46 protein-coding genes and 1 riboswitch (2 of these 47 cut by a window edge) are annotated in these 57,671 nt (G+C 37.8%); of the genes, 24 read left to right on the top strand and 22 right to left on the bottom strand.

Annotated features, from left to right (window positions below; all coding sequences use genetic code 11):
• The 4 genes from QNI22_RS07130 to QNI22_RS07115 all read right to left on the bottom strand — a co-directional run.
• Positions 1–131, bottom strand: partial view of an OmpA family protein gene (locus QNI22_RS07130; RefSeq protein WP_314509950.1) — the beginning only. Its footprint begins 1,813 nt before the window's first position; 131 of the gene's 1,944 nt are visible here — the first part of the coding sequence; the start codon lies at positions 129–131; the stop codon falls past the left edge of the window.
• 266 nt (positions 132–397) lie between these two features.
• The gene (locus tag QNI22_RS07125) at positions 398–1,045 is read right to left on the bottom strand and encodes a 7-carboxy-7-deazaguanine synthase QueE (RefSeq protein ID WP_314509949.1); all 648 of its coding nucleotides are present in this window, start codon (positions 1,043–1,045) and stop codon (positions 398–400) included.
• Positions 1,046–1,173: 128 nt separating this feature from the next.
• A complete protein-coding gene (locus QNI22_RS07120) occupies positions 1,174–2,055 on the bottom strand; it encodes a bifunctional 5,10-methylenetetrahydrofolate dehydrogenase/5,10-methenyltetrahydrofolate cyclohydrolase (RefSeq protein WP_314509948.1) in 882 nt (293 codons plus the stop codon).
• Positions 2,056–2,267: 212 nt separating this feature from the next.
• Positions 2,268–3,629 (bottom strand): NAD-dependent succinate-semialdehyde dehydrogenase, encoded by a 1,362-nt coding sequence (locus tag QNI22_RS07115; protein ID WP_314509947.1) that lies wholly within the window; start codon positions 3,627–3,629, stop codon positions 2,268–2,270.
• A 126-nt stretch (positions 3,630–3,755) separates the two neighbouring features.
• Between QNI22_RS07115 and QNI22_RS07110 the strand changes: the two genes are divergently transcribed.
• Positions 3,756–4,331: an RNA polymerase sigma factor gene (locus QNI22_RS07110; protein ID WP_314509946.1), complete on the top strand. Its 576-nt coding sequence runs from the start codon at positions 3,756–3,758 to the stop codon at positions 4,329–4,331.
• A 13-nt stretch (positions 4,332–4,344) separates the two neighbouring features.
• Complete coding sequence (locus QNI22_RS07105) at positions 4,345–4,653, top strand: hypothetical protein (RefSeq protein WP_314509945.1); 309 nt, start codon at positions 4,345–4,347, stop codon at positions 4,651–4,653.
• Positions 4,654–4,682: 29 nt separating this feature from the next.
• Here the strand turns inward: QNI22_RS07105 and QNI22_RS07100 are convergent, their stop codons facing one another.
• The 5 genes from QNI22_RS07100 to QNI22_RS07080 all read right to left on the bottom strand — a co-directional run bounded on the left by QNI22_RS07100 (position 4,683) and on the right by QNI22_RS07080 (position 10,944).
• Positions 4,683–5,948 (bottom strand): glycosyltransferase, encoded by a 1,266-nt coding sequence (locus QNI22_RS07100; RefSeq protein ID WP_314509944.1) that lies wholly within the window; start codon positions 5,946–5,948, stop codon positions 4,683–4,685.
• Positions 5,945–6,862 (bottom strand): polysaccharide deacetylase family protein, encoded by a 918-nt coding sequence (locus QNI22_RS07095; protein ID WP_314509943.1) that lies wholly within the window; start codon positions 6,860–6,862, stop codon positions 5,945–5,947. The genes QNI22_RS07100 and QNI22_RS07095 overlap by 4 nt, the downstream gene beginning before the upstream one ends.
• A gap of 350 nt (positions 6,863–7,212) precedes the next feature.
• Entirely contained in the window at positions 7,213–8,457 is a 1,245-nt protein-coding gene (locus QNI22_RS07090; RefSeq protein ID WP_314509941.1) for a homoserine dehydrogenase, read from the bottom strand.
• Positions 8,458–8,494: 37 nt separating this feature from the next.
• The gene (locus QNI22_RS07085) at positions 8,495–9,547 is read right to left on the bottom strand and encodes a homoserine O-acetyltransferase family protein (protein WP_314509940.1); all 1,053 of its coding nucleotides are present in this window, start codon (positions 9,545–9,547) and stop codon (positions 8,495–8,497) included.
• A 71-nt stretch (positions 9,548–9,618) separates the two neighbouring features.
• Positions 9,619–10,944 (bottom strand): O-acetylhomoserine aminocarboxypropyltransferase/cysteine synthase family protein, encoded by a 1,326-nt coding sequence (locus QNI22_RS07080; protein ID WP_314509939.1) that lies wholly within the window; start codon positions 10,942–10,944, stop codon positions 9,619–9,621.
• A 271-nt stretch (positions 10,945–11,215) separates the two neighbouring features.
• A riboswitch (SAM riboswitch) is annotated at positions 11,216–11,320 on the bottom strand.
• 233 nt (positions 11,321–11,553) lie between these two features.
• On the opposite strand from QNI22_RS07080, the gene QNI22_RS07075 reads away from it, so the two are divergent.
• The gene (locus QNI22_RS07075) at positions 11,554–12,120 is read left to right on the top strand and encodes a hypothetical protein (protein ID WP_314509938.1); all 567 of its coding nucleotides are present in this window, start codon (positions 11,554–11,556) and stop codon (positions 12,118–12,120) included.
• Positions 12,121–12,155: 35 nt separating this feature from the next.
• Here the strand turns inward: QNI22_RS07075 and QNI22_RS07070 are convergent, their stop codons facing one another.
• Positions 12,156–12,722 carry an L-threonylcarbamoyladenylate synthase gene (locus QNI22_RS07070; protein WP_314509937.1) on the bottom strand — a complete coding sequence of 189 codons (567 nt, stop codon included), beginning with the start codon at positions 12,720–12,722 and terminating at the stop codon, positions 12,156–12,158.
• Positions 12,723–13,042: 320 nt separating this feature from the next.
• Between QNI22_RS07070 and QNI22_RS07065 the strand changes: the two genes are divergently transcribed.
• From QNI22_RS07065 to QNI22_RS07055, 3 genes are all read left to right on the top strand, one after another.
• Positions 13,043–14,674 (top strand): CTP synthase, encoded by a 1,632-nt coding sequence (locus QNI22_RS07065; RefSeq protein WP_313974754.1) that lies wholly within the window; start codon positions 13,043–13,045, stop codon positions 14,672–14,674.
• Between the two features lie 170 nt (positions 14,675–14,844).
• Positions 14,845–16,704: a membrane protein insertase YidC gene (gene yidC / locus QNI22_RS07060; RefSeq protein ID WP_314509936.1), complete on the top strand. Its 1,860-nt coding sequence runs from the start codon at positions 14,845–14,847 to the stop codon at positions 16,702–16,704.
• 129 nt (positions 16,705–16,833) lie between these two features.
• Positions 16,834–18,540, top strand: coding sequence for an ABC transporter substrate-binding protein (locus QNI22_RS07055; RefSeq protein WP_314509934.1), 1,707 nt, complete (start codon positions 16,834–16,836; stop codon positions 18,538–18,540).
• A 39-nt stretch (positions 18,541–18,579) separates the two neighbouring features.
• Here the strand turns inward: QNI22_RS07055 and QNI22_RS07050 are convergent, their stop codons facing one another.
• Positions 18,580–19,020, bottom strand: a complete 441-nt coding sequence (locus tag QNI22_RS07050) for a hypothetical protein (RefSeq protein ID WP_314509933.1) — start codon at positions 19,018–19,020, stop codon at positions 18,580–18,582.
• 217 nt (positions 19,021–19,237) lie between these two features.
• On the opposite strand from QNI22_RS07050, the gene QNI22_RS07045 reads away from it, so the two are divergent.
• From QNI22_RS07045 to QNI22_RS07030, 4 genes are all read left to right on the top strand, one after another.
• On the top strand, positions 19,238–19,942 hold the full coding sequence (locus tag QNI22_RS07045) for a DsbA family oxidoreductase (protein WP_314509932.1): 705 nt from the start codon (positions 19,238–19,240) through the stop codon (positions 19,940–19,942).
• A gap of 174 nt (positions 19,943–20,116) precedes the next feature.
• On the top strand, positions 20,117–20,839 hold the full coding sequence (locus tag QNI22_RS07040) for a siderophore-interacting protein (RefSeq protein WP_314509931.1): 723 nt from the start codon (positions 20,117–20,119) through the stop codon (positions 20,837–20,839).
• A 148-nt stretch (positions 20,840–20,987) separates the two neighbouring features.
• Positions 20,988–22,286, top strand: a complete 1,299-nt coding sequence (gene hemL, locus QNI22_RS07035) for a glutamate-1-semialdehyde 2,1-aminomutase (RefSeq protein ID WP_314509930.1) — start codon at positions 20,988–20,990, stop codon at positions 22,284–22,286.
• Between the two features lie 144 nt (positions 22,287–22,430).
• Positions 22,431–23,240 (top strand): polysaccharide deacetylase family protein, encoded by an 810-nt coding sequence (locus QNI22_RS07030; protein WP_314509929.1) that lies wholly within the window; start codon positions 22,431–22,433, stop codon positions 23,238–23,240.
• A 26-nt stretch (positions 23,241–23,266) separates the two neighbouring features.
• Here QNI22_RS07030 and QNI22_RS07025 read toward each other — a convergent pair whose 3' ends face one another.
• Positions 23,267–24,646 carry an alpha/beta hydrolase family protein gene (locus QNI22_RS07025; RefSeq protein ID WP_314509928.1) on the bottom strand — a complete coding sequence of 460 codons (1,380 nt, stop codon included), beginning with the start codon at positions 24,644–24,646 and terminating at the stop codon, positions 23,267–23,269.
• Between the two features lie 324 nt (positions 24,647–24,970).
• On the opposite strand from QNI22_RS07025, the gene QNI22_RS07020 reads away from it, so the two are divergent.
• Complete coding sequence (locus QNI22_RS07020) at positions 24,971–26,755, top strand: vWA domain-containing protein (protein WP_314509927.1); 1,785 nt, start codon at positions 24,971–24,973, stop codon at positions 26,753–26,755.
• Between the two features lie 7 nt (positions 26,756–26,762).
• On the opposite strand, the gene QNI22_RS07015 is transcribed toward QNI22_RS07020, so the two are convergent.
• A complete protein-coding gene (locus tag QNI22_RS07015; protein WP_314509926.1) occupies positions 26,763–28,049 on the bottom strand; it encodes a hypothetical protein in 1,287 nt (428 codons plus the stop codon).
• A gap of 96 nt (positions 28,050–28,145) precedes the next feature.
• Positions 28,146–29,255: a TFIIB-type zinc ribbon-containing protein gene (locus QNI22_RS07010; RefSeq protein WP_314509925.1), complete on the bottom strand. Its 1,110-nt coding sequence runs from the start codon at positions 29,253–29,255 to the stop codon at positions 28,146–28,148.
• Positions 29,256–29,697: 442 nt separating this feature from the next.
• Here QNI22_RS07010 and QNI22_RS07005 point away from each other — a divergent pair, with 442 nt between their 5' ends.
• Positions 29,698–31,182, top strand: coding sequence for a TonB-dependent receptor (locus tag QNI22_RS07005; protein WP_314509924.1), 1,485 nt, complete (start codon positions 29,698–29,700; stop codon positions 31,180–31,182).
• Between the two features lie 33 nt (positions 31,183–31,215).
• Complete coding sequence (locus QNI22_RS07000) at positions 31,216–31,707, top strand: dihydrofolate reductase (protein WP_314509923.1); 492 nt, start codon at positions 31,216–31,218, stop codon at positions 31,705–31,707.
• 11 nt (positions 31,708–31,718) lie between these two features.
• Here QNI22_RS07000 and QNI22_RS06995 read toward each other — a convergent pair whose 3' ends face one another.
• From QNI22_RS06995 to QNI22_RS06985, 3 genes are all read right to left on the bottom strand, one after another.
• Positions 31,719–32,549, bottom strand: a complete 831-nt coding sequence (locus QNI22_RS06995; RefSeq protein ID WP_314509922.1) for a DUF4846 domain-containing protein — start codon at positions 32,547–32,549, stop codon at positions 31,719–31,721.
• A gap of 90 nt (positions 32,550–32,639) precedes the next feature.
• On the bottom strand, positions 32,640–33,749 hold the full coding sequence (locus tag QNI22_RS06990) for an SPFH domain-containing protein (protein ID WP_314509921.1): 1,110 nt from the start codon (positions 33,747–33,749) through the stop codon (positions 32,640–32,642).
• A gap of 171 nt (positions 33,750–33,920) precedes the next feature.
• Entirely contained in the window at positions 33,921–38,486 is a 4,566-nt protein-coding gene (locus tag QNI22_RS06985; protein WP_314509920.1) for a translocation/assembly module TamB domain-containing protein, read from the bottom strand.
• A 313-nt stretch (positions 38,487–38,799) separates the two neighbouring features.
• On the opposite strand from QNI22_RS06985, the gene tsaD reads away from it, so the two are divergent.
• Complete coding sequence (tsaD, locus tag QNI22_RS06980; protein WP_314509918.1) at positions 38,800–39,798, top strand: tRNA (adenosine(37)-N6)-threonylcarbamoyltransferase complex transferase subunit TsaD; 999 nt, start codon at positions 38,800–38,802, stop codon at positions 39,796–39,798.
• Positions 39,799–39,928: 130 nt separating this feature from the next.
• Here the strand turns inward: tsaD and QNI22_RS06975 are convergent, their stop codons facing one another.
• Positions 39,929–41,011, bottom strand: a complete 1,083-nt coding sequence (locus QNI22_RS06975) for a hypothetical protein (protein WP_314509917.1) — start codon at positions 41,009–41,011, stop codon at positions 39,929–39,931.
• Positions 41,012–41,325: 314 nt separating this feature from the next.
• Between QNI22_RS06975 and QNI22_RS06970 the strand changes: the two genes are divergently transcribed.
• The 9 genes from QNI22_RS06970 to QNI22_RS06930 all read left to right on the top strand — a co-directional run bounded on the left by QNI22_RS06970 (position 41,326) and on the right by QNI22_RS06930 (position 52,655).
• The gene (locus QNI22_RS06970) at positions 41,326–42,561 is read left to right on the top strand and encodes a DUF3667 domain-containing protein (protein ID WP_314509916.1); all 1,236 of its coding nucleotides are present in this window, start codon (positions 41,326–41,328) and stop codon (positions 42,559–42,561) included.
• Between the two features lie 281 nt (positions 42,562–42,842).
• Positions 42,843–46,529, top strand: a complete 3,687-nt coding sequence (locus QNI22_RS06965) for a hypothetical protein (protein WP_314509915.1) — start codon at positions 42,843–42,845, stop codon at positions 46,527–46,529.
• Between the two features lie 254 nt (positions 46,530–46,783).
• Positions 46,784–46,975, top strand: a complete 192-nt coding sequence (locus tag QNI22_RS06960; RefSeq protein ID WP_313975768.1) for a cold-shock protein — start codon at positions 46,784–46,786, stop codon at positions 46,973–46,975.
• Between the two features lie 697 nt (positions 46,976–47,672).
• Positions 47,673–49,100, top strand: a complete 1,428-nt coding sequence (locus QNI22_RS06955) for a CCA tRNA nucleotidyltransferase (protein WP_314509914.1) — start codon at positions 47,673–47,675, stop codon at positions 49,098–49,100.
• A 51-nt stretch (positions 49,101–49,151) separates the two neighbouring features.
• Complete coding sequence (locus QNI22_RS06950; protein WP_313974724.1) at positions 49,152–49,364, top strand: hypothetical protein; 213 nt, start codon at positions 49,152–49,154, stop codon at positions 49,362–49,364.
• Between the two features lie 145 nt (positions 49,365–49,509).
• Complete coding sequence (locus QNI22_RS06945) at positions 49,510–50,739, top strand: aminotransferase class I/II-fold pyridoxal phosphate-dependent enzyme (protein WP_314509913.1); 1,230 nt, start codon at positions 49,510–49,512, stop codon at positions 50,737–50,739.
• Between the two features lie 114 nt (positions 50,740–50,853).
• Complete coding sequence (gene rpsT, locus QNI22_RS06940) at positions 50,854–51,114, top strand: 30S ribosomal protein S20 (RefSeq protein WP_314509912.1); 261 nt, start codon at positions 50,854–50,856, stop codon at positions 51,112–51,114.
• A gap of 162 nt (positions 51,115–51,276) precedes the next feature.
• Positions 51,277–51,975, top strand: a complete 699-nt coding sequence (gene radC, locus QNI22_RS06935) for a RadC family protein (RefSeq protein ID WP_313999509.1) — start codon at positions 51,277–51,279, stop codon at positions 51,973–51,975.
• 62 nt (positions 51,976–52,037) lie between these two features.
• The gene (locus tag QNI22_RS06930) at positions 52,038–52,655 is read left to right on the top strand and encodes a DUF1684 domain-containing protein (protein WP_314509911.1); all 618 of its coding nucleotides are present in this window, start codon (positions 52,038–52,040) and stop codon (positions 52,653–52,655) included.
• Positions 52,656–52,700: 45 nt separating this feature from the next.
• Here QNI22_RS06930 and hisC read toward each other — a convergent pair whose 3' ends face one another.
• Positions 52,701–53,861: a histidinol-phosphate transaminase gene (hisC, locus tag QNI22_RS06925; protein WP_314509910.1), complete on the bottom strand. Its 1,161-nt coding sequence runs from the start codon at positions 53,859–53,861 to the stop codon at positions 52,701–52,703.
• Positions 53,862–54,211: 350 nt separating this feature from the next.
• Complete coding sequence (locus QNI22_RS06920; RefSeq protein WP_314509909.1) at positions 54,212–55,354, bottom strand: pyridoxal phosphate-dependent aminotransferase; 1,143 nt, start codon at positions 55,352–55,354, stop codon at positions 54,212–54,214.
• Between the two features lie 593 nt (positions 55,355–55,947).
• Here QNI22_RS06920 and QNI22_RS06915 point away from each other — a divergent pair.
• Complete coding sequence (locus QNI22_RS06915) at positions 55,948–56,451, top strand: hypothetical protein (protein ID WP_314509908.1); 504 nt, start codon at positions 55,948–55,950, stop codon at positions 56,449–56,451.
• Positions 56,452–56,455: 4 nt separating this feature from the next.
• Here QNI22_RS06915 and QNI22_RS06910 read toward each other — a convergent pair whose 3' ends face one another.
• Together QNI22_RS06910 and QNI22_RS06905 are read right to left on the bottom strand one after the other, a co-directional pair.
• A complete protein-coding gene (locus QNI22_RS06910; protein WP_314509907.1) occupies positions 56,456–57,067 on the bottom strand; it encodes a hypothetical protein in 612 nt (203 codons plus the stop codon).
• A 76-nt stretch (positions 57,068–57,143) separates the two neighbouring features.
• Positions 57,144–57,671: the final stretch of an amidohydrolase gene (locus tag QNI22_RS06905; protein ID WP_314509906.1), read on the bottom strand. The gene runs 1,131 nt beyond the window's last position; only the last 528 of its 1,659 coding nucleotides appear in the window; the start codon falls outside the window, past its right edge; it ends in the stop codon at positions 57,144–57,146.

Raw genomic sequence — 57,671 nt, 5'->3', positions numbered from 1 at the left:
AGTATATATTGCTGAGATTGTTCATACAAAAGCCTGGCTTTGGGAGTAATAGTTTGGGCAGATGTAGTAGAAAATAAAATCTGTATAAAGACGAGTAAAGGTACTACAATTCTCCAGTGAGGTACTTTCATAGCGGATAAATGGATTAACAGATCTGAATAACGCAGACACTAAATAAACGTAAATTTCAGAATAAGAATATAGTAAATAGTATTCAACGGAAATACTACAACAGAGATGCTATTTACACAAATTAATTTACAAACTTTTCTTAGATTAGTAAGAATCAGCATGTTTATGTAAGCAATTTGGTGTCTACTAAAGCAACTTTTGTACCTGTTTTTTCAGAGAGGGAGAATATAAGAGTGCTATAACTAATTTCAGGAGTAAAATGGAATTAAGGTATATCCATATACTTATGTGTTTGTAAGGATATACGCCATTGAGGATTGGTCTTGATGTATTCAATAATAAGAGGTAGCATCTGAGAAGACTTGCTCCATTCAGGTTGCAAAAAAAGCTGACAAGATGAGTTTACCTTAGATGCATAGTCCTCGGCAAATTTAAAGTCGGATTTGTTATACACAATGACTTTTAATTCATGAGCTTTGGCAAAGATACTAGGGTGAGAAGGTTTGAACTTTTTGGGCGAAAAACAAATCCAATCCCAATGTCCGGATACAGGATAAGCGCCAGAAGTTTCAATATTAGTCTGAAAGCCTGCTTTTCTGAGAGATTCTGTAAGATGATCCAGATTGTACATCAGAGGTTCGCCCCCTGTGATGACTGCTAATCTGCCTGGAAACGTAAGTGCTTGCGATACAATAGCCTCAATAGAGATTTGTGGGTGTAGAGATGCATCCCAGCTTTCTTTGACATCACACCATATACAACCCACATCACAACCTCCTAGCCGGATGAAATAGGCCGCTCTTCCCTGATGAAATCCTTCTCCCTGGATAGTATAAAATGCTTCCATCAAGGGTAGCTTTGATTCTTGGATGTCAGATTGCAGGGAGATAGATAGGGGAGAAGGAGTGATCATACTAGTAATATAAAGTCGGAATTCTCTATGTTTAACAATTCTTTCACAGTTTTAGTGCCGAATAAGCAGTCTGGAAAGAATGCCTCCTACTTTGTATCTTTGATAAGCTAAGCAGGAGGCTCTCAATATCATTTATAGATTTCTTTTTTTGACGCTTTAAGTGTGTTTTGTAACAAGCTGACAATAGTCATAGGGCCTACACCTCCTGGAACTGGCGTGATATAGCTACATTTTGGCGCAACCTCATCAAATTTTACATCGCCCTTTAGTGAAAATCCTGACTTTTTCGTTGCGTCGGGTACACGTGTAGTTCCCACATCGATAACAACAGCTCCTTCTTTTACCATATCGGCGGTCACAAATCCTGGCTTACCAATAGCTGCAATCAGAATATCTGCCTGACGTGTGATTTCTGTCATATTTTGAGTCCGGCTATGGCAGATTGTTACTGTACAGTTGCCGGGTTCCTGACTACGTTGCATCAAGATGCTCATAGGAAGACCTACGATCTGACTACGACCAATGACTACACAATGTTTACCTGCTGTCTGGATGCCGCTACGACGGATCAGTTCGACAATGCCATTAGGCGTTGCAGGTAAATAACAATCCCATCCTTTTACCATTCTACCAATATTGGCTGGGTGAAAGCCGTCCACATCTTTCTCTGGTAATATCTTTTCAGTAACCTTGTCTGCTGAGATATGTTTGGGAAGAGGTAATTGTACAATCAATCCATCTACTTCAGGGTCATTGTTAATTGACTCTACTACATTCAGAAGTTCATCTTCTGAAATAGTTTCCGGATAGCGATATACTGCTGACCGAAAGCCTACTTCTTCACAAGCTTTTACTTTGTGACTTACATAGGTTTCGCTACCACCATCATTACCTACCAAAACTGCTACCAGGTAAGGGATTTTTCCGTTTTGGGCTTTTATTTTGAGTACTTCTGCTGCAATTTCCTGACGAATTTCTTCGCCAATCTTTTTTCCATCGATAAGTTGCATGTATGAAGGATAAATGAGTGAAAGATCAGATTCTGAATAGGAGATTTACTTTGGGAGATCAGTATTGTCAATTGAGCCGCAAAGGTAGAAACTATTTTTCAATTGTTAATGCTATAAGCACCTTTTCCAGGATATCAATCTCTGACTAACAATTCTTCTACAATGTATCCGCCTAAGCTATATCTGGTAATACTACTTACACTGTCTACAGTTTACTCTATTACCAGTGTTTTAACATTGACAAGTTCCCGAATCCCAAAGCCCGCTAATTCTCTGCCATATCCTGATTTCTTAACTCCACCAAATGGCAATTGAGCATCCGAACGAACCAGGCTATTTATAAATACGCTACCAGATTCTATATTGCGTGCTATATGTTCTGCCCGTTCGCGATCTTCCGAAAATAGAGTAGCTCCCAAACCATATCGACTCTGGTTGGCAAGTTCAATCATATGTGCCTCATCTTTGGCTATAAAAACAGATGCCAGTGGTCCGAATGTTTCTTCCTGGAAAACGGGCATTTGTGTGTCTGTTTCTGTAAGCAGAGTGGGAGAGAAGTTAGCTCCATTACGATGCCCACCCAGTTGTAGTATAGCTCCACTTTCCATAGAATCTTTCAGCTGCTTTTCCAGACCTTCTGCCAGATCAAGGCGGGCCATTGGACCCATTTGAATCGAATCGTCCAGTGGATTTCCCTGCTTGATGTTTTGAATAAGATCATATACTTTACCTGTGAATAGTTCGGCAGTTTTAGGCGTTGCTAAAAATCGTTTGGCTGCAATACAGCTCTGACCTGCATTCTGCATTCGGGATTGAACAGCGATTTGGGCTGCCTTGTCCAGATCCGCATCATCCAGTACCAATACTGGATCAGACCCACCTAATTCCAGAACACTCTTTTTGATATGTTTGCCTGCCAGGGCTCCTACACTTATGCCAGCCCGTTCACTTCCTGTAAGAGTGATAGCCTGAACAATAGGATGCTGAACCACATATTCAATATCTTCTACACTCATGATCAACGACTGAAAAGCTCCTTCAGGAAATCCTGCTTCCAAAAATATCGATTCCATAGCCAGAGAACATCCACTTACATTGGGGGCATGTTTAAGCATAAGTACATTGCCTGCAGATAATGAGGCTGTAGCTTGTCGGAATACCTGCCAGAATGGAAAGTTCCAGGGCATAATGGTAAAGACACAGCCAATAGGATCAAATACAACTTTACTTTTGAATGGTGTATTCACTATCTGGTCAGCCAGCAGCGTTTCGGCTTCCTGTGCATAATAACTACAAGCAGTAGCACATTTTAGTACTTCTGCACGAGCTTCTCGTATATGTTTGCCCATTTCGTCTGTAATAATCCGGGCATATCTTTCTGTATCTCTCTTTAGAATCTCGGCTACTTTAAGTAATAATTCACTACGTTGAGCAAACGTGCTTTTTCTCCAGCTTTTATACGTTAGTTCAGCCTGGCTGATTTTTTTGTCAAGAGCATGTTTATCCTGAATGGGATATTCTGCAATTATGGTCTGTGTATATGGATTAATAGATTGAAAGTGTGCTTGTGCCATGGAGAGTATGGTTATAATTTGAAAAGATACTATTTTTCTTTTGCCAACAAAATGCAAAATTTCACGAGAAAAAAAATGTGTACTTTGTTAAAGTAATCCAGTTGTGATCTGCGTCTTCCTCTACAAATGGAAGATATCCTAAGCATACCAATGGTTGATAAACCCAGACAAAAAATAGTCCAGACTGTTAAAGACTATAGTAAGCGTCTTTTTGGCTTTATTAGAGGAAAGGTAAAGTCGGATGAGGATGCTGAGGATATTTTGCAGGATGTTTGGTATCAGCTTAGTAATGCAGTGAATATTGATGAGATTGAACATATGAGCGGATGGCTGTTTCAGGTTGCCAGAAATAAAATCATCGATAAACACCGTAAAAAAACTCCCGATGCGTTGGAAGAGATGGGGTATGAGGATGAGGAAGGCAATTTTTCTATTATGGAGATTTTGCTTGCCAATGATACAAATCCGGAAACAGAATACATTCGGGATGCGTTCTGGCGAGAATTATTTGTTTCTTTGGAGGAACTGCCTGAAAAACAACGCCAGGTTTTTGTGTGGAATGAACTCGAAGATATGACTCTGCAGGAGATTGCAGATAAGACAGGAGAGAATTTAAAGACGATCATTTCCCGTAAGGGATATGCAGTGAAACATCTGCGTAAGAAGTTAGAAATGTTATATAGCGAATTTTTGAATTACTAATTATATTAATACTATGCAAAAGAGCCAATTCAGAGGGGGAAAGAAGAAATTTCTATTTTTGCTTATTCCGGTATTTATCTTTGGTATCAGTTGGGTGGTTATGTCTTTATGGAATGCCATTCTTCCTGAAATACTTCAGGTACATACTATTACCTACTGGCAAGCTATGGGATTACTGATTCTCTGTCGTATTTTATTTGGCGGATTTCACTTTGGCCCTAAAGGTGGACCTCCTCATCTTCGCGAAAAGTGGATGAACATGAGCGACGAAGAGAGAGAGCAGTTAAAAGAGCAATTCAGAAAACGCTGGGGAGGAGATTAATCAAGTACCTGGGAAAGAATATAAAGTTGCTACACAAATATTCGTTCTGAGAATTGTGTGCTGGAAACCATAATCTTTCGATAGATCTCTTCGTATTGAGAAGCTATCCTGGTTTCAGAAAGAGATTGTAATGCAATTTTACGTGCATTTTCAGATAGATTATAGGCAAGAGAATTAGAGAGCACCCAGTTTATACCATCTGCCAGATCTTCAGGCTTGTAGGGCTGTGCCAGATATCCATTTAATTTATGTGAAATGATATCTGGCATACCTCCTACCTGAAAACCAACTACAGGGGTGCCACATGCAATAGGTTCTGTAGCTGTTTGTGGCAGATTCTCCATTCTGGACGGAACTACCATAACATCGGCAGCAGAATATAATAATGCCATCTGTTGTTCAGAAGTTATCCTGCCAACATATTGTCTTGGACAATCAAGATGAATCGTTTCTTCATCTTCGTTCATACCAAAAATAACTGCCAGACAATTATGAACTCCATACTTCTCTTTAAAAATAGCAAATGCTTCCTGTAAAAGATCATAGCCTTTGTTTCTATCTTCTACGGAACGTAAAGAACCAAAAAGAATGACTTTTTTAGTTAACGGAATACCAAGAGAGAGGCGGGCTTCCAATAAGTTAAAAGGATGAAATACATCTGTGTTTAAGGGATTGGCAATAACTTCGATGTTTTCCTTGTTGAAAAGACTACTTCTACGAGCAAGAGATGCTTCCCATTGGCTGGGAGTAACAATTTGAAAATGTTTTTTTCTCCATGCTTGTATCTTATGGGCTAAGTTCCATCTGTTGAAATCCAGAAAATGGTTGGTGTTTGCATACCCTTTGGCAAATCCATCATCCTCTAATCCATTGGGATGGTGTTCCGTTCCACAAAATGCCCAGGAGTCGTGAAGTGTCCAGACAATGGGTTTGTGAATTTTACCAATTTCTGAGACACTGATCATCTCTTTGGCAATCCAGTGCAGATTCACAATATCGGCCTTGGATTTATTAATGGTGTGGTGAATAAAACCAGGGAACAAATTAAGTGAGTGCAGCATGGGATTAGTGTTAGGCTGCATTCTTAACAATGTTTGCGCTAATCTGTCTTTGATCTTAAACTCTGGCAGTCTCCATTTAGGTATAGCTGAATGAACGAAAGGAAGGTCCGTTACTTTCTTGATAACCAGCATCTGTGCATTTATACCAATGCTACGTTGGGCCTTGCATATTCGTAATGCCGCCTTATCAGCTCCACCTTCATAGTCAGAATAGGAAACATGCAGGATATTCATATCGTAACAACTTGTTTAAATTTATTAGACCAGAATACATTATTGAACATAAGCTCATCTAGCTTGAAGCCATTTTCATACAAATAGATACGTGGTAAGGCTGTAAGATGATGCTGATGCTGCGGAAATATGTGACCGGATCGGGTGGTAACTGCTGTTTTAAAACCAAGTTCCTGTACTAAACTGAATTCTCTGTGACCTGCTTGCTGAAATTCCCCGAATGGATAAGCAAAATGATCTATCTTTTTATGTATTGCTCCTTCCAGTGCATCTCTGGATGCAGATATCTCATAGGTAGCCTCTGTCAGAGAAAGATTTTTTAATACAGGATGGTTGAGAGTATGTGCACCAATGGTAACCAAAGGATGCTTACTCAATTGTTGTACTTCTTCCCAATTCATACATAGTGTTTGTATAGAGGCGGATTGGGAGAATGGATCTAATTCTTTGCAATCTATTTTATTCTCCAGAATAAGCTCCCGAATCTTTGTAAACGTCTCCCATTTCTCTTCTGGAGTGTAGCAGGCAAACTGTAAATCATTGGATAGATGAACAGAGGTATTAGTCTGGACAATTTCTTCCAGGGTATACCACCATAAGTTTGCAGTTTGATCAGGAAAGCAATTGGTAATATACACGATAAATGGTATATTGAAGGACTCGAAAACAGGAAGGGCCTGAGTAAGATTGTCCTTATAGCCATCATCCAGTGTAAATACAATAAGCTTCTTATATCTTCTTGAAGAAATTAATATTTCGTACAACTCATCCACTGAGATGAATGTATATCCCCTTTTTAAAAGAAGTTCTATTACCTGGATAAGATAGTCAGGTGATATTTTAAGATCTTCGTTTGGGGTAAGACGTGGGTATATGACAGGAAAGACCCTATGCAACATAAATATAGTTGCCATACTTTGAGTGTATGTCTTAGCAAATGCTTTTATGAATTGGTTCTCTCTTATATACGATGCGAAGGCCATAACTCGTAACTTTCCTCCATAGCTTATTTCGCCTCTTGTTTGTCTATATATAGGATAACCTTAACCAGGTTCGCCTGTTAAAACATGAAGAGACATTTTATAAATCCTGTTTACTAATAGAAGTGGTTAGGCAAATGTGGGGTATGCCGAAGAACACTGAAAAGTGAAAGCTCAGAATTGGTAATTTCTTTGTCTTTAATGAAGGAATGGAAGTCTTTGTAAACAAAAAACTCTCAACTATTTATAAAAAAGTTGAGAGTTTTTTCTGATAGGGTGGATTTCTAAATATATTTTTGGTCACTGACAAATATTGGGGCTGTCAAAGGCTTGGAAGCTGTTGTTTTTTTGCCCGTATTAGCAATAAACAGATCTTGAGTAGCTAAGTCGCTCTTAATTAGTATAAGGTCAGAAAGATTAATGTCACCAATGATATAATGGAAATTATGACTGCTGTATTTTTCATGAATTTGTAAAAAAGGAATAACATCCAGCACAGCTTCCTGATAGTAACGCACATATACTTCCAGGATAACATCATTGGTATAATGTATCCGGGTATGTTGATGTTTCTTATACTCATACTGATAATCATAGCGACAGGCTGAAATATCAGAAAGAACAGCGGAACCTGTAGGATGTCCTCCAGCTCCTTTGCCCATAAAAAATTGTTTGTCTGCAAATGCAGCTTCTACAGCTACACCATTGTATTCATTTTCTACACTATACAGATAATCATTAGGTGCAATGAATTGAGGCATAACAAATGCAGTAATGGTATCATCTGTCAATTTGCGGGTCTGAGCTACGAGCTTGATTTTTAATCCCTTTTCTTTTGCAAACTGAATGTCATGTTTAGACAATGATTGTATGCCATAGTTAAATAGTTCTTCTGGTTTTACAAAAATTCCATAGGAGTGTGTAACCAGCAGACAAAGTTTATTCAATGCATCGAAACCACCTACATCTGCAGTAGGATCAGTTTCTGCAAAACCTGCTTCCTGAGCCTGACGAAGGGCTGTTTCGTAACTCAAATTTTCCTGAAATATTTTTGAGAGAATATAATTGGAAGTACCGTTGACAATACCACTTACAGAGTAGAGCAGCTCGTTATCATAATACTCTTCCAGGTTTCGAATAATAGGAATACTACCACACACTGCTGCTTCGTAAAGAATTGGTGTGTTGTATTGATTTTGTAAGGCAACCAGTTCTTCCAGATTTTCTGCAATCATTTTTTTGCTGGCAGAAACAACGGTTTTTCCATTCTGAAGGGCTGTTTTGGCAATGATATACGCATCTTCTGTGTTGTTGATCATTTCAACAACCAGATTGATAGTTGGGTCTCCCAAGATATCATCCGGATCGAATGTAAATCGATCTGCGGGTAATGGACGGGATTTGTGAGGGTTTTTTACACAGATTTTGACAATCTCGGCATTAAAATCTGTTGTATGTGTAAAAATGTCGTAAAGGCCTTGACCTACCACGCCAAAGCCAAATAAACCGATGCGTAATTTCTTGCTCATGTAACGTCTTACTTATATGTCTATATGAATAAAAATCTCACTCTTTTTCTACTGGTATATCTTTCGGAATGTCAGAGGAGATATAAAATTGTTTTAGTATCTGACTCAAAATCTCAAACTCTACTAAAAAACCATCATGTCCATAAATGGATTCTATCTCTGTGTATTGCGCATTCGGTATAGTTTGTGCCAAGTATTTTTGTTCTGATACAGGAAATAAAATATCTGTAGATATACCTATGACAAGTGTTTTGGATCGGATCACCCGTAGTGCTGCTTCTACTCCTCCACGCCCACGCCCTACATTGTGTGAATCCATTGCTTTGGACAATACCCAATAGCTGAATGCATTAAATCGTTTTGCCAATTTCTCACCCTGGTATCGTTGATAAGACGATGCAGGAAAATCATCCTGTTTGTTTTTATCAGGTGACGTTTGTTTCTGAGTGTATGTTTCGTAATGGCGATAAGACAGTAAGGCAATAGATCTGGCTGTTTTCATTCCCTGGATACCTGCATCCGGACGTTTTTCTTTCCAGGTTGGATCTGTTTCGATTGCCATACGTTGTGACTCATTGAAAGCTATTCCCCATGCTGAATGGTAGGCATTGGTGGCTATCAGAATCAGGTTGTCAATGAGAGTAGGCTGCAGAATTGCCCATTCCATAGCCTGTTGCCCACCAAGTGAGCCGCCAATACAGGTGTGGATTTTTGTAATGCCTAAGTGAATACGAAGTAGTTCCATGGCATTGACCATATCCCGGATAGTCACAAACGGAAAGTCGTGATAGTATCGATCATCGGTTTTGTTATTCCATGAAAATGGCCCTGTTGATCCATAATGTGAACCAATGATGTTGGCACATATAATAAAATGCTCATCAGGATTGTAGAATTTACCTTCTCCAATCATTCCTGACCACCAATCATCTGCACTTGCATTTCCTGTCAATGCATGACAAACCCAGATCACATTATCTTTTGTTTCATTTAGTGTGCCGGATGTTCCATACACCAGATTGAACCGTGCTAAAGTTTCTCCAGACTCTAATGTAAATTCTTGTTCGTAACTGAATTGTAAAAGATTCAAATTCAATTAATAATTAGGGATGAAAAGATTGGTTTCATGGCTAGTTATTTTAGCCATGAAACCCTTTTATATTAATTTAATACTGCGCTATCTTCGTGAATTTTAACAAATGCCTGTTCAAAATCGGCTTTAATATCTTCAATATGTTCCAGACCTACTGACACCCGCAGTAATGTAGGCTCTACACCGGCACTGCGTTGTTCTGTTTCATTCAATTGAGAATGAGTTGTTGAGGCTGGATGGATAATAAGCGTCTTGGCATCTCCTACATTGGCCAAATGGCTAGTTAGCTTTAAGCTGTTAACAAATTTCTCAGCTTCATCTTTGCCTCCTTTGATGTTGAACGTCAGAATTGATCCTGCTCCACGTTTCAGATACTTTTGAGCCAGTGTATAATGTGGGCTGCTTGGCAGACCAGGATAGTTTACACTTTCTACCTGATCATGTGCCTCCAGCCATTGGGCCAGTTTCAGTGCGTTCTCCACATGACGATCTGCACGTAAAGAAAGGGTTTCTAATCCTTGAAGGAATAGGAATGAGTTAAACGGACTAATGGCTGGACCCCAATCACGTAAACCTTCTACCCGGCAGCGGATAATGAAGGCGATATTAGGAAGTCCAATAGGATTACCTTCTCCAAAAATTTCCCAGAACTTTAATCCGTGGTATCCCTCTGAAGGTTCAGTAAACTGAGGGTATTTTCCATTGCCCCAATTGTAATTACCACCATCAATTATTACCCCACCAATACTGGTACCATGACCTCCAATCCATTTGGTTGCTGATTCTACAACAACATGGGCTCCATGTTCCAATGGACGGAAAAGATAACCGCCAATACCAAATGTATTGTCAACGATTACAGGTAGATCATACTTTTTGGCTAAGGCTGCAATGGCATCGAAGTCTGCTACATTCAAACCAGGATTTCCAATCGTTTCCAGATAAATAGCCTTGGTTTTTTCATCGATTAATTGTTCGAAGCTGGCTGGTTCATTGTCTTTGGCAAAGCGAGCTTCTACACCAAGCCTTTTAAATGAAACTTTAAACTGATTCCAGCTTCCTCCATATAAAAACGGAGAAGTGACAAAGTTGTCACCAACATTGAGAATGTTATTTAATGCAATAAATTGTGCTGCGTGTCCTGAAGCTACAGCCAGTGCTGCAACCCCTCCCTCCAATGCTGCAATCCGCTTCTCAAAAACGTCCTGAGTAGGATTCATAATACGTGTGTAAATGTTGCCAAACTCTTTTAAGGCAAACAGATTTGCACCATGTGTAGAATCTTTGAACTGGTAGGAGGTGGTTTGGTAAAGAGGCACTGCACGTGATTGTGTAGTAGGGTCAACTTCCTGACCTGCATGCAGTTGTAGGGTTTCGAAACGTAATTGAGACATAACTAGGTGTGTTTGAGGTTGTTAAATAAGATTGAAATTTGGATTCTTGAAAATACAGCTTTTTTAGAGGGAATTCCAAATAAATCTCCTTAAAGTATATAAAACTAGTAGAGTAATGCGACTCCGCTACAATTTTGCACACATCGCAAACTAGAGCGCATTCGGAAAGGAAAGAAACTCAATACACAAAAAAATGCTGGTAGAATGTGTTGCAATAACACAGTCATGCACAAATGGCCTGAAATTGATTTTTTAAGAAGCATGATTTTTTGATTTATATTTCCTAATCAGCTTAGGTAGGATTTAGCACCTTGCCATTGAGGGTAGGTTGCCAGACGTTCTTCGAGCCTATTCTCTCCCGTCTTCTGTATAAACCAATTACTTGTTGAGGGTAATTGACTTGCAGGGTTACAAAAGTAGAAAGCGTTTTTTAGATTTGCAAAATTTGTTTATGAAACCTTCAGCTATGGCAAAATCATTTATCAACCTAGTATAGGTTTTGAGGACAATTCATGTTTTATAAAAAGACATGTCCCAATTAGAATTTAAAAAATGAGATGGGATCAGATTTTGCACTTATTTTGTGGTCATCATTATTCTAAAAATGCTATGGGATTTCAACTTAAGATTTTCTTATTGGTTTTAACGGCTTGGGGAATAGGTTTTCAGGGTGTGCCTAAACTAAAGAAGACAAAGCTAACAGAACAAATTACAGTTTCGCTACCTGAAGATTTTCATCCAATGACAGATGATGAAATTGCCGCCAAATATTTTGTAGCACGAAAGCCAACTGCTAGTTTTTCAAGTGCTGACCGGGTAGCTGATTTCTCTTTTAATCAAACAACTACACCTGGAAGGCAACAGGATCTGGCAATGTTGAAAGACTTTTTTAAATCGGGAATCCGGTCTAACTTTACTAAAGTTGATTTTATTCAGGAAGGAGTTGTCCAGATTAATGAACGGGATTTTGTCGTTTTGGAATACACCGCAGAATTGCGTGATGAGGATCCTAATTCAGCTAATAAGGGTGTTACACGCCAATATTCTTATATTGTATATACAACGATTCGTAATAAAGTGAATGTTATGGCCTTCAATTGTCCTGTTCAGGTAAAAGAACGCTGGCAACCTATTGCGAAAGAGGTTATGAATTCTATAAAAATAAGTGGAAAGTAAGAAAGATAGGTTCAGGTATCATACCTGAACCCTTACTATTTCCGGATAAACTTAATTTCACCATTGACTTCCAACCGGAGTATATTGGCCAGCTGATAATCATTTTTGGTGCTTTGATCCATTGGGACAACATAGTCTACGCCTTTGACAATTTCAGGATCTACATCATCTAGTGTTCTGGGAATAAACTGATTAGGGCGATTTGCAGAAGTTGAAACAATCGCACGATTAAACTTTCCGATAAGCTTCACCAGAAAATCATTGTCTTTGACTAAGCGAATCGCAATACTTCGATCTGATGCTAACACATCGGAAGATACATTTTTTCCATTGGAGTAAACCACAGTTAATGGACGTTCTGAAAATTCAACCAGATCCCAGGCTATATCCGGCACTTTATTCATATATTCAGGGAGCCAGCCTATTTGTGAAATCATAGCCACCAGAGGTTTAGGTGTTTCTCGCTTTTTTAATTCATGGACTCGTTTAACAGCCGCGTCATTACGGGCATCACAAAGAATACTCCATACTGTATCAGTAGGAGAAAGAACAACTCCACCTGTTTTTAAAATTTCGTAGGCACGCTGAATACTATCTGTCATAAAGGTTTTGTAAGCAGTATTTTTTAGAAGTGCAAAATAAATGCTTTGTATGGACAAATATTATTTTTTGTCGCTTATTCCCTCTGTCTGCTTTTTATTTAAAAGATATATTATGTCTTGTGAGATATACTTATAGTATGTATAGGTAATTCATTTCAAGAATCTATGTAGTAATCGGCTTTTACCAGCTTCTTTTATGATTATTCTGATAAAGTTTGGTAAATCTTTCACTTTTTGAGAGTTCGTTATTTTTATCTGTTTAACTCCCAAAAATTTTCCCTACCTTTGTATCCCATAAGTCTTTCAGAGAATAACAACTTATGGCATCTGCAAAATACATTTTCGTTACGGGAGGCGTAACATCTTCTTTAGGCAAAGGAATTATTGCATCATCATTGGCTAAGCTTCTGCAAGCCAGAGGTTTCTCGGTAACCATTCAAAAATTCGACCCTTATCTTAATATTGATCCAGGCACATTAAACCCCTACGAACATGGGGAATGTTATGTCACAGATGATGGGGCAGAAACAGATTTGGATTTGGGGCATTACGAACGTTTTTTGAACACTCCTACATCTCAAGCCAATAACGTTACTACTGGACGCATCTATAATAGTGTAATCACTAAAGAACGACAAGGTGCATATCTTGGCAAAACTGTTCAGGTAATTCCTCATATTACAGATGAGATTAAACGGAGTATACGGGCATTAGGTGATACTGGAGAATATGATATTGTTATTACTGAAATAGGTGGTTGTGTGGGTGATATCGAATCATTGCCATTTATTGAAGCAGTACGTCAGTTTAAGTGGGATGTAGGTCCAAATAATGCGATTGTTATTCACTTAACGTTGATTCCTTATCTGAAATCTGCAGGTGAATTAAAAACAAAGCCTACTCAACATTCAGTGAAAGACCTATTGGAAACTGGTGTGCAGCCAGATATATTGGTTTGTCGTTCAGAACACCCTATTCCTCAGGATATCCGCAAAAAAATAGCATTATTCTGTAATGTGCATATTAATTCGGTAATTGAAGCTCAGGATGCGGATACTATTTATGATGTGCCGCTGATGATGAAAAAAGAGAAACTGGATGAAAGAGTATTGGTGAAACTGAAGCTTTCACATGATAAAGAGCCTGATATGGAAGGCTGGAAAGAGTTTTTGGGACGTCTCAAGAATCCATCAGAAGAAGTAACCATTGGCCTGGTTGGAAAATATGTGGAACTGCGTGATGCCTATAAATCCATTGCAGAAGCCTTCATTCATGCCGGAGCTCAGAATGAATGTAAAGTAAATATCCGGTGGATACATTCAGAAACACTGTTGCCGGAAAACGTAGAAAACTTGTTTGAGGATCTGGATGGGGTATTGGTAGCACCTGGATTTGGTGAAAGAGGTATCGAAGGAAAAATAGCAGCGATTCGGTATGTTCGTGAAAACCAGGTTCCATTCTTTGGCATTTGCCTGGGTATGCAGTGTGCAGTTGTAGAGTTTGCCCGTAATGTTCTAAAGCTGGATGGGGCCGCTTCTACAGAGTGGAATCAAGATACTTCACATCCGGTGATCAATATGATGGAGGATCAGAAAAAGGTTACTATTAAAGGTGGTACTATGAGACTCGGTGCGTATCCATGTGATCTAAAGAAAGGTTCACGTGCTGCACAAGTATACGGTAAGAGTAAAATCTCAGAACGCCACCGTCACCGGTATGAGTTTAATAATCAATACCTGGAAGCTTATGAGAAAGCAGGTATGACAGCTACTGGTATCAATCCGGATACAGGACTGGTTGAAATTGTTGAAATCAAAGATCATCCTTGGTTTGTTGGTGTACAGTTTCACCCTGAACTAAAAAGTACAGTAATGAATCCTCAGCCATTATTTGTTCATTTTGTGAAAGCTGCTGTAGAATATGCTAGTGCTAAGCGCTTAGTAGTGAGATAAAGTTGTAACTTGCAGCCAATTAATAGGATAAACGCTACAATATGGAAAGGACTCTTTTCGTCTTTTCCATATTGTTATGTTTTAACCTCTTACCAATAAGCTGATGTACTAACAACTTATGCATCAGTGAATGATTTAATCCTTAACCATAATTATTTAATCGCTTTTTGATGGATCGTAATAATCTGATCGGATTTCTGCTGATTTTCCTGCTTTTAATAGGGTATACCATATATGAATCGCAGCAGCCGCGACCGGAGCCGCCCAAGACTACGCAGGCTACTCCTGCTCCTAAAGTTGCACCTTCTGTTTCTGAAACTGTAACAGATTCTGCTACAGCTAAAAGAATGTATGGAGATTTTGCGGCTGCAGGTTTTGGAGAAGCAAAAGATATTGTTGTTGAAAATAAAGATGTAAAAATTACCCTGAATACCAAGGGCGGTAAGATAAAAGAGGTATTATTAAAGAATTACAAGACATATGATCAGAAACCCTTGGTTCTGATTGATGAAAAGTCAAGCTCACGGGTATTGCGTTTACCTGGCCGGACAGGAGATATAAATCTTTCAGATTTATACTTTACTTCAACAGATGTTGGTGGTGTAGTTAAGCAGGATGGAGATTCCATACGTGTTTCTTTTCGTTTAGCTTTAGCCGATAATCAATATGTCGAGCAGATTTACACTATCAGAGGTTCTGGATACCAGATTGGATATGATCTGAAAGTAAATGGATTAGATGGCGTTTTAAAAAATGCGCCTGTACAATTGGTGTGGCTGGAACATCTGAAGAAGTTTGAAAAAGATACTCAGACAAGCCAGATGGCCTCTGCCATCAATTATTATACAGTAGAGGAGGAGTTCAATGATATTGGTGACAACTCTGTCAGCGTGGATGAAAAAGCTGTTGAAGAACCTATTCGCTGGGTTTCGCTAAAGCAACGATTTTTCCTTACTGCATTGATTGCCAGAGGAACTCCTTTTTCTGCTGGACAGCTAAAAAGCTCTGTACCCACAGTTGTATCCAATGATAATATCAAAGTCTTAGAAAGTAATCTGCAACTTTCACTGGCTGACCTTAAAAGTGGAAAAGGCCATTTTGATTACTATTTTGGTCCTAATGACTATGAAATTGTCAAGAATGTAACAGATGGTTTCCGCGAAAATGTTTATCTGGGCTGGCCTGTAATACGAATCGTAAGCCGTTTTGTGATTTTGCCTGTTTTCCATCTTCTGGAAAGCTTTATCACTAATTATGGGTTGTTAATTATTGCATTGGTACTGGTTGTGAAAACAATCTTATTCCCATTGGTATATCGCTCCTATATGTCTATTGCAAAAACGCGTGTGTTGCAACCAGAGATTGAGGAAATAAAAGCCAAGCATGGAGATGATATGCAGAAGGTGCAGCAAGAACAAATGAAGTTATACAATCAAGTAGGTGTAAACCCATTAAGCGGTTGTGTACCTGTATTATTACAAATGCCTATTTTGTTTGCCTTGTTTAGTTTGTTCCCGAATCTGATTGAATTTCGTCAAAAAGCATTTTTGTGGGCAAATGACCTTTCAACATACGATTCTATTATTCAGCTTCCATTTAATATACCCTTTACTGCCTATTCACATATCAGTTTGTTTGCAGTAATGATGACAGCTTCTTCGCTGGCATTTACTTATTACAATAGCCAGATGACTTCTTCTGCTGCAATGCCTGGACCATATAAAACTGTTCAGTATGTGATGCCTGTAGTAATTATGTTTGTATTGAATTCCTCACCAGCAGGTCTGAATTTTTATTACCTGATATCTAACCTGGTTACTATTGCCCAGCAGCTTACCATTCGTAAGTTCGTGGATGAAGGAGAAATCCGCAGAAAGCTGGAAGAGAACCGCATTAAGAATAAAGATAAGAAAAAGACAGGTTTCCAGGCGCGTTTAGAGGAAGCTATGCGTAAAGCAGAAGAAGTTCGCAAGGATGCTGATTCAAAAAAGGGACCTAATACAGATGCTAAAAAGAAAACCAAAAAATAAGGTCTCTTATTAACTCTGAAAACACTTTTTGTAAACAGACTTCGTCTTGTATATTTACTTCCTGAAATCCAACTTTCAGGAAGTTTTTTCGTTTAATAGGGGCTGTTCTTTTGTTTAAACAATCTTATAATGCGATTCATCACACATTCACAGACTACGTGTTGTTATTTTTTTATACTGTTCCTTGTAAGCCTGATCAATATTTCCACTGTCAAGGCACAGACTGTGGCCGATTATAGACGTAAATATGAGTCAGGTAAAGAGTTGATTAAGCAAGGAAAGTATGATCTGTCACAGGAGATATTTCGTCCGCTGATGCGCGAAATGCCTGACAATCCATTTACAGCCTATGCACATTATTTCAGCGCACTGGCTTCATTTAAAGCGAACAAAGCGGATGAAGCACGTTTGACACTGGAGCAGTTGCAGCAAAAGTATCCTTCATGGCCAGATATAGATCAAGCAAACTATTTATTAGCAAATATCTTTTTTATTAAAAAAGATTATGCTATGGCTCTTGTTAATACGAATAAGATTCGGAACGAAAGTGTAAAAAAAGATGCAGAAAACCTGAAGAAATACTACTTACAAAGTGAGAAGAATATATCATTACTAAAAGACCTTCAACAGAAGAACTCAAATGATCGTACTATCGCCGAAGTACTGACAGATAAGTTATGGCTTAGTACAAATGAAGAAGAAAAAGCATTAGCCAAAAAACTGGATTCACAATTTAACCTGAAAAAAGTCAGTAATCCACCTGCCAGACAGGTCGAAACCAAACAGGCATATAATGTGGCTGTAATTCTACCATTTGATTACAATAAACTGCTTGCAGAAAAAAATGGTCGTGTGAGCCCGATAGCTGTAGATATGTACAATGGTATCCGGTTGGCCCAACAACAACTGGCTAAGGAAGATATTCAGATAAACTTGTTTGCCTATGATGTTGGAGCAGATGGTGATAAAATGTTAAATCTTGCTAATCAGTCTGAATTTCAGTCTAATGATCTGATTATAGGTCCTATTAATGGAGCTGCAATCAAGGTCGCTGTATCTTTTGCAAACCAAACTAAGATAGGGCAGATTAATCCTATTACAACAAACAGCCAGATTGTCCAGAATACTTCCGCTGCTTATTTGTATCAGGCTTCGGTGGAAAGTCAGGCAAAACATGCTGCCCAATTTGCCAGAAAGCAGTTCACTACTCCAAGCGCAGTTGTGTTTTATGGTAATACTTCCCGTGATTCATTGTTAGCTCATGTCTACAGACAGAAGTTTACTGAAGCAGGTGGAAAAGTATCTGTTTTTCGAAAGATAAGTTCTGCAACTGACATACCTAAGATGGTTCTGGCTCTTGAAGGTACTGCTGACCCAGGACATATTTTTATTACTTCTTCTGACCAGAATGTTGCAATTAATCTGGTTAGTTCGCTGGAGAAAAGGGAAACAAAAATTCCTGTTATTACCCAGTCAAACTGGTTGTTTTACTCAATGCTAAGTTATGATCAGTTTGAACGGTTACAGTTTCATTTTATTAATCCGGAGTATCTGGACTATCGTAGCGAGGCTGCAATAGCATTTAAGCAAGCATACATTCAGGCCAGAAATCTTATTCCTTCTGTATATGCCTATCAGGGATATGATATGATGCTTTATTTTGGGAGAATATTAAAAGAGTTTGGCACTAACTTTCATAATGGACTGAAAAGTAAACCACCTGTAAAGGGGGCTATCTTTGCTGGATATGATTATCGGAATGCAAATGATAATCAATATATACCTATTACAAAGTTTGAGAGTGGGAGTCTTACACTGACTAATCCTTTAGAATAAACAAAAGAGGCTTGTTATGAAACAAGCCTCTTTTGTTTGTTAGCGGGCTCTAACAAATAGCTTTGCCGTTTTTGCTGGTTTATTTTCCATTTGAGAGGGATATGGATCTACACTCTGAAGAATTATATCGTAATACATACCTGATAATTCAATCTGAGTAGTATCAGCTGTTTTAAGTTGACCACAAGCACCAATACACAAAGTGCCGGATTTGACTGCCTGCCCTTTACTTGTTGTAAAAAACACTTGTGCATTTCCTGCCCATATACACACTGCCTCTTTAGGACAGCGGCTATCTTGAATCGAATCTACACGAATGCTAAGGCCATTGGAAGAAGCAGAATTTGTCCGTAAAATGGCAGATTGTTTGGCTTGTAAAATAGTTGCCTGATTAAGAGACGCTGATTTTGGTGTAAGCCCATCCCTCATACATTGGCTAAATAATACTATTGCACCCACAATCACTAAAATCGTTTTCATAAACATATTTTTAATTCCAAAAGCATGACACACGAGCTATTGGAATGGTTGCATGTTACAGTAGATATTCTAAATAATTTTCTGAGTTCAATTGTCGGTAGGGCAAGTAGTGGGGATTAATAAGTACTTCAGGGAACATATTACACTCTATATACTGTTTACCCATGTATCAATACATTATTCTTAAATAAAAATTCAGATGAATACCACTGAGAAAATGAAAGTAGAGATATGGTCAGATATTATGTGTCCATTTTGTTATATAGGCAAAAGAAAGTTTGAAAAGGCATTACAACAGTTTTCTGACGCTGGAGCGGTTGAAGTAGAGTGGCATAGCTTTCAGCTAGATCCTTCTATTGAAGCAGGACATGGCAAAAATTTATATGAATACTTATCAGAACGCAAAGGTATTTCCTATGAGCATTCTGTACAGATGCATCGGCAGGTAACACAGATGGCAAAAGAAGCAGGTCTTATCTATAATTTTGATAATGCAGTTGTTGCTAATTCATTTGATGCCCATCGAATGATACAACTGGCAAAAAAGCATAATCTGGGAGATGAAGCTGAAGAACGTTTATTTAAAGCGTATTTTACAGAAGGGAAAGATTTTAGTGATCACGAAACGCTTGTGTTGTTAGGACAAGAGATCGGATTGCAGGAAAACGATATCCGGCAAGTGCTAGCTAGTGATGATTTTGGGTATGAGGTTGAGAAAGATATTCAGGAGGCGCAAAATATTGGAGTGAGGGGTGTGCCATTCTTTGTATTTAATCGCAAATATGCTGTTTCTGGTGCACAACCTTCCGAAGTGTTTTCAGATGTGCTCGGAAAATCCTTTACAGAGTGGCGAAATACGCACCCTGCACCCATTGAAGTAATTGAAGGACCTTCCTGTACGCCAGAGGGTGATTGCAATTAGTATTTATGTGATGTGATAGAGAAGATCTTATTTTCGAAGGTGAGCCTTATACAAGGCTCACTTTTATTTTTCTAGGGTAAAGTAAAAGTGATGTCTGTTCGTCTGTGTAATTACCAGCTATACATTATTTGAAAAGTAGTACACTTTTATCTTACCATTACAAAACTAAATAAGATGGGTCTTATTGATAACCTAGCAAGCAAACTTTTAAACAAAGCTGTTATTGTACACAAGTCAAAAATAGCTGACAATACTTTTCATATCCGTATTCATAGTAGTGGTTTAAAATTAACGGAATATGTACCAGGATACTTTCTGCGGATTTTTTGTGGTATGGGTATGTCGGTGAATCTGAAAGACAAAATCAGAAGCTATTCTGTCTGGTATTTTGATCGCAAAGCCGAAACTATAGATATTGCTGCCTGTACACACTCTAATGGACCCGGTAGTAAATGGGCTCAGGATTGTGCTGTTGGAGATACTATTTACTTTGGATGGCACAAGGGTAAGTTTATTGTAGATCAGTCTGCCGACTCATATGTATTGGTGGGTGATACTTCTGCTTTGGGACATTTGTATGAAATCTATAGAAATCTGTCTGTTTCCAAAAAGATTTATGGCTTTGTGTATGCTGAAAACGAAAAAGGTATTTTTCCAGATATTGATGGTTCAAAACCATTTCAATTTCTACAATTGGCTGTAAATCCAGGAGAGAGATTAGTGCAGTCCATTGATTCTACTGCCAGGCAAATATTCGGTTCTGGAATGGTCTATGTAGGTGGTGATAGTCGAAGTTGTGTGCAGTTAAATCAATATTTTAAAAAAGAGTTGAATTGGAATTCCGGACAAATAAAAGCAAAACCTTTCTGGAACCCTGATAAAACAGGACTTGAGTAGAGTTGGAATCTTTGTGTTTCAGTATAGGATCGTCGAAAAAGCCAAACAGTGAATTGTTATAAAAAAGGTGATTTATTGGGGATTGTGTCAGATATTTGTGCAGAAATTTATCACAATTTGTATTTACAACGATTAACAGCTTTTATATATGAATATATCTCAGAGCCAACAGCTATTTGAACATGCCAAGAAGGTTATTCCTGGAGGGGTTAACTCTCCTGTGCGGGCATTTCGGGCAGTAGGAGGTAATCCTCTTTTTATTAAATCTGCTAAAGGCGCTTATCTATATGATGAAGATGATAATGCATACCTTGAACTAATTAATTCGTGGGGACCTATGGTATTGGGGCATGCTCATGAAATTATTCAGAAAGCAGTTGCGGATGCTGCGCAAAATTCACTTTCGTTTGGTGCTCCCACCCGAAAAGAAGTTGAGATGGCGGAACTGATTATCTCTATAGTGCCTACCTTGGAGAAGGTTCGAATGGTGAACTCGGGCACAGAAGCAACTATGTCTGCTATTCGATTAGCCAGAGGCTATACTGGTCGCGATAAAATGATCAAGTTTGAAGGATGTTATCATGGTCATGGGGATAGTTTTTTGATTGCTGCAGGTAGTGGGGCTGCAACTATGGGAATACCTGACAGTCCTGGAGTGACACAAGGGATAGCCAACGATACACTGACTGCTCCTTTTAACGACCTGGAAGCTGTAGAAAGGCTTGTTACAGAGAATAAGCAAAATGTAGCTGCTATTATTGTAGAACCTGTTGCTGGAAATATGGGTCTTGTATTGCCTAAAACAGGATTTTTAGAAGGTCTGCGTCAGATTTGTACACGGGAAGGTATTGTGTTGATCTTTGACGAGGTAATGACAGGATTTCGACTGGCAAAGGGAGGAGTGCAGGAGAGATTCAATGTGCAGGCGGATTTGATTACTATGGGTAAGATTATAGGAGGTGGAATGCCGGTTGGAGCGTATGGTGGACGTCGGGAAATTATGGATTTTGTATCTCCTGCCGGACCAGTATATCAGGCCGGTACTTTATCTGGAAATCCAGTTGCCATGTCTGCAGGACTGGCAATGTTACACTATTTAAATGAACATCCGGAAGTATATACACGTCTGGAAGAAATTGGAAATAAGATAGTGGCAGGTATGCAATCCAATATGCAAAAATTAGGGGTTAATTACACAATTAATCATGTAGGATCTATGTTTACGATTTTCTTTACAGACAAACCAGTATATGATTTTGAATCTGCTAAACAGTCTGACCTGCAGTTATTTGCTAAATATTTCCAAGCTATGTTAAAGCGGGGAGTGTATCTGGCTCCATCTCAGTTTGAGAGCTTGTTCGTTTCAACTGCATTAACAAACGACCATATTGATACAATCATCAAGGCTAACTATGAATCATTGGAAGAGATTCTGGTAACAGCTTGATCTTTATTATTCCGAATACATCAACAAAGCCCTGAATGAAGGGCTTTGTTTGTTTATAAATACTTTATTTGTACTTTTCCTTCAAAGAATACGTCTTTACTTTTATAATACTTCTTACATAGGAAAAACTATCATCTGTTTTGTATGAAAAGAATTGCCTTTCTCTGCCTTTTTATTTTACAAGGAATATTAGCTATTGCCCAGCAAAAAGTTACGTGGAATGGAAAACAATGTGCTGTTGTACTTACTTATGATGATGCTTTGAATGTCCATCTCGATAACGTAATTCCTGTTCTGGACTCTGCAAAGTTGAAAGGTACATTTTATTTATCTGGCTATTTTCCCGGTTTTAGGCAACGAATCACAGATTGGCGTAAAGCAGCTGCCAATGGACATGAAATGGCTAATCATACATTGTTTCATCCTTGTATTGGACAAATACCTGGAAGAGAGTGGGTAAAACCTGAATCGAATATGGGAGTCTATTCTGTTACACGTATGGTAGATGAAATCCGAATGATGAATGTTTTGTTGCAAACTTTGGATGGAAAAACACAACGGACATTTGCTTACCCATGCGGTGATACCAAAATCGGAGATGTAGCATATCTGGATTTGATGAAGGATGATTTTGTTGCTGCCCGTGGGGTAAAGCCTGAATTTTTGTCACTCGGCCAGATTGATCTAATGAATGTAGGAGCAGTGGGAGTCAATGGAGAGTCAGGAGAACAATTGATTGCTCTTGTAAAGAAAGCAATGGAAACTAAAACGTTATTAGTATTCTTATTTCATGGAGTAGGAGGAGAACATAATCTCAATGTGTCTGTTGATGCACATCGAAAGCTAGTACATTTTCTTCAGCAAAATCAGTCGCAGATTTGGGTAGCTCCATTTCTCGAAGTAACCCAATATATAAAAGAAGCTCAACAGAAAATGAAAAAGGGAAACAAATAGAGATTGTCTCCCCTAAATAAGCGACTCTATTTTTGTGTCGGTTTACTATTGGTTTTTAGATAGCGTTCTGCAAAAGAAATAAATGTTGGCCAGTTAGGCCCATTGGTATGTCCACCACTATGTTGACGAAACGCAATGTCTCCTGAGAGTAAAGCGGTCTCAATAGGAGGGAACTCTGTAGTGCCCAAGTCTTTTTTACCCACTAGTTTATAAACAGATCCCGCATAAGCAGCTCCTAAAAACATACCTTTGGCATCTACCCAGCCTCCTTCTACCTGGAGAGACCCACTACCAACAAAAACGGGGCGGGGAGCACATAAAGCTACTAGTTCATGCGAATCTATAGGTAGATCCTTAGGTGTGAGTGGCCCTGCATATTTAATAAAATTACCAGCCATCCAATGGTATTCACCCGATGATGCGACATTTTCTACCTGTTCCCCATACATTCTTCTGTGTAATTTAGCCCCTCCTTCTCCTGATGAGCCTACAAACGCAATAGCAAAGCGGGAATCATAAGCCATAGTCACAAGGGCCGCTTTTCCATAGCGAGACAGACCTTCGATACCTACCTGTTTTGCATCTACGGCAGGATCTGTTTGCAGATAATCCAATGCTCGGCTCGCTCCCCACGCCCATGCACGCAATGCTCCCCAATCATCAACCTTACGTGGCTGGCCTTTATTTACTAACCCAATAATACCTCTGGTCAGGCTATCTCCTTTATCTGCCTGTACACTGGTTGGAATTAAGATTGCATAACCCCATCCTTTTTCCAGTACTTGCTGTTGCCAAGAAGGTGCAGGTGGACCTGCAGGAGCCGGCGGACGAAAACCGGGCGGGAATACAAAACTAAATTCCATGAGTAATGGGACGGGACTTGGAGCATTGACAGGAGTAGTGACTGTCAGATCGATATTGACAGAGATTAGTGGATAATCTGAATTATCTACATGGCCTATAAGTTTTTTAGTCAGAGCTAGAATTTTTCCTATTGTATCAATTTTAGTTTGTACAATTTCCCATCGTACTTTAGGCGTATGGGCAGGAACCCGTCCATAAATTTCTTTGTCAAAATCTTCTACAATCTCAGGTCTGCGTTGTGTCCACCATTGTTTGGCTGTAGTTATTTTCTTTCCATTTTTTAGTACTAATGGGTCTGGCAAGTTAGGATACGGATTTGCCTTAGTTTCGTCAAAGTTAGCTGCATTGGGGGATTGAGGGTTGCCATCCGGGCCTCTTCGTATGGAGGTAATTCCCAACAAGTTCATTAGTCGCTTATGATCTTGCTCAGCTGTAAGTTGTACAGGTGGAGGTAGAGATGAAGTGGATTGGCCCATAATGGGTAATGAAAACAATATCCACATAAAAAGCAGATATAGCTTTGTTATAGAAAGAGATCTCATTTGTGAAAGAGGTATAAGTAGGATCGTTGAGTGATGTATACTAACTAAATGAAACTATCGAAAATTACAGAAATCGATTACAAAGTGTCTGCTTTTACCAGCCATTTTATACTATTTAATCTACTAATTAGCAGTAACATATTATGATAGTGTGAATGCTTCAGACTATCGTTCTCTGAATATGTAGATTAGTGTTTGATTGTAGTAATAAAACAATATTTGTTAGCTATAAACTTCTTTCTGAAGAGATTGTGTTCACTTTTTGTTTTCCTAGACACCAATCAGAAAAATAGAAGACTTTCTGTTGAAAGTTGATCAGTTAGAATGAAATATTATTTTGAAAATCAGTTTGCTAAAAAGCAAACATATATAAAACTCATTGTTCAGGTATTGTTCTTTTTATTGACTCATTTTATGTCACAGGCCCAATCAAAAATATCACCCCGTAATCAGGCTGTAGATGCTTTAAATGACTATGTACACTATACTAATGAGACGATTCATGCTCTTTGGCCTATTTATGAGGAGCTAATGAATTTTAATCTGCAGCTAAACTATTATAGTGAAGAGAAATCCAAATTTCTTTCGTTTCAGAATGAGGATCACTGGAATAAGTCTTCCTCCTATGAAGTGATTCCTGCTGAGATCTATCAAAAATGTATGACGGGTCATTCTGCTTTATCTGAAACGGATCGCAGAGTGCTGAATCAAAGATTATTGGTTCTGAAAGAAACAGTTGACCGTATTCAGCTTAGTCGGGATTCTATCTGGCATTTTGTCCAGGAAAAGATTTATTTACAGAGAACAAATATTGCTTGGGCTTATCGGCAGTTGGGGTTATTGGAGAAGTTATTTAATCAGTACGATCAGGCAAAGGACAACTTGTATGCTACTGTGCAGCAAGTATATCTTACTCACTATAAACCTGCCAATACCAATCATAGAATTGTCGCAATGGCCGATAAGTTTCAGCCTGCTATCCATTGGTGCAAGCTTATTCTGGATGATCTGGATAATGAAGAAACCAGCAAGATATCATTCTATGTACAGGAACTGGAAACACTTATTGAGAACTACAAAACTCATCAGGATGAGAATCTTCAAGGTTTATATCGTTTTGGGTCAAGTAATGGATTAGATCCCTACTGGCGTTATGAGAGAGTGGTAAGAAATCTGGAGGCTATTGTGTCTCGTTGTCATAGTTTTTTGACCAGTGAATGGCGGGAGAATAATTATAAACCTTATTCGAAGGCGTACTATTACTATAACAGCGAGATTATTAATAAATATAACCGCTATGGCTTAGGGCTCATTCGTTCTTACAATGATTTTATTGAGCTTGCTGATGGAAAAGGTGTTCAGAAAGAAGCTGAGATTCCGGACTATTATATCCAGAATAAATCTATTAAACTGGATGTTTCCACAACATTGTTGTTACATCAGGTAGAAGAGCCTCATCAATACAAAGTTTTTTATCCCAAAACCAATAAGCTGCAAGATAAACCTGCCATATCTGTAAAACCAGAGTCAGATAAAAAAACAGATGATGAGACATTGGAAGGATATGCAGACAACCATCTGGTATTTTTACTGGATGTATCTGGTTCTATGAATAGTCACGAAAAGCTGCCTTTGTTAAAAGAAGCATTTTCCTATTTGTTGACCCTTACCCGACCAGAGGATAAAGTTGCCATTGTAAGTTATTCAGGTGATGCCCGAATCGAGTTAAATACAGTTTCCGCTACTGAACGTAAAAAGATTGAGTCGAAACTGGATAAACTAAAGTCGGAGGGGGGAACCAATATTCGCCGAGGAGTAAGTCTAGCCTATCAATTAGCTAACGAACACTTTATCAAAAATGGGAATAACCGGATTATTCTGGCGTCGGATGGTGAATTTGGTTTGGATAAGGCTACCGAAGCTATTATTCAGGAAAATCTGAACAGAGGAATTGTTCTGACTGTATTCTTATTTGGACAAACTAAAAATGAACATGTTATTGAGCAATTACAGCGATTGGCTGCATTAGGGAAAGGCAATTTTCAGGAGATTACTCCTGAAAATGCCAAACAAACCCTTTTGAAAGAAGCCCAGTCAATTAAGAAATAGTGATGGATTACTGGATAACCTTTTTGGCTTTGTCCAGTAGTCCTCCTCCTTCTTTTTTAAGATTATCCAGTGTTGCTGTAGTCTTTACTTTATCCAGTTGCTGTTGTATCTGTTCATTGTATCGCATCAAGGTAGCTACCTCTGGACGGGCGCCTGTGTATTTCTTCCAGTCAACTTTCTTCATTTGAGTAATAAAGTATTGTAGGGCTACTTTGCCCATAAACACTTTATCTGTAATGAGGTTCGATGCTTTGTTGTCTTCTTTGGCTTCCAGATACTCAATCCCTGAATGAAGGATGGCCTTATCCTCATTGCTGAAGATAGTACTCTTCTCCAGTTTCTTAAGGTTAGCAAGTGCAGTTTGATTGTCTTCCCTTTCCAGTGCTACATAGGTGGCAACCAGCCAAACCAATTCATCATTAAGACCAATAGCATTGGCATCCGATAAAAATGCCTCAAAATCCTGTAGTGCCATTGTCTTTTTATCCTCCCGATCCATTTTAATCCGGCTTAGTCCTCTACATATCAGGTTAATTCCATGTGCATAATGATACGTATCTTTATTTGTTCCTGTAGGGGGCAGATTCCGAAAGAAGCTATATTGATAGGATTGACCCTCTTTTTCCAGCCATTCATGATTACTGGTTAATTCGTGTTCGCTGAGATACGGAAAATCTTCTGTTATAAACAGAAGTCCCTTTTGCATTTTATATAAGCAACGCCTTTCCAGATTTTTTTCGTGTTCTGTATCTACCCGTGAACCTTCATACAAGGCAAGTTCTGTGCGACGTGCAGATGTATTGGCTGTACTTAAAAAAGTATGTTCCATATTATTGTCCCATCCGAAAAGTTCTGCATAGGATATATTGGTATGGCTCAAAGCAGGTGTTTCACCTGTATGCATTTTGAAGAATGTTTCCAGCAGTGTTGGATAGGTATCTTCGTCTGTAGTAAGAGCAAAATCTTTTAAGTCATTATATTCCTTGTAGGCCAGTACCATATCTTCCAGCGAGATATAGGTAGTATCATTTTTGGTAGTATCAATTGCTTGGAGAATACGTGAATTGATTTTCTGTAAATGTTCTGAGCCAGGGATTTGTTTAGCATTCTCAGCTGTTTGAGTACGAAGGACTATCTTAAAAAGTTTGTAGAATAATACAGATTGGCTTTCTAGTTTCTCTTTCAGTTTAGTGCGCTCTAACTGGAGTAATTCCTCATCACTTTTCTGATGACAGGATATGCAAAGAAAAATGCCAAGGAGAGATGATAGATAAAAAAACGATTTAGATCTCATGAAAAATTTATTTAATTAAATAGATAGGTGGTAATGAGTATCCCCTCAGACTTTTATGCAAACCTGAGGGGACGTATATAACAATGTTTGAAAAAATTACTGTTGTTTTCCTCCAAACAATACAACCAATAGAATGATAATTGCCAGGCCAAATACAATGGCAAGGAATATTTTCCAGGCACTGTAAGGACGTTCGCCTTGTACCTCACCTGTACTGCCATTGATCATGAATCGGTACACTTTGCCGTTGTATCGATAAGCACTTAGCCAAATAGGCAATAAAACATGTTTGAATGTAATTTGTTTATACTTAGGACTTAGTGACGTAATTTGTTGTTCATCACCTCCAATATCCTGACATACTGTAGCACGAATCGGTCCATCCATAATCTGCTTGGCTTCCTCAAATCCCTGCTTTACATCGACATGATATGTTTCAGTCCGAAATCCACTCAAAAAACGTTCGTCAAAAGGAACCAGTTGATCCAATGCCCAGGGTTCAAGTGCCCGAAGATAATCCTCTGGTAATGAAGTAGTACCTTCTACAAGTACATCGTCGAAGGAGTTATGAACTTGTCCAGATGCATAGCTCCATCGGATTTTACGTACTTGCTGCCGTTTCTCAACCATTTTTCCATTCTCATTTACCATAACAGTTTCTGTTACATAGTAGTAATCACCTCTTTGTCCTGTATAGTTACTGTCTGTCTCGCAATCATATGTCCAGTAAGGGATATACATACCACTAAGCCGCTCCTGATTATCTGCAAATTTGACAAGGTCATTGGGGGCAAACCAAAGACTGGAAAGCCATCCTTTAAATTTGCCGAATGCTGTTTTCTGATCAATCTTAAAGGGTAACAGCGACTTAGGCTTTAGCTGTGTACTTAAACTACCTGTACCTACAACCAGAGCTGAACCACAGAAGGGACAATTGTCAGAAGTAATACCTGGTTTCAGTGAGCTCTCTGCTCCACAAGCATTGCATTTTACAACGGCTACCTGTTGAGTTTCGGTTGCTGGTGAGGACTGGGTGAGAAAATCTTCAAAATCCAATTCCTGAATAGTCTCTTGTGAATCCTCTATTACATTATCTGCACCACAATACTCACAGGTCAGATGGTGAGTTCCCGGTTTAAAAACCAGATAAGCCCCACAAGATTGGCATGGAAATCGAAGAGTTTGAGAGGTAGACGTTGAATCCATAAAGAAATAATATTGGACAATAAATATGAGTCAGGTAGTAGATTCAGAAATAGAAAGTTTTTAACCCAGATAACACAAAGTAACACAAAGTAATCATTTAAAGTACTACCTGTGTAAGGTGTTGAATAAGAATACCCGATATTTTGCAGATGGTTTATTGCATATTGCAAATCATAAATAAAATCTGTATATATAAAAGAAGTTATGTGTATTAGGAATAACATATACTTAAAAATCAGTATATTATAGTAAAAAATGCGATATTGCAGCTCTAATGCCTTGGATATAAAGGACAACGATACTTAATAATATCCGATTCGTATTTCCATCTTTTCTTTTACTCACAAAAAAGAAAGTTTGTATATGGAATACATCACATCTCAGGTTCTTTCGTTATAAAAATATACTAGTATTTGGAATACTATTTCAAACCTGCAAAAATATGTACTACGATAAAAATCTTGGAACCAGACAAAAAGCACTGAAAGTTAATCTGGACCGCCGAATCTATGGATCATTTGCTGAGATTGGTGCTGGTCAGGAAGTAGCCGCTCAGTTTTTTAAAGCTGGAGGGGCTTCCGGAACAATCGCGAAAACAATTTCTGCATATGATATGACGTTTAGTGACGCGATCTATGGGGTAGAGGAGAGCGGAAGATATGTAGTAGAATCTCGTTTGACTAAGATGCTACATCGCGAGTATAATCTGTTGCAAATGCGGTTAAATGAAAAAAGAGGGGCTGAGTCTACCTTTTTTGCCTTTGCTGATACTGTAGTTGCATTAAACTATCAGAAAACGAATGAGGGGCATGGATGGATTGGCCTGCGGTTTCAACTACAACCAGGAGCCCCTTACAATGACGTGATTATGCACGTTAAAATGCTGGATACTGAGAACTTATTGCAACAACAGGCGCTAGGAGTGGTAGGTGTGAATCTGATATACGGTTGTTATTATTATTATAAATCTCCAGAGACATTGTTGTTATCCCTGATGGATGATTTATCGCCTGAACGATTGGAGATTGATATGATTCGTTTCACAGGACCTGATTTTGTCAATGTCGATAATCGGTTGATGAGTCTTTATCTGGTAAAGAACGGATTTACAAATGTGGCTTTGTTTGGACCAGACGGAAATGTATTGCAACCATCAGAAGCATTATACAAACGTAATATTGTTTGTATAAGAGGACGCTTCAGACCTGTAACCCATGTGAATCTGGATATGTTGGAGAATGGTGTGAAGCAGTTTCTGGAAGATCCGGAAGTGAATCCTGAGAAGGTAGTAGTATTGTCGGAGCTTACTCTCCACAACCTGAAGCATGGACAGGAAATCGATGAAAAGGACTATATGGACCGGGTGAATATTCTGGCGTCTCTCGGACAAACAGTTATGATCTCTAACTATCAGGAGTATTATAAACTGGTAGCCTATCTGTCAAAGATTACAAAGTTGAAGATTGGTCTTATCTTAGGAATGAGTAATCTGGAATATATCTTTGAAGAAAAGCACTATGAATTTTTGCCTGGCGGTATTCTGGAAGCTTTTGCGACTTTGTTTAGCCGCAAGGTAAAACTATATGTATATCCGATGATGCAGCCCGATGGTAAACTATATTCCTGCACTGATTTTACGTTGCCTCCCAATCAGATTGACTTGTTTGAATACTTGTTAGCCAATAATAAACTGGAAGCTATTCGTGATTTTGATGAAAATCTGCTTCATATCATTTCTGATAACGTATTGGCTATGATTAAAGACGGAATAGATGGCTGGGAAATTATGGTACCGACCCAGGTTGCCCGTATTATCAAAGAACGAAACCTGTTTGGTTATACCAGTAAAACACATTATACCAATGTTTCAGAGATCGTAGCACCTGCTTCTGAAAATGAAAGCAACGACCCAAGTTTTTCATTTTAATTAGTCTCTGAATCTACTCGAATACTAATAGTTGTGATCATTTCTCTTATTGCTGCAATGGATCTGAACAGGGCAATTGGCTACAAAAACCAGTTGCCCTGGAAGCATTTACCCGCTGATTGGGATAATCTGAAAAAGGTAACTGCTGGAAAAAAGATGATCATGGGACGGAGAAGTTATGAGTCCCCGGATCGTCTTTGGTCTGAGGCTGGCAATGTTGTCATTACAAGGCAACCAGATTATCAGACGGATAAGGGATTTTTAGTTGCTGACACTCTGGAAAAAGCACTCCAGTTGGTTGGAGATGTGGATGAAATCTTTATCTTGGGAGGGGAGGAGATCTTTCGTATAAGTCTACCTTTAGCAGATAGAATTTATCTGACTATTGTAAAAGGTACCTTTCAGGCAGATGCCTTTTTTCCGGAATTTATAGTAAGTGATTTCCAGATAATACAACATGACGATCATCAGGCAGATTCTGAGAATCCCTATGATTATACATTTATCATTTATGAGCGGAAGTAGATCATAAATACCTAAAAACGTTTAAGCTGGTTTGGTTCAAATGTCCATTCCGGTGTGATTAAGTCTCCTGCAAAGTTTGTGTTATACCAGGGGCTCATTTCTGAATCAGTTGGATTGCGCAGAATTTGGGTTTCCTGTGCAGGCATGTAACTTTGGGCTAGCAGAAATACTTTTTCTCCTGTTTTTTTATTCTGAGCCATATCTACAACAATAACAGCATGTCCAGGTGAGCCTCCTTTAATAAATACATCACCTATTTGAATATTCTGTACAGAGGGAACAGTTTGTAACTCCTTACTGAGTGAAAGAGTACCTGCATACATGAAAACCAAATCCATGTATTGACGGAATGTAGAATAACTATAGTCTTTTTTCGCCTTTTTAGTCCAGATCACTTTATTCCCTTTGACAGACGCACGATAGCCTTCTGCATATTGAGTATACAAAACATTATCACCATTGGTAAAATGAAAATGGATATCTGCATACTTTTTCTGCTGGTAAAGATGTTCAGCACGTAATCGCATTACAGCATCTGCGCATTGTTGCAAATCCTGAGTGCCAATTTCCATGTCTACTACCCCAATGTAGACATTGGCATTCTGTTTTGTACTTCCATTGTAATACTTAACAATTGAGCCATGATGCTTTAGCGGTAGATTTTGAAGATAATTGGCAAAAGAACCTGCCTGTGTTGTAAGTCTTTCGAAACCTGTGGGAGGAGTAAATCGTGTAGCAATAGTTTTACCTTGTGTAGAAACATATTGATCTCTGACTTGGCTATAAGATGATTGTATAAGGAGAATGAATAAACAAAGAGTTGGCAGGATTCGAATAAACATAGCCTAAGCAGGTAAATTATAAATACCTACATACGATTTCGAGTATAATTTCCAAATCGTATGAAGGTAACTTTAAAAGAATAAGAATGATTAACCTGGAAGTGGAGGAGGCATTGATGCGAATAATGGAGATACGTCTGCCACCTCATGTGCTTTTTGCCAGGCTGCCATGCCTTGTTTCCACACCAACGTCTCACGAGTTAATGCGCCTTGCTGAGCCATTTCTTTCAATTTGTTCATATCAAATGGTCCCTGTTGTTGTCCATTAACAGCGATGAAGAAAGTTGCAGATGCAGGAAGTGGAGGTGGAGTTCCTCCTGCATTTGAGTTCACATTACTAAAGCTTTGCTGGTTCAGATTCATGTTCTGCGCCATTTGATTTGCCATGGCAAAGCCCATACCCATAGACGCTGCATCTGTTCCTGAACCTCCTTTTTCAAGACCATTTGCCATCTGAAATTGTGTATAGGCATTAAGATTACCTATAACACCCATACTGGTGCGTTTGTCGAGTGCTGCTTCAACTTCTGGTGGTAACGAAATGTTCTCTACCAGAAGCTTGGTAACCTTTAGCCCATATTCATTGAAATCATCATGGATGCGTTCAGTGATAAATTTAGATAGTTCATCATAATTACTTACCAGATCCAATGCAGGTATTTTTGCTTCTCCTAATATGTCTGCAAAACGGCTGGCAATCACATTGCGTAATTGCTCATTGATTTCGTCCATATTGAAATCTCCATCTGTTCCAACAATTTCAGTCAGAAAGCGGGTAGGATCTTCGGCATTGACACGAAATGCATACGTTCCGAATGCACGTAATCGCATAGGTCCAAATTCCTGATCTCGTAGCATGAGTGGATTTTTGGTACCCCATTTCTGATTGGTAAACTGTTTGGTATTGATGAAGTATACTTCTGCTTTGAATGGACTATTGAATCCATATTTCCAACCACGCAGAGTGGATAAAATAGGCAGGTTTTGTGTAGTGAGTTCGTAAGTACCAGGCTTGAATATATCAGCAACTTTCCCTTCATTGAGAAATACCGCAATCTGAGATTCCCGTACAATCAATTTCGCTCCATTCTTAATCTCGTTCTGATAGCGTGGAAAGCGCCATACCAATGTGTCATTGGTAGGATCAAGCCACTCAATAATATCAATAAATTCATTGGTTAGTTTATCCCAGAGTCCCATGATAATAATGATTTAAAAGTGAATGAGTATCAGATTTTCATTAATTGAAACAGAAATATATGCCTGCGTGGCAAGATACTATTTTTAATGTTAATCGGAATAGGAAGAAAAGGTAAACTCTCAATCACACTCTTTACTAGCAGTTTGATGACAGTAATGTACATAAAAGGATTATTTCTGTTGTCGGTTACTGTTTAACTGAGAGGTAGATGGGGGTACTTTATTAGGAGTTTCACTCTCTGCAGGTTTTTCTGGCTCACTGCGTTCTTTACGTTTAGAGTGAAATAACTCCCATAACGAGTTAAAACTTTCTGTGTGTAATAAGCTAAATCCTGCTACTACACCTGTAGTAGTAGTAGATGTTGTTCCGAGTATATTCTGAGAGTTGCGGTTAAACATCTTTACACGCAACGATCCGCTCTTATTTAAAATATACTCAATAGTCCAGTCACCTATTACACTCACTGCTCGTGCTGTTGGGTCTGTGGTACTTTGTACAGTGGTAAATCCTCCATCTCGTGTGATACGCAATCTTCCATCCAGCAGTGCATAACTTAATCGTAGTTGGAGTGCATTCCATGCATCCGAATCCAAGCCATTGAGGTTGAGGTCTACTTCCAGATTTTCATTTACCTGAGATGCCCAGTAACTGAGTTGATTGGTAAGAAGCTCACTAATACTACTGGTGACTGTACCTTGCCCCAGCCCACTAAAGTTTTCAGCAGAAAGTCTTTGTAAGATCAGAAGACTGAACACTTGCTTATTGAGCTCTTGTTCATTTACAGAGATACGGTTTTTGAAATCCATCACATTCACATAAAACTGTGAATTCTGAGGGAAATTTTTAAAGTCTATACCCAGTCCGATTTTTGGAGATAAAAGATTACCAGTTAGTCTCATTTGCACAGTTACCGGATAATGCTTACGGGCTTCCATCTGCTCCTGCGCCGAAAGTTTATTTACATCACTGGTAATAATAGGTAGAATAGAAGCTGACTGTGTATAGATAGCATTAATATCCAGAATACCACCATAAGGATCTCCTGACCAAGAGACAGTTCCTCCAGGTTCAATAGTAAATGCCTTATTAACAGCATTCAGAAGGGTAAAGTTATAAGCCCCTTTATTGATTGTATAGTTACCAAACATGCGGAAATCTCCTTTCGTATCAATTTCCATTCTGATACGTCCACTCCCATTTCCACGTATGATGTCACCGGCTTTTTCATCAAAAATGATTTCGCACCATGCATCTGGGGTAATATCAAAATTAAAATCCATTAACACACCTGTAAGATCGACCTGTTCTCTTTTGTCTTTTTCGGTTAGGGTTGCAGATGGTTTTGTCTTGGTCGCAAAACTGATAAAATCCTGTTGGGAGATAGTACGCGTGTCGGAGATTGGAATTGCTATTTTTGTTCCCTTATTACTTCGTGCATTGGCTCGTATGGTTAAATTTTCAATAGCACCCAGCAAAGACAAATCTCCAGTTACATAGGCTGTTCCATAGAATAGATCATTATCTTTTAATGTCGTGTTCAAAACCTTAAAGTTCCGCATACGACCTGTGAGGCTTAATACGAAATTTTTGAAACCATCATGAAACACACCACCATTGATTAATGCAATATTTTCATCTTCATCCCGGAGTTGCAGATTCTTAACTCCGATTTCATTGCGGCTAAAATGAACTTTATCATCAAAGTAATAGAATGTGTTCAAATAGTTATAACGGAACCTTCCATTATAAACATTGACCTCGCCACTGAGTATAGGTGTAGTAATAGTTCCTGTTAAGCTTAATGTTCCACTAGCTGTACCACCCAAACGGGATACCTGTTCCTTAAAAAAAGGTTCTAATATTTCCAGGTTAGCTCTATCCAGAATAATCTGCATATCCATTGCATTTTCTGCAGCTTGTGGATTATATATTCCATACAAGCGTACAATTCGTTGATCCATGCGATAGACCTGATAATTTGCATTAATATTCTGTGTTTCCTCATTCCAGTGTGATTCTCCGATAATATCACCTACCAGAAATTTGTCGACAACCAGTTCCTCAATGGTAAGCTCACTTTCAATACTTCTGTTTTTATAAAAATCTTTGATTTCAATAAATCCATTAACGGCTCCTCCCAGTTCATGGTCAACAAGCGGATTGAGAGCCTGAAGTCCAAATTCTTTCAAGGAAAGACGTAATGCTTTTGTTGAATCTTCAGAAAGCGTTCCGTCTAAACTAATAAATTGATACTGGTTTGTAAATTGGAGATCATTAAAATTGATATTACGATTTTGGATAGTAATCAGGTTAGTAGTATCTATATGCCATACATTTTTAAAAATCTGAAAATGCGAAGGCTTAAACTTTAAGCTAATCTGATCAGACTGGAATTCGACATCACCACGCAGATCTGCATAATTAGAATTGCTGGACTGCTGTATCTTACTCGAAAATTCAATATGTTTTCCATTCCATACAGCTTCTAACGCCATATTCTCAGTTTGTGTAGCACCAATTTTCTGCTTTTTAGATTGCAGATAGGTTACAGCTAGAACTGTTGTTGAATCTGATAGTTTTGAGCTGTTGACATCTACTTCATTAGTATAGAAAATATTATTTTTATAGGAGAGAGTATCAATGGTAGAATGCAGAGATACACGAGCAGAACGGCCCTGTGAAAATGAACCTTCTATCGTTGTATTTCGTGATATAGACCAGTCTGGGTAAAACATAAGTAATACTGGATTAATATCCCTGAGAAACACATTGTAATCCAGACTATAACGTGGTCCTTTGTTTTTCTCCTTACTGCTATAATATCTCTTAATCTCTTTTGCGTTATTACTAAAATTGAGTTGGTATTCTTTTATCAAGTTCTGAAAGTCTGTACTTAGACGTGTAAAGTCAAAATTACCTTCAGCATCTATATTGGCGAAGCTGGAACGAATATTGAAAATTCGCTGTCCTGAATCTTTAACTGAATGTATTTGTAACGAATCAATAACAAGATCTTTATTATTATAGAGTACATAGCCGTTTGTAAAAATGGCATCACCTACAATATCATCAAGTTTCAGCCCCCGACTGTTGATGTGAAGTTGAGTACGGATGGTAGCATCTTTAGAGGTAAGATTCAATGCTTTCAGGTCAGCTTTCTGAAGATCTGCCTCAATATTGACTAAATTGTGGTTATTTCTCAGATCTATTTCTCCTTTGGCATCAAATATAAGATTGGTATCTTTTATAGATAGACTACCATTAAATTGTTGTTTGCTTAATTTACCATCTACTGTAATAGCATTGTAGTCATATGATTTATAACCCAGCCGACTAATATTAGCTTTTAGTTGCAGATTGGCATCTTTCATTTTAAGACCCTCACCTTCAATTTCTCCATCCATATCGAGATGTTGAACTACTTTAGGCTCTCCTAAAAATGCTCCTAAGTCAAAGTTTCGTGTGGTTAGATGTCCTTTGTAAGCTGTATTGGTTTTATTTTTCAGGTTAATATCTGAAATAATTGTTCCCAAGTCTGTATCAAAGGTGCCATTGGCAACAAAGTCTTCTGGGAAACCTAAGAATTTACCTGATAAGCGAATTGTACCAAATTTTCGAGATGTCCGAAACGACGAACTATCAAGATACTGTTGCAGATCAGTGATAACTATTACAGATGGTTTGAGGTCAAAATCTATTAACGTCTCTTTGAAATTAGGAAGTCCTTCAAAACTAATATTTCCATTGATTCTGCTTTTTTCTCCAAATTGCAGATTGGCATTCCGGAGACGAAATCTTCCTACCAGGCCATTAAAGTGACCCGATACAGACCAATATTCTTCATACCGGTTTAGGTATGGTGCAAACAAAGCCAGATCTTTTGAATAGATACGAGTCTCGTTAAGATCTGCATTCATAAATGTTTTCTCTACAAAGTCACTCAGATCAGCTGGTCTGTCATATTTGAATGCAATACGTTCCCTGATAGTACTATTGCCAATGTCAAGTCTTAACTGGGCAAGTTCTATTATATGTTTAGTATACAGAAAGTTTGTAGAGAGTCTATGAATATCAAGGTTGGTATGATTATCCTGTCCCTGAAGGTTCTCGACAGTGGTTTGGACAGTATCTGCTACAAAACGTAATTGATGTGCTACGGCCTGTATGCTATCAATGGTAAAGTGATAATAATCAAATCCTTCCCGGATAGTGTCTTCGCGTTGATCATTATAGGAGAACTGTACATTATTAAGCCAGGCTTGATCAATCTGAAAAATCGGTGCGGGACCTACCCGTTTGGTTTTTCGTGGAGGATTTAAAATGCTATCAACAGTAGCAACAAATTCGTCTATATTTAATTCGTTTGTTTTTTTACTCTTTATTAATCGAACGTGTGCATTTTTCAGGATTACTTTATCAATGTAAATATTTTTGCCATCGATCAAAGTTGACCATTTAAAATCAACCTGTACTTCTCCTGCCTCAATCATTCGTTGATTTTCGCGATCCAAAATGTTAACATTGCGCAAAACTACATAGTCTGGCCAGCGAATATTGAGATAATCGACATAAATGGGGAAGCCTACCTTATCTGATAAATATTTTGTCGCGTGACCAGCCAGATATGTTTGTACTGTAGTTGTTTGTAAGGCAGCAAGAATCCCCAATACCACTAATAACCATATTGGTATTGAGTAAACAATTCGTGCAATAAATTTCTTAACAAACTGCCACATTCTAGGTATGTACTTTCTATCTGAACTTAAGTCAGTATTTTATTTTTGATGGTTTGTACACAGGGTTATAAAATGGAATACTTTTGTGTTTCTATAGTGCCTGGTTCAAATTTTCTCAGCTAAATCTATAAACGTAGGATATCTCGTATATATTGAATTTTTTACTTTCAAATCTCGTTCCAAGATAACAAATAATGAAAGAAAATAGTATCTTTTTTAGTAAGATACTTATTCATTAAGCTGAATCACAGATGTACCATTTGGACTATATTTCTATTTTATTTCCGAACGGACATACTGACTGTAAAATTATATGATTATTCTTGCTATTGAATCCTCTTGTGATGAAACTTCTGCTGCGGTATTGAAGGATGGAAAAATTCTTTCCAATGTGATTGCTACTCAGGCAATTCATCAAAAGTATGGTGGTGTTGTTCCTGAATTAGCCTCTCGGGCTCATCAGCAACAAATTATTCCTGTTGTTGAAAAAAGCTTAACAGATGCACAAGTAACAAAAAGTGAATTGAGTGCTATTGCATTTACCAGAGGACCTGGATTATTAGGTGCATTATTGGTAGGGACTTCTTTTGCAAAAGCTATGGCTTTAGGGTTAGGTATACCCTTAATTGATGTCCATCATATGCAGGCGCATATTCTGGCTCATTTTATTGATGATCCTCAACCCAAGTTTCCATTTTTGTGTCTGACAGTTAGTGGAGGGCATACACAAATTGTGAAAGTGACAGATTATCTGAGTATGGAGATTATTGGCCAGACTCAGGATGATGCGGTGGGTGAGGCATTTGATAAAACTGCCAAACTATTGAACTTACCTTATCCAGGAGGTCCTCTGATTGATAAATATGCTCAGGTAGGAGACCCACTTCGATTTTCTTTTCCTCAGGTAGAAATGCCTGGATATGATTATTCATTTAGTGGAATAAAAACTGCCTTTATGTATTTTCTGAAAAAAGAAACTACCAGAGATGAAGCCTTTATCAATGAAAATCTGGCTGATATCTGTGCAAGTATTCAGCATACACTAGTCCAGATTTTACTAAGAAAACTAAAAAAAGCGTCTAAGGAAACAGGTATACGTGAAATTGCAATTGCGGGAGGTGTATCCGCAAATAGTGGTCTTCGTAAAACACTTCAGGAAGAAGGCCAAAAATATGGCTGGAATGTATATATTCCCAGATTTGAATATTGTACAGATAATGCAGCGATGATCGCTATAGCTGCTTACTATAAAGCTCTAAAAGGAGATTTCTGTGGGCAGGCGGTTAGTGCTTTGCCTCGTATGACCTGGTAAAAGTAACTTCAGCAGACTTTGTGATATGTATAAAGAAGCCATCAGCAGAAGTAGTCTTATTATCTATGCTGATGGCTTGGAAGAGTTTACATATGCTGATGTATATACAGCTTTCAAGAAAGCTTATCACTTATTTTCCTTTGGGATCAACCTGATATGCCTGACGTTTCTGTTGCATTTTAGAACCAAAAGAGAAGCCTACATGTATATTTGCATAAAATCCTCTGGTTTGTAAAGATGGACGAAAGCCTAGTTCTGCTCCGTATGTCCAAGCAAGCTCACGATTAAACAGTCCTTCCATACCTAAACGAAATCCCAGATGTTTTAGCTTTACATTTGATACCGGATATATCTCATTGAAGAGAATCTGGCTGGTTTCTACCTTTTTATATTGAAAGGTTACATCTTCTACCTGTACAAATGGTGCATAAATAATATCAGCATAAGCTGAGAAGATAAGGTCATTGGTCGCTACATCATATTTTTTAGGCTTAACTACTAGATTGCGGATACGAGTAAGCTGAAAGCCTGTAAATAGGCCCCCGGATTGAACATTAGTATATAACTGCGCATTGGTTTGTAACATATTACCAGTTGAACTAACTAAGTTAACGTTTTGCTTGTCTAACGCATAGCCTAAATTGGTTGAAGAACTCCAGTAATATCCACCTGCTCTAATACCCATTATTTTTCGTACTTTGGATGCTACCTTAATATATTCAGGTACTGATGATGCCCACTTTCTATCACTATATCGATTTGTATATACTACAATCTTCGATTCTCCTGAGGCTTCTTCGTCTTTAAAGTGATAGGTAGCTCCTAATTCCAGATAATAGTATCCATTCAATTTATTGAGTGTGATGCGCGTAGTGTCATCATCGATTTTCATTGAGGCGTTTTTTGTGCCACTAAGTTTTGAAAAATCTGAGAATCGGGCGTAAGTTGTTCGGGCATGTGCGTGAAAATCAAATTTGTTTTTCCAGAAATAATTAACTTGAGCACCAAATCCTACATTAAAGTCTGTGGTAAAGGCATCTACATAAAATGGATAAAAGTTTAACCACATCTTATTGATATCATACGGATCATCAAACTGCAATTCGTACTCGATATCTGTTTTATCTGCTGCTGTTTTACTTTGTGCTTGCAATGTTTGAATTCCACCAGATAAGAAAGCACAGACAATAAGATAAAGTATATTTTTTTTCATATCTATAGCTGATATAATTAGTAAGCTGTTGGGGGTTAATCAACGGTCTAAAATTAACTCCTATCAGGCAGCAGTTTTCTTTAAAATCAGTCGAAAAGTTACGCAGATACAGATTTGACCAACATTTCAGGGGAAAGAAGTGGTTACCTGATGGCTGATGTAGATAAGAGGCTATCAGATATTGATTTTTTTAATGTAGATTTGAGTTCCCACTTATATAGAAAGAAAAATAGCTATGTAAAACATGGGCTATTACAGATAATTGAGTATAATTTTCTGTATGGGGGTACTATGGAAGATACTTACTAGTCTATATGCACGAAACACATCGCAAACAATTTATTTGTCCCAATTGCCAGCATATTTTAAGTGAAGCAGATAACTTCTGTGCACGATGTGGGCAGGAAAACACAACAAAGGTTATTTCTTTTGGTACTTTGGTATATGAAGTTGTCAGTGACTTTGTTTCCTGGGATTCCCGATGGTTTCAGACTGTAGTTCCTTTTCTATTCAAACCAGGGTATCTGACCAATGAATTTATTAGTGGAAAGCGTATGCGATATATGCCTCCTCTACGCTTGTATTTCTTTATCAGTGTGATTTGCTTTTCTATTATAGCTTATTATACTGCCAAGGAGAATAAACATGATGAACGTAAAGAACAAGCTTTGAAACAGGAGCAGGCAGATTCGATCCGAAATGCAGTAATACGGGAGTTGCCAACAGATATTCCTGCCTCTCAAAGAGAACAGATTAAAAATGCATTGCAGAATCTGACATTAAATGAAAAACTGGGAGGATTTATTGATGAAGCTATTAAAAAAGGAAAGAAAGACAGTAGTAATACTAACGAGGATTCACTAAATCTGGATCTTGGAGAAGATTTTATACCTGCTAAAGAAGGAAAGAAAAAGGCGAAGACAAATTTTAAATGGAAACCTGCTGCCAAAAAAAGTAATGATGATAGCAATCAGAATGATGAAGATAAAATTGATGATGACGAAGATGACTCTAGTGGTAAATTTGGCGAGTTAGGCCTGTTAACAAAGCTGGTAAAGAATCCTGCACTATCTGAAAAAGATATATTGGACTCGTTGCGTTGGGAGGACAATTACTGGAATCGGATGAAAATAAACAGATTGTCTCGCTGGACTGATGGAAGTAAGGAGGAGTTTATCGCTGAGATGTGGGATAAGGCTCCCATTTTTATGTTTGTGATGCTTCCATTTATGGCTATGGTAATGAAATTTCTCTATATCAGAAGGAAACGGTTATATATTGAACATCTGATATTTATGTTGCATTTACATGCCTTTATGTTTTTTCTGATTGCTATAGATATTGTGTTGAGTAATGAATTTGAAAACCTTAATCCGAGCGGTATAATTGTTCCTTTGATCTTACTTCATATTTGGGTGGCTTTCTATAAAGTGTACAAGCAGGGATGGTTTCGTACTTCTTTTAAAATATTTACCTTTTTGTTTCTATATTCTATTGTATTCTCTACTCTTGCAATAATTGGTCTGGTAGTAGCTGCTGCTATTTATTAGGATTTATGGTCTTGTTGTTATAAAAATATCATTATAGAGAAATCTTTGTATTATTCCATTTTTTATCGCGTCCAGATTAAACAAAAGAATATATTACTTAGAAAAGGAAAGAAAGGATCTTCTTCTTTCTTTCCTTTTTGAGGGAAAACTTACCTATTTGCTTGATCATTAGTGAGTTCTATTATGCTTGTGTCGAACAGAAATACGTTATCTTCGCAATGCTACAGTATGAATCTGCATCTTTGAAAGATCCTGCATAATAAATTGAAGTTCAAAATCCAATGCACCAGCTACTTAAAACAGAAATACAGGTTTCAAATTTGAAGCTATGTTGGGTGCATGCTATTGGTGGATTTGTATTTTTCCTATTACTATCTTCTCAATCCTATGGGCAGATGTCTACTATCCGTTCCAAATGGGTATACCCACATGGCTTATTTCTGCCTATTGATACATTAAATATCGACCCTGCTTCTATAAAGGTTCTATATCCACAAGATGCTACAATACACACTACCTATTCTGCCACAAAAAATACATTACAATTTACCGGAATTCAGTTACCAGATTCTATATTAATTTCCTATCGTGTACTGCCTTTATTTCTGGCAAAGCCTGTGTATCATAGAGATCCTGATACATATGATAAGGTTGTGTATTTTGGAGGAATTGATCCTAATAGAAGGAATGCAAATAACCAGAGAGAAAAGAGAGAAGAATTTTTTGCTACAAAAGGTGTCCAAAAAACAGGGAGTATTACCAGAGGAATCTCATTTGGGAATTCCCAAAGTGTATTTGTAAACTCTGCCTTAAATCTTCAGTTAGAGGGGCAATTAACTGATGATATTGCTTTGAAAGCTATTATTTCAGATCAAAGTGTTCCTTTTCAACCAGAAGGTAATACACAAACATTACAGGAATTTGATAAAGTGTTTGTTCAGTTAAGATCAAAAAGCTGGCAATTGGCGGCTGGAGATATTGTTTTCCGAAATCCTCTTTGGAAGAATCGGATTTCGGAACCTTCTAGTTTTCTGCGTTATTACAAAAATGTGCAAGGTGTTGCTGCTGAAACGAACTATGAAGCATTAGGAGGAAGAGCTTATACCTCAATGGGACTTGCTGTTTCCAAAGGTAAATTTTTATCTACAGAGGTTACAGTTACAGAAGGTGTACAGGGCCCATATCGTTTAAGAGGAGCCAATAACGAGAAGAATATTATTGTCCTGGCAAACTCAGAACGTGTCTATCTGGACGGACGACTGCTCACAAGAGGTTTTAATAATGATTATATCATTGATTATAACACCGCCGAAATTACTTTCTCCACAACACTTGTCATTACAGCTTACTCAAAGGTTCGTGTCGATTTTGAGTATTCTGACCAGAATTACAGTCGATCTATTTTAACACTTACACATAAACAGGAGTTGGGTAAGTTTACATGGTTTACAAATTATTACAATGAGAAAGACAATCCCAATAAGTCGTTTACACTAGACTTGACTGAAGCTGATAAGATTTTATTGGGTCAAGTAGATAGTAAAGAAACTGCGGGATGGGTATCTGGTGTATCAGTAGTAAGTGAATATTCTGCTTCATTGATCTTGTATAAAAAAGTTGACACAGTATATAATGGAGAATCATATCCGGTATATATAAATACAACTGTTGCTTCAGATAAACTTTATAAGATTCAGTTTGGTGAAGTAGGAGAAGGGAAAGGTAATTATATAAAGTCCAGTACTACACTTAATGGACAGGTGTATAAATGGGTGCCTCCACTAAATGGAGTTCCGCAGGGAAGGTATGATACCTTACAGTCGGTTCCGTTACCTTCTCAAAGACGAATGTTGACAAGTGGATTGGAATATCAGCTAGGTAAAAATGAAACATTATATGGCGAAGTGGCTTTTTCAGAAAGGAATCTAAACCTTTTTTCACAGATAAACCAGCAAAGCAATACTGGAAATGCGTTTAAAATAGGATATACCAATCATGGAAAGGCTATTCCATTTATGCCGAAGTTGGAATGGTGGGGTAATGTGTCCTATGAGCAAGATAGTCGTACATTTTATGCAATAGATCGGTTCAGAGATGTGAATTTTGATAATGATTGGACTCTCACAGATACTACAGCCACCAAAGATCATATTACCAGTGTATTAGTAGGTATACGTAAAAATATTAACTTTAATCAACCTGTTAAACTGAACGGAAATCCGGTCAATGATGAACTGACGAAAGATCTATTAACAACACCTGCTGCTATACCTGCTATTAATCCTGTTCCTTCTTCATCTTTTACTCCGTCAGCTTCCAGTGATCAATTGGTATATCGCTTTAATCATAGAGACCGATCAGGCATTTTAAATGGACATCAGCATCGGTTAGATATTTCTAAGCAGATAAGACGATTACAATTAACTGCCAATGGTTTTTGGATGTATTCCAGACAACAGGAAAAATGGACTGACTGGCAAAGACTGCAAACAATTATAGAATACAAAGGTAAATATTTATCTCCCGGATATGCTTTCAGCATGGATAAGAACCGCATTATAAGCAGAATAATTGCTGACTCTGTTATATCAACTACTACTAACTTTGAGGAAAATCGTTTCTTTCTTCGAAATGGCGATTCATTGAAAGCTCACCTTCAACTCGACTTTGCGTTACGACAGGATTACCTGCCCTTTGAAGGCAGGTTGTATAAAAGTACATTTGCCCGTACTGCGAATATGAAGTTTCTGACTAACCAGAGATCACAAAATACATTACAGCTTAACTTAACCTATCGATTGCTGGAAGTTCAGAATACAAGTCTGGGACTGAAAAATAGTGAAACTATTATGGGGCGGGTAGACTGGAATAGCTATTGGTTAAAAAAGAGTATACGTTCTGAATTTTCTTTAACCAATTCTTCGGGACTAGTACCTAAAAGAGAATATGTTTATTTGCCAGTTCCATTGGGACAAGGCACACATACTTGGAGAGATGATAATGGTGATGGCGTTCAGCAATTGAATGAGTTTTATGAAGCTGTAAACCCTGATGAAAAGCAATATGCAAAATATTTTGTAGCTACCAGTGATTACATTCAGGCATTTGCTCAGAATATGAGTTATAGACTTAATATAACACCGCCGGTGAAGTGGAAAGCTGGCAATAGTATTTTTAGAACGCTTGCCCGTTTTTCATCTGTATCTGCCTGGACAATTAATCAACAGACTACTAATAATGGTTTAGTGAAAAGATTGCTACCTGTTGGACAAGATGTGAGGGCTGCAGATATTGTTTCAGTTCAGGAGTCTTTACGAAGTACATTGTTTTATAATCGGACTAATCCGAAATATGGAGGAGATATCGGATATCTGAAAACTATCTCTAAACAGCTACTTTCAGGGCGTACAGATGATGGTGACAATTTTGAACTGGTACAAAAAACAGAATGGAGATTAAATGCAAAAATGAATCTCAGCAAAGTATTTAGTCTTAAAAATACATTGGTACAAAAACAAACAATTAGTGAGTCTAATTTACTAACAGCCCGCAACTATGAAGTTGTCGGGCGACAGATAAGCCCGGAGCTTGCTTTTCAGCCACTTTCAACTTTCAGAATCGCGGGTGTGTATAGTTATTCTTTTAAGAAAAATGTGCAGAATAAGGAAGTGGATGAGAGTTCACGTATTCATTCTCTTTCTACAGAGGTAAGATGGGCCAGAGCTTCCAAACATACTATAACAACGGCATTACGTTGGGTAAGAATTAACTTCAAGGGTGATGCAAGTACTTCTGTTGGATATGAATTGCTGGAAGCTCTAAGCCCTGGTACCAACTGGACATGGAATCTAAACTGGCAACAGCGACTTGCCAATGGATTACAGGTAAATTTAGGCTATAACGGCCGAAAATCTGGTACCCAGAATGTAGTCCATATTGGCAGCATGCAGGTAACAGCTCTATTTTAATTATGCATTAATTTGCTTTCAGTTCAACTGCCATTTATTAAAAGAGACGGGTCTATACCCAACTATAGGATAGATTGTATAACTAAGTTGATATAAATTAATACAGTCCTTTTTGTGTGTTAGGGAAACAAATAACTATTTTCTCGGAGACAGATTGGTAAATGATAAATATTGGAGAAATCGCAAGTTTATCTTGGAATAATAAAAAAGTTTATTTAGGTTTGTACTTTACCTTTTTCACAAAAAATAAAAAAATGCAATCTGGTACAGTAAAATTTTTTAATGAAACGAAAGGATTCGGCTTCATTAAATCTGACAGTTCTAATGAAGACATCTTCGTTCACGTTTCGGGCTTGATTGACGAAATCAAAGAAAACGATAAAGTTACCTTTGAAGTGCAACAAGGAAGAAAAGGTCCGAACGCAGTTAACGTTCAATTGGCTTAATATAAATAATCCTTTTATATATAAATGGCCTTTCGAAAGCCCCTTATGTCAAAGTAAGGGGCTTTTTGTTTATTGTTGTTCTGAGTGTTATACAAATAGAAAAAGCCTGTACTTACAATACAGGCTTTTTTTATTTTAAATATTGTTATACGGCTCTATACCTCTTGTATTTCTTGAAAAATAATCAAGAGTCCCATTACATCAGAAAGCTTAATAATTGGCAAGCGAAAAACAAACAAGACCAATTATCGTGCTTATGGCTACGGCTAAAGCTACGGAAGCAGCAAATACCAAGGAAACTCCAATTTTAATTCTATTCACTGGTTGAAGCATCTTATGTTAAAGTATATATTGTATTTTAATTATGGATAAATGTTAAAATTCTATATATCAATGTTTTGTGTTTATTGATAATAGTTTGTTATCTCTAACATCTATTTATACTTCTATAGATAAAAAGGTAAATGCTGCAAAATCTTACATCCGTACTTTTTAGACGAAAGCTTTTTTTAAGCCTGTGAACGGTATATAAATCCAGATGAGCTTTGAGGCATTTACCCAAAATTATCCTCAGAAGTAGTATCTTTGAGCACTAAAGCATTTACTTGAAGCAGATGACTTCTGCACACTACGAAAAAAATATGCCCATGGTTTGCAGGAATACACTCTTTTAGCATTTTTATTTACCAAATCAGAGATGAACTTCGCAGAAATTATATATACGAATCCTATTTTAAAACGATTGTCTGAAATCGCCCAGAAAACAGGCATTGAAAGCTATGTAGTAGGTGGTTTTGTCAGGGATTTATTATTGGATCGACCATGTAAAGACATAGATGTGGTATGTATTGGGGATGGAAATGGGATTCACCTGGCTCAAAAGTTAAGTGAAACTGTAGATAATAATACACAGATTTCTATTTTCAAGAATTTTGGTACAGCACATGTAAATGTTGAAGATTGGGATGTCGAATTTGTTGGTGCCAGAAAAGAGTCTTATCAGCGTGATTCGCGTAAGCCTATTGTAGAAAATGGAACTTTGGAAGACGATCAAAACAGACGGGATTTTACTATTAATGCATTAGCTATTAGTTTGAACAGGAGAGATCTTGGTGCATTGATAGATCCATTTGATGGAGTAGGGGATCTCAAAAGAAAGATGATTCGTACTCCATTAACACCAGACGTAACCTTTTCGGATGATCCATTACGAATGATGCGGGCTATACGTTTTGCTTCACAACTTAGTTTTGATATAGACCCAGATTCTTTTGACGCCATTCAAAAAATGAAGGATCGTATTCGTATTATCTCACAGGAACGAATTATAGATGAACTAAATAAGATTGTTTTATCTTCTACACCTTCCTATGGTTTTAAACTGTTGTATCACTGTGGTTTGCTACAATATATATTTCCTGAGTTGGTGGCTTTGCAAGGAGTGGAAACACAAGATGGAAAAGGGCATAAAGATAACTTTTATCATACACTACAAGTTCTTGATAATGTATCTAAGAATTCCAATGACTTGTGGTTACGCTGGGCGGCTATTCTACATGATATTGCTAAACCGGCTACCAAGCGCTTTGATGCTCGTGTAGGATGGACATTTCATGGACACGAAGATGCCGGAGCCCGTATGGTTCCAAATATATTTCGTAGAATGAAACTTCCTATGAATGAAAAGATGCGATTTGTTCAGAAGTTAGTGCGATTACACCTGCGTCCTATTGCCTTGGTGAAAGAGACCATTACAGATTCTGCTTTACGAAGGTTGTTATTTGATTCTGGTGAAGATCTGGAAGCACTGATGATGTTATGTAGGGCAGATATTACTTCCAAAAATCATGAAAAAGTAAAGAAACACATTCAGAACTTTAATAAAGTTGAGCAGAAGCTACAGGAAGTAGAAGCACGAGACCGTATTCGCAATTTTCAGCCTGTTATAACAGGTGAGATAATTATGGAAACTTTTGGGCTTGCGCCTTCCCGGGAAGTTGGGGAAATCAAAACTGCTATTCGTGAAGCTATTCTAGATGGTAAATTACGGAATGATTGGGATGAGGCATACAGTTTTATGCTTTCTACAGGAAAAAAATTGGGACTTTCTCCTGTGAATAACTAGATAACAGAACAGGATTGAGTTACCTGTTTCATTGTTAAACAATCTTGTTTTATGGATCTGGATTTAAAGAAAGTTTTTGGTTCTGTATTGACAGTCTTAGGAATTGTCATGGTCTTATTTGCTTGTGTTGCCTTTTTATCTGATGGTAAAGCTGTTTTAGGGCTTTCTGTTTCTAAATGGGAATCGTTAGTTCCTTTTGTAGTTGGCTTTCTGTTTTTTATGGGTGGTCTGAGCCTTATTCGCCAGACTAGTAATAATGTTTGAATGAAATTGTTTTGTTCCTCTATAGACAATCCATATAAAATTTACTATATAATGGAGATTATTGAGTCTATTCAGTATATTTAATCAAAGTTACATCTTTAGGATGTAGGAGATAGGTTATTTTTCTATTTTGCTTTGTTTATATATGGCTCATGGTACTCCAGAAGGTTTAGAGTATAGAGGAAGCATTTTTGATAAATGCTATGCCGTAACCAAGGCTGATCAGCTTCGGAACACAGGTATTTATCCTTACTTTCGGGCCATTCAGGAAAGTGAGGGACCTGAGGTAATTATGGAAGGCCGTAAGATAGTAATGGCAGGTTCTAATAATTATCTTGGGTTAACTACTCATCCTCAGGTAAAAGAGGCAGCTATTAAAGCTATAGAGCAATACGGAACCAGTAGTTCGGGTTCCCGATTCCTGACAGGAACTCTTGACTTGCATAATGAGTTGGAAATGAAGCTGGCAAAATTTATAGGGAAAGAAGCTGCTTTACTTTTTTCAACCGGTTATCAAACAAGTCAGGGCGTTTTATTTCCGTTAGTTGGTCGAAGCGATTATATTTTTTCAGACCATGAGAACCATGCGAGTATTGTAGCTGGTATGTTATTGGCAAGAGGTGCTTTGAATGCACCTGTTGTTCGGTATCATCACAACGATATGGAGGACCTGGAGAAACGATTACAACGTGTTCCTGCAAAGGCTGGAAAGATTATTGTCACAGATGGAGTCTTCAGTACATTTGGTGATATAGTACCTCTGGATCAATTGTGTTCTCTTGCCAAAAAATACCATGCTCAGGTTCTTATTGATGACGCACATTCCTTTGGCGTTCTAGGAGAAGGAGGTAGGGGTACAGCTAATCATTATGGATTAAATCATGAAGTGGATCTGGTGTTTTCTACATTCTCTAAGACATTAGCATCTATTGGCGGGTTTGTGGCAGGAGAGAAACGAGTAATAGATTATCTGAAACATGAATCTTCTGCTTTCATGTTTAGTTGTTCTCCTTCTGCATCTGCAACAGCCGCTGCTCTGGCAGCTTTGCATGTGCTGCAAACAGAGCCAGAACTAATCCGAAAACTCCACTTTAATGCTAAGGTAATTCGTACAGGGCTTCAGCAAATGGGATATGATGTTCCTGATGGACAAACTGCTATTGTCCCTGTTCTGCTTTATGATGATGCAAAAGCCTGTCAACTTTGGCAGGGATTATATGATGAAGGGATATTCGTGAATGTATTTATAGCTCCTGCTATTCCACCAGGAAGAGCTATGCTACGCACAAGCCTTATGGCTTCCTTAGAAGGCAGTCATTTGTCTCGTATTCTGGAAGCATATAAAAAGATAGGCAAACGCTTACGTATTATCTGAAATGGTGTAATATAAAATTAGATTTTTTTAGATAATTATTTGGGAGTTAAAGATAAGTGCTCTATATTTGCAGTCCTTTTCAGAACAAGCGTTTTATTATTAGTTATACATACAATGGCAAATCATAAGTCAGCGATTAAAAGAATCCGCGCAAACGAAGCGAAACGTCTAAGAAACCGTTTCCAGGCAAAAACTACCCGTACGTTTATCAAGAAATTGAGAGAGACAAAAGATGCGGTAGAAGCGCAGGAACTTTATAAGAAAGTTGCTTCTATGCTGGATAAACTGGCTAAGAAAAACATCATTCATAAAAACAATGCTTCCAATAAGAAATCTAAATTGGCAAAGTTTGTGAGTGGATTGGCTGCTGCCTAATTGCATTTCTTATAAGATATTCTATGAGCCTTGTGTTTTTATGCAAGGCTTTTTGTTTTTTGTACTAAGTTGACCTCAATAAAAAGCGTATTTGCTCAGGTATAGGTTACTATTTATAGTGATTGTCGGATAAAATACAGTTTTCATTTTTTAACTTTTCCGATGATTGATCCAATTTCTACAACTAAAATACTAAGCTGGGCCGAAGAGGATCGCCCACGAGAGAAACTGTTGCTAAAAGGCAAAGCTGCTCTGTCTGATGCTGAATTAATTGGAATTTTGTTAGGGTCAGGAACGGTTTCTTTAAGTGCAGTTGATCTTGCTAAACAGATTCTGAGTAGTGTTGACAATAATCTGACCAGTCTGGCTAAGCTTTCTATAAAAGACCTAGAAAAGTTTAAAGGAATTGGTGAGGCAAAAGCCATTACTATTGTTGCAGCATTAGAGCTTGGTAGACGAAGGAAAGATAGTGAATTACCTCAAAGACAGGTTATCACTTCTTCGAAGGATGTCTTTACTATTATGCATTCCCATTTGCTGGACCTTTTGCATGAGGAGTTTTGGGTGGTGTTATTAAACCGATCCAATGTTGTAATGAAGAAGGTTCAGATTAGTGTAGGAGGAGTGTCCGGCACAGTAGCGGACCCAAAACTGATCTTCAAAACCGCTCTGGAAAACCTGGCAAGCTCTATTATTCTGGTACATAATCATCCATCCGGAAATCTAAAACCTAGTCAAGCTGATAAAGATTTGACACACAAACTTAAAGAGGCTGGTAAGTATCTTGAGATACCTGTTCTGGATCATGTAATTATTACAGAAAAAAGCTATTTTAGTTTTGCTGATGAAGGGATTCTATAACATTATTTTTAGCAAATGTTATCATATGAAATTCATTTGTATCATTGCAGAAAAATGAATCTATGAATGCAGGTAAAATATATTTCTTTGGCGTTGTTGCTATTGTAGTACTTGTACTGGTATATACATTTGTCTTTACAGGCAAGAAAGACTCTTATATAAGTGAACTCATTAAGTTCCGTGTTGAAAAAGATGAGTTTTTTAAAGAGTCACCTGACTCGCCCATCCAAAACAAAGAGGTGTTTACTAAACTCAATTACTTTCCTCCAGATCAGGCATTTAGGATCAACGCAGATATAAATCTGATCAAAGATACCACTCGTTTAAGAGTAGGACGTACAGATGGGACAACAGAATATATGATTCGGTATGCTTATGCTATTTTTCAGTTAGGAGGGAAGCAACACAAATTACTTCTTTTAAAATCGAGTGATGATGGCGATAAGAATCGGTTGTTTTTGCCTTTCAATGACAAAACGAATGGGTTTGATACATATGGTGGGGGACGATATCTGGATATAGACTGGAAAGAGGAAAAAGCAAAGGTTGTTATAGATTTTAATTTTGCCTATAATCCATTTTGTACATACAATGCCAATTATTCTTGTCCTATCCCTCCAGCTCAGAACTTTTTGGATATCCCTATCAAGGCAGGGGAAAAAGACTTTGCAAAACGGTAATTACAAAAATCCCCTGTTACACACAACAGGGGATTTTTGTAATTACTAACTGATCTCCTTGAAGGCTTGTGCAAAGATTTGCATTTGTTCCATAGTACCAATACTGATACGGCACCATTGCTTGTTATTGAACTGCCAGTTACGTACACCTACTCCTCGCTTCATCATTTCTTCTGTAAATTTTTTGGCATCCATTTTTACTGGAAAGATAACGAAGTTGGCATAGGATGGCACATATTCATATCCTTCATCTTTTAATGTCTTGTATAAGAACTCTCGGGATTGTGTTGTTTTCTGTACCACCTGCTTTGGAAATTCTTTATCCTGATAGCTAACCATTGCCCCTTGTATTGATAACGAAGACATATCCATCCCTCCTGTATACAATTTTTCCAGTTCTTTTATGATTTCAGGTTTGGCTATCAGATATCCAACGCGTAATCCTGCAAAACCATGTACTTTTGAGAAAGTGCGAGCAACAATTACATTCTGTCCTTTACGTACACACTCTACCATGGAATGTTGTTTTATATCGCCAAGATAGTCAATATATGCCTCATCTATAAATACAGGTACTTTACGGGAAACTGATTCACAGAATGACCGAAGTTTTTCAGTCTGTACAATAGTACCTGTAGGATTGTTGGGGTTACAAACATACATAAGGCGGGTATTGGAGCCTACACGTTTTTCCATTGCATCCAAATCATGTGTATAGTCTTTAGTTAAAGGAACTTTCACCCAGTTGGCGCCCCAGCCTGCTGCCATTTCCATTAAATAATCATACGTTGGATCTGCAGAGATAATGTCACCCCCTTTTTTACTATAATACATAGCTGCAGCCATTAACATCTCGCTAGAACCTGCACCCACTATAATATGATCAGGTGTAATACCTTCTTCTTTTGCTATCATCTGTACAAACTGGCGTTGCGCCATAAACGGATACATATAGCTATCGTTTAGTGCACCTGTAATAGCATTCTTTACCTTCTCTGAAGGTCCCCAGGGATTTTCATTCGCAAATAGCCTAGCTTTAATAACTGGCATGTCAGCCGCGATTTGTGCTTCACGACTCATTCGAAGACGACGAAAATCAGCCGTAGCTGCTGCAACTTCTTGAGGAGTGATGCCACTAAACGCAGCACCAGCAGTGAGAGCAACACTGGCTTTTAGCCAATCACGTCGGGTAAATGATGCAGACATATGGTTTTAGGATGTTTTGATTTAGGTTTGGTTTATGGAAATGCAAGAATATTATAGACAATCTCCGAAACAATCAAAAATACTGCAATTCGAAACAATGCCCAAATTCTGATATTGAAATGCGAAATATTATTTTGTTGTTTGTGTGATGAGTAGTATACTATTTTGATAGAGTTTGTGTGTGATAGTGTGTGACTATTGTTAATAGTGAAATAAGAGAACCTTATAGTTAGTAAAGCTTTTTGTATGTGTGTTTAAGCACATAAGCCCATGAATGAGAGCGAATGTGCTATTCATGGGCTTATCTATTGTTATCTTGTTATAATCTATAATAACACGGATTTACTTTATTATGCAATCTCTTTGAATGCATCTGCAAACATCTTCATCTGTTCCATGGTACCAAGGCTTACACGGCACCAGTTTTGGCCTGCATATTGCCATTCTGTACGAATGCTAACACCACGTTTGCTCATTTCCTCTAAAAATCGTTTACCATCCATTTTAATAGGGAAGAAAACAAAATTGGTAGCTGATGGTAAATAGTTGTATCCTTGTTCTTTTAAAACTTTGTAGAGAAATGCTTTACATTCATTATTCTTTGCAATTGAATATTTGATAAATTCCTTATCCTGATAACTGGCAAGAGCAGCCTGTGCAGATGTTGCACTGATGGCACTTGGTCCAGGAGTGAATTTGCTAATCTCTTTAATAGTTTCAGGTTTAGCCACTAAATATCCGATACGTAGTCCTGCAAAACCATGTACTTTTGAAAATGTGCGGGCAATCAGCACATTCTGACCTTTGCGTACACATTCCATCATGGTAGTCTTTTTCGGATCATCTGCATAGTCGATATAGGCTTCATCTATAAAGATGGGTTTCTTTGGAGAAACAGATTCGCAAAAGGCCATAAGCTTCTGAGAGTTGGAGACAATACCTGTTGGATTATTGGGGTTGCAGATATAAACAAGCGATGTTTTGTCTGTCACCTTTGCTGAAAGGGAATCATAGTCATAATCGTAATCTTTTGTTAAAGATACTTTTTCCCAGCCACAACCTACCTGAGTAGCTGCACGTACCAACTGCATATAGCTAGGGTCGCCTGATAAAATATGACTATCTGAGCCTGCTTTGAATGCAAAGTATAAGGCGGTGCCTGTAAGAAGCCCCCCTGATCCAGCTCCAAGTAATATAGAATCTTCACTTACACCTTCTTCCTGAGCAATAAGCTTTCGTAATTGCATCAATGACTCTCTGGGATAGAGATAACTGTCAGGAACAGCTTGCATCAATGCCTTTTTTGCCTTTTCTGAAGGACCAAATGGATTTTCATTGGCAGACAACCGGGCTTTAATAGCAGGAATATCTGCCAGGAATTTTTTGCGTTGAGACATGCCAGATGCATTCAAGGACGTACCTAGTGCTGCGCCTGTAGTAAACATTGCTCCTAATTTAAGCCATTGCCGACGATTGATAGATGAAGTAAGCATAGGAAACAAAAAGTTTTTTAAGATTTAGGAAATGCAGTATGAGTATAAACAGTAATCATGCTTTGCTACTCATAAAAGCGCTTTTGTTTGGTTTGATTGTAAGAATCAGGGAATAGGGTTGCTCCTTATTTGTATACTATCCTAATGCCCGACTATGGCTTGCCAACCGAAATGAGCCGCAATATCCCGATACGGCAAGCCCAGCCGAGTTATATACTGACAGAAGTTGGATAACTTCCGGACAGTTTCTGACTTAAAAGAAAAAGGTAATTACTGATAGAGAGAATACACAAAATAGCATAAAGTGCATTCTATATTACTACAAACATATCTCTGTCATGCGGCTCTTATGAGAGAAATTCGTTTGATTCGAGTTGATTTTATTTGATAGTGCTAATATTGTATTTTTAAAGTGAAATGCAAAATTTTATATGTGATATTTTGTTGTAATTAGTATTAAATTTTTATTTTAAATTAATAGGCCGAATTTAATATTATAGCAAAATGAGTTAAGTAAAAAATTATATTTAAAAATTACAATATTCATATTTATACTAACTATATATTTATTGCTGGATAAAACATATACTATTATGACAAACCTTCATCTGCAGCTTAATTCTTTTAAAAGAGTATTTTTTGGGATGGTAGTATTTCTTTTGACTTGTATCTATTCGGAATTTATTATGGCACAGGGTGGAAAGCGCCTGACTTCTAATGAATGGGTAACATTATCCAAAGTTACCTATAAGACTACAAAAGACGCCTATGGAGATATTAGTGTACCTGTATTCAGTGCAGAAACGAAGGCTTTAGCTGGTAAAACAGTTATATTGCCAGGCTATATTATTCCATTGGATGGTATTGAAGGTGCATTCAAAGCGGATCATTTTGTGCTTTCTTCTCTTCCTGTTGAGGCTTGCTTTTTCTGTGGAATTGGTGGCCCCGAGTCTGTGGCAGAGATTCAAATGAAAAACCCAATCGAATATACAAAGAAGCCTATTCGTCTAAAGGGTAAACTTACTTTAAATGAAACAGACTCATACCGACTAATATATATCCTTGAGGATGCAGAGTTTGTAGAGGTATCTCAATAAGGATTTAAGGAATACTATTTACTTTAACTACAAGCTGATAGGCATATTTATCAAAGAGACGAAACCCATTAAGCTGGAAAGTCTGGGGTTTATCTTTTAGCAGACTAACTGGAATGATTTCCAGTGTTAACAGATCTTCGTCTTGCAAATATTTTTGAATCTGTGTTGAATTTCTGGATTGATATGCTGTTAGAATTTCTTTTAAATGTTTTTGTACTGCTCTTTCTATTTCTGATATACTTCTTTCTGAATCAATCTCTATTACCAGCAGAATAAGCTGATCTGAAGATCTAATGTTTGTGTGGGAGAGATATGTTTTGGTCTTGTCAGTGTTTTTATCAAAGATTGTTAGATCTTTTATCACAGATAGAACGTGTGCTCCTGAGTCTGAGCTTATATAGCATAATAACTCTATCTCATCATTACCAGAAGAAACCTGTGATCCATCTTCTGTAAGATCCTGGGCTGTGAGTGTTACTACCAGAGGGGCTGCTAAGGCTATAGAATCAGATTCTGAGATAGTGGATTTTGGAATAGATGTACTTCTACAGGATACTAATAAAATAAGGATTATAAATCCTATAGAAATAAGAGATGAAAGTCTGCTTTTATACATAAATACTTAGAGGTAAAACTGTCTCTATCACTGGTTTAGAGACAGTTTTATTAGTTACTTACAGGTTAGAGCCAATTTAGGGATTTTTAGGGCTATTTCCAGACGCTTCTGCCGCTTTTGACTCTGACTGTATAGCTGCTTTCTGATCGTCCCGTAATACAGGATATTTAATTCCCAACTGTTCCAGATAGCTTTTATATTTTGTTGGATCGTAATAGTATTTTTTCATTTGGGGACGATACTGAGCCATAATCTTTTCATTCAGGTGAATAGCAGGTTTATCCTTATCTGATATTAAAGGCGTGTATTTGGTCTCTTTGGTTTGTTCTTTGTTGTAATACTCCCAAGCTTGTGTAATGATCTCAGGCTTTGTAAGCATATCCAGCAAGGTAAGTGCCTCTGCTTTGGCTCCTGCGGTAGCACCTTTGTGTGCTATAGGAGTTGCCATGGCAATGGCATTGGACCAATGGTGGCCAGGAAGACCAGGCATATTGGATGGATAGCGTAACACTACTGTAGGTAAACTCCATGAAATATCTGCAATATCGTCTGAACCTCCTCCCAAAGAGAATGTAACAGGTTTTCCCAAGGTATCCAGTTTCGT

This window comes from Xanthocytophaga agilis (assembly GCF_030068605.1).
In the GTDB taxonomy this organism is placed as follows: Bacteria; Bacteroidota; Bacteroidia; order Cytophagales; family 172606-1; genus Xanthocytophaga; species Xanthocytophaga agilis.
This window is presented reverse-complemented; position numbering and strand designations above follow the sequence as displayed.

What these genes read in the sequence shown, in the direction of transcription:
- QNI22_RS06965 (WP_314509915.1), top strand. Translation starts at nt 42,843, where the DNA reads ATGCACCAGCTACTTAAAACAGAAATACAGGTTTCAAATTTGAAGCTA.
- QNI22_RS07090 (WP_314509941.1), bottom strand. Translation starts at nt 8,457, where the DNA reads ATGAGCAAGAAATTACGCATCGGTTTATTTGGCTTTGGCGTGGTAGGT.
- QNI22_RS07075 (WP_314509938.1), top strand. Translation starts at nt 11,554, where the DNA reads ATGGGATTTCAACTTAAGATTTTCTTATTGGTTTTAACGGCTTGGGGA.
- QNI22_RS06950 (WP_313974724.1), top strand. Translation starts at nt 49,152, where the DNA reads ATGGATCTGGATTTAAAGAAAGTTTTTGGTTCTGTATTGACAGTCTTA.
- QNI22_RS07065 (WP_313974754.1), top strand. Translation starts at nt 13,043, where the DNA reads ATGGCATCTGCAAAATACATTTTCGTTACGGGAGGCGTAACATCTTCT.
- QNI22_RS06945 (WP_314509913.1), top strand. Translation starts at nt 49,510, where the DNA reads ATGGCTCATGGTACTCCAGAAGGTTTAGAGTATAGAGGAAGCATTTTT.
- QNI22_RS07050 (WP_314509933.1), bottom strand. Translation starts at nt 19,020, where the DNA reads ATGAAAACGATTTTAGTGATTGTGGGTGCAATAGTATTATTTAGCCAA.
- QNI22_RS06975 (WP_314509917.1), bottom strand. Translation starts at nt 41,011, where the DNA reads ATGAAAAAAAATATACTTTATCTTATTGTCTGTGCTTTCTTATCTGGT.
- QNI22_RS07125 (WP_314509949.1), bottom strand. Translation starts at nt 1,045, where the DNA reads ATGATCACTCCTTCTCCCCTATCTATCTCCCTGCAATCTGACATCCAA.
- QNI22_RS07080 (WP_314509939.1), bottom strand. Translation starts at nt 10,944, where the DNA reads ATGTCTCAATTACGTTTCGAAACCCTACAACTGCATGCAGGTCAGGAA.
- QNI22_RS07070 (WP_314509937.1), bottom strand. Translation starts at nt 12,722, where the DNA reads ATGACAGATAGTATTCAGCGTGCCTACGAAATTTTAAAAACAGGTGGA.
- QNI22_RS07055 (WP_314509934.1), top strand. Translation starts at nt 16,834, where the DNA reads ATGCGATTCATCACACATTCACAGACTACGTGTTGTTATTTTTTTATA.
- rpsT (WP_314509912.1), top strand. Translation starts at nt 50,854, where the DNA reads ATGGCAAATCATAAGTCAGCGATTAAAAGAATCCGCGCAAACGAAGCG.
- QNI22_RS07005 (WP_314509924.1), top strand. Translation starts at nt 29,698, where the DNA reads ATGTACTACGATAAAAATCTTGGAACCAGACAAAAAGCACTGAAAGTT.
- QNI22_RS06970 (WP_314509916.1), top strand. Translation starts at nt 41,326, where the DNA reads ATGCACGAAACACATCGCAAACAATTTATTTGTCCCAATTGCCAGCAT.
- QNI22_RS07025 (WP_314509928.1), bottom strand. Translation starts at nt 24,646, where the DNA reads ATGAGATCTCTTTCTATAACAAAGCTATATCTGCTTTTTATGTGGATA.
- QNI22_RS06910 (WP_314509907.1), bottom strand. Translation starts at nt 57,067, where the DNA reads ATGTATAAAAGCAGACTTTCATCTCTTATTTCTATAGGATTTATAATC.
- QNI22_RS06990 (WP_314509921.1), bottom strand. Translation starts at nt 33,749, where the DNA reads ATGGGACTCTGGGATAAACTAACCAATGAATTTATTGATATTATTGAG.
- QNI22_RS07030 (WP_314509929.1), top strand. Translation starts at nt 22,431, where the DNA reads ATGAAAAGAATTGCCTTTCTCTGCCTTTTTATTTTACAAGGAATATTA.
- QNI22_RS07020 (WP_314509927.1), top strand. Translation starts at nt 24,971, where the DNA reads ATGAAATATTATTTTGAAAATCAGTTTGCTAAAAAGCAAACATATATA.
- QNI22_RS07045 (WP_314509932.1), top strand. Translation starts at nt 19,238, where the DNA reads ATGAAAGTAGAGATATGGTCAGATATTATGTGTCCATTTTGTTATATA.
- yidC (WP_314509936.1), top strand. Translation starts at nt 14,845, where the DNA reads ATGGATCGTAATAATCTGATCGGATTTCTGCTGATTTTCCTGCTTTTA.
- QNI22_RS07015 (WP_314509926.1), bottom strand. Translation starts at nt 28,049, where the DNA reads ATGAGATCTAAATCGTTTTTTTATCTATCATCTCTCCTTGGCATTTTT.
- tsaD (WP_314509918.1), top strand. Translation starts at nt 38,800, where the DNA reads ATGATTATTCTTGCTATTGAATCCTCTTGTGATGAAACTTCTGCTGCG.
- QNI22_RS06985 (WP_314509920.1), bottom strand. Translation starts at nt 38,486, where the DNA reads ATGTGGCAGTTTGTTAAGAAATTTATTGCACGAATTGTTTACTCAATA.
- QNI22_RS07100 (WP_314509944.1), bottom strand. Translation starts at nt 5,948, where the DNA reads ATGAATATCCTGCATGTTTCCTATTCTGACTATGAAGGTGGAGCTGAT.
- radC (WP_313999509.1), top strand. Translation starts at nt 51,277, where the DNA reads ATGATTGATCCAATTTCTACAACTAAAATACTAAGCTGGGCCGAAGAG.
- hisC (WP_314509910.1), bottom strand. Translation starts at nt 53,861, where the DNA reads ATGTCTGCATCATTTACCCGACGTGATTGGCTAAAAGCCAGTGTTGCT.
- QNI22_RS07010 (WP_314509925.1), bottom strand. Translation starts at nt 29,255, where the DNA reads ATGGATTCAACGTCTACCTCTCAAACTCTTCGATTTCCATGCCAATCT.
- QNI22_RS06960 (WP_313975768.1), top strand. Translation starts at nt 46,784, where the DNA reads ATGCAATCTGGTACAGTAAAATTTTTTAATGAAACGAAAGGATTCGGC.
- QNI22_RS07120 (WP_314509948.1), bottom strand. Translation starts at nt 2,055, where the DNA reads ATGCAACTTATCGATGGAAAAAAGATTGGCGAAGAAATTCGTCAGGAA.
- QNI22_RS07040 (WP_314509931.1), top strand. Translation starts at nt 20,117, where the DNA reads ATGGGTCTTATTGATAACCTAGCAAGCAAACTTTTAAACAAAGCTGTT.
- QNI22_RS06920 (WP_314509909.1), bottom strand. Translation starts at nt 55,354, where the DNA reads ATGCTTACTTCATCTATCAATCGTCGGCAATGGCTTAAATTAGGAGCA.
- QNI22_RS07115 (WP_314509947.1), bottom strand. Translation starts at nt 3,629, where the DNA reads ATGGCACAAGCACACTTTCAATCTATTAATCCATATACACAGACCATA.
- QNI22_RS07110 (WP_314509946.1), top strand. Translation starts at nt 3,756, where the DNA reads ATGGAAGATATCCTAAGCATACCAATGGTTGATAAACCCAGACAAAAA.
- hemL (WP_314509930.1), top strand. Translation starts at nt 20,988, where the DNA reads ATGAATATATCTCAGAGCCAACAGCTATTTGAACATGCCAAGAAGGTT.
- QNI22_RS06915 (WP_314509908.1), top strand. Translation starts at nt 55,948, where the DNA reads ATGACAAACCTTCATCTGCAGCTTAATTCTTTTAAAAGAGTATTTTTT.
- QNI22_RS06955 (WP_314509914.1), top strand. Translation starts at nt 47,673, where the DNA reads ATGAACTTCGCAGAAATTATATATACGAATCCTATTTTAAAACGATTG.
- QNI22_RS07105 (WP_314509945.1), top strand. Translation starts at nt 4,345, where the DNA reads ATGCAAAAGAGCCAATTCAGAGGGGGAAAGAAGAAATTTCTATTTTTG.
- QNI22_RS06930 (WP_314509911.1), top strand. Translation starts at nt 52,038, where the DNA reads ATGAATGCAGGTAAAATATATTTCTTTGGCGTTGTTGCTATTGTAGTA.
- QNI22_RS07095 (WP_314509943.1), bottom strand. Translation starts at nt 6,862, where the DNA reads ATGGCAACTATATTTATGTTGCATAGGGTCTTTCCTGTCATATACCCA.
- QNI22_RS06995 (WP_314509922.1), bottom strand. Translation starts at nt 32,549, where the DNA reads ATGTTTATTCGAATCCTGCCAACTCTTTGTTTATTCATTCTCCTTATA.